Here is a 55,138-nt window from a genome sequence, read left to right as displayed (position 1 = left end):
GGGGTACGCAGATCGTGGGAGAGGGCCCCCAGGAGGGAGTTGCGCAGGCGTTCCGACTCCATCTGCAACTGGGCTTCCTGGGCCACCTGGATGTAATGCACCCGTTCCAGGGCGATGGCCACCAGGGAGGCTCCGGTTTCCAGCAGCTGCTGCTGTTCTGGGGTTTCCTGCCAGGGGCCGGGTCCCACCGCCAGGGCCAGGATGCCCCGGAGGCGCATCGGTGATTTCAGGGGCTGCAGATGCCAGCCGTCCCCAGTTAGAGGCTGGCCGGTGCGGGCGCTGTCCCTGGCCAGGGCGAGGGGAGGGGCGGCGGCGGGGTTCCCCGGCGGGAAGAGCTGCAGCGCTTCCGCCGTGTCGGGCAGCAGCAGGCGGGCCTCGGACTGGAAGCCCCGGCGTACGAAATGGCTGACGATCTCCTGTATCTGTTCCAGGCTCAGGGCGGCGGACAGGTCCCGAGCCATTTCGTACAGGGCCGTCATGCGCAGTTCCCGGCCCCGGGCCACTTCCGCCTGTCGGCTCAGGTCGGTGGTCAGGTGGGTGGTGATCAGGGCCACGGCCAGCATCACGGCAAAGGTGAGCAGGTATTGCATGTCGCTCACGGCGAAGGTGAGGCGGGGATGCACGAAGAAGAAATTGAAGGCCGCCACGGACAGGAAGGCCGCCAGGATGCCGGGCCCCCGGCCCAGGCGCACGGCAGCCAGCAGCACGGCCAGGAGGAACAGCATGATGATGTTGGCCAGATCCAGGCGGTCCCGCAGGGGCAGGGCCAGCAGGGCCACCCCGGTCACGGCGGCGGCGGCCCACAGATAGGCGGGGGCGGGCCCGGGGCCCGCAGGGCGGTGGAGATGCATGGGGCCTAGTCTAGCAAGCGGCCGGGGGTTTTCCGGCCCTTGCGCTGCAGCAGCCAGGCGACCAAGAGCAGCGGGGCAAAAATGACCAGCAGGGCGGAGAGAAAGTGGAGCAGGTCTTCCATGGTCGGGGCAGGTGGGGCTTTCAGGCGCAAGGTAAGCCATGGGGCGTTAAGAATTCGTAAAAATTGGGGGGCTGGTCTTATCATCGCCGTTTTGCCCGTTCCCGCTCTCCATGCTGCCTGCCCGCTGGCGTACCCCCGCCCTCATCATCACCTGCGCCTGCCTGATCCTCACCCTGTCCATGGGGGTCCGGCACACGGCCGGGCTGTTCCTGCAGCCCATCACCCAGGGCCAGGGCTGGAGCCGCGAGGTCTTTTCCTTCGCCATCGCCCTGCAGAACCTGGTGTGGGGGCTGGCGTCCCCCTTTGCCGGTGCCTTTGCCGACCGGCTGGGAGCGGGGCGCACCCTGGTGGTTTCCGCCCTGCTGTATCTGCTCGGCCTGCTGGGCATGGCCCTGGGGGGCAGCGAGGCCCTGTTCGATGTCTCCGCCGGGTTGCTGGTGGGGCTGGGGCTCTCCGGTACCACCTTTGCCGTGGTGATGGGCGTGGTGGGGCGGCATGTGGCGCCGGCGCGGCGCAGCCTGGCCCTGGGAGTGGTGGGGGCGGGCGGCTCCTTCGGGCAGTTTGCCGTGCTGCCCGTGGGCCAGGCCCTGATCAGCGCCCACGGCTGGCAACTGGCCCTGGTGTTCCTGGCCCTGGGCATAGCCCTGATCGTTCCCCTGGCGGCGGCCCTGGCCGACGGTCCCGCCCAGATTCCTGCCGGCGCTTCCCAGTCCCCGGGCCAGGCCTTGCGCCAGGCCGGGGGGGAGCGGAGCTTTCATCTGCTGTTCTGGAGCTACTTCGTGTGCGGCTTCCAGACCGCCTTCATCATGCTGCATCTGCCCGCCTACCTGGTGGATGCCGGATACAGCGCCAACGTGGGCATGACGGCGGTGGCCCTGATCGGGCTCTGCAACGTGGCCGGCTCCTTCCTGTTCGGCTGGTGGGGCGGGCTGTACAGCAAGAAGAACCTGCTGGTGGCGATCTATGCCCTGCGTGCCGTGGCGGTGCTGGCGTTCCTGGGCATTCCGGCGGGGCTGCCCGGGGTCTGGCTGTTTGCCGCCGCCATGGGCCTCTTGTGGCTGGGCACGGTGCCCCTCACCAACGGCCTGGTGGCCCAGATCTTCGGGCTGCGCTACATGTCCATGTTGAGCGGCGTGGTGTTCCTGGGACACCAGCTGGGTAGTTTCCTGGGGGCCTGGCTGGGCGGCCGAATCTTCGACCAGACCGGCTCCTATGGCCTGGCCTGGGGCCTGGTGCTCGGGCTCTCCCTGGTGGCGGCGCTCCTGGCCTGGCCGATCCGGGAGCAGCCCCTGGCCGGGCAGGAGGCCCGGGCGTGAAGCGGCGGCTGGCCTGGCTGCTCCTGGGGCTGCTGTTTGCCTGGCTCCTGTACCGGCTGTTCCTGGCTTACCAGATGCCGGAGCTGCTCTTTGACTGGCAGAACCTGCGCTATTGCGGCTGAGGCGGCTCGATGGGGCCGCTCTCCGGGGGCGCCAGGCCCAGGCGCTGGCCCAGGGCTTCTTCGGACAGGTTGAGCAGCTGGGCGATGGCCTTCAGGTCGTCCGGGAGGGCCGTGTCGTGCCAGCCGTGGGCCAGGTGCCGGGCCAGGTTGACGGCCAGCACCACGTTCCTGACCCGGGGTTGTTCCGCGTGTTCGTCGTCGATCAGCTTCAGGAGCAGGTCGGGCAGGTGCCAGGCCTTGCACAGGGCGGTCTGGATGTCCTGCAGGCGGATGCCCAGGACCTGTTCCTGGGCGCTCTGGCTGCGTAACTGCGGGTTGAGCGTCTGCATCTCGCGGATGCGCAGGGCCAGTTGGGGCGCGAAGCAGTACAGCAGGATTTCGGCCAGATCATGCAGCAGGGCGGCCAGGGTCACCTCCTCCACATTCACGTCCACGCGCCAGATGGCCCATTCCTGGGCGTAGTGGGAGGCCTGCTGGGCCCGGCGGATGACCTGCAGGGCCCCCAGCAGGGCCTGGGGCGGGCAGCCCTTGAGCGTGTCTTCCAGGGTGGAAAGCTGTTCGAAGCGTTTGAAGAAGGGTTCTATGCCCAGCATCATGATGGCCCCGGCGATGGTGGTCACGTCATGGTGCAGGCGCTTGCCGGTCAGGGGCTGGATGTAGGCCAGCACCCGCACGGCCATGAGGGGGTCCTGGAGCACGATGCGGGCGATGGCCTTGCCCGACACCTGATCCATGTTTTCCCGGGCGGTTTCCAGCTGGCGGCGGGTGTGGCGCAGGACAGGCAGTTCCCGCTCGCTGAAATACACCACCCAGTCGTCCAGTTCCTGCAAGGGATGGTCGAGCATACCTGTCTCTCCACTCGAAAAAAGCGATACAACTTTTTGATTTAAGCGCGTTTATAGCAGTTTTCCCCGGCGCCGGATAGCCACCGGGCAGGGGCCCCGGGCCGGGCTGAAACGGCCGTGCCATAATGGCGCCCCCGTCACTCATCTGCTTCTCGCCATGCGTTACACCATCGTTCCCGTGACCCCCTTCGAACAGAACTGCACCCTGCTCTGGTGCGAGGCCAGCCGCCAGGCGGCGGTGGTGGACCCGGGCGGGGACGTGGAGCAGATCCTCGCCGCCCTGGCCCGGGAACAGCTGACCCCGGTCCTGATCCTGGTGACCCATGGCCACATCGACCATGCCGGCGGGGTGGCGGAGCTGGCCGAACGGCTGGGCCTGCCCGTGGAGGGGCCGGGCGAGGCCGACCGCTTCTGGGTTGACGGCATGGCCGAGCAGAGCCGCATGTTCGGTTTTCCTCCCTGCCGCAGTTTCGTGCCCAGCCGCTGGTTGCAGGACGGAGACCGGGTCCGCTTCGGCGAAGTGGAGCTGGAAGTCCTGCACTGCCCCGGGCATACCCCGGGCCATGTGGTGTTTCACGACCGGCCGGGGCGCCTGGTGGTGGTGGGCGACGTGCTCTTCAAGGGTTCCGTGGGACGCACCGATTTTCCCCAGGGCAGCCATGCCGATCTGATGCGCTCCATCAAGGAAAAGCTGTTTGCCCTGGGCGACGAGGTGGACTTCATCCCCGGGCACGGCCCCATGTCCACCCTGGGAGAAGAGCGCCGCTACAATCCTTTCGTGGGCGGGCGCTACGGCTGAGGCTGGCCGGGCCTCCGGAAGCAAACCGGGAAAATCGGAAAATTTGGGGGTAAAATCCCCGCCTCCCAAAATTTTTGGCCCCCGGATGAAAACCACTTTCCTCGATTTTGAGCAGCCGATTGCCGAGCTGGAGAACAAGATTGAAGCCCTGCGCTTCGGCCAGGAAGACTCGGCCGTCGATATATCCGAGGAGATCGACCGGCTGGCGGAAAAGAGCCAGTCCCTGACCAAGGAAATCTACGCCAAGCTGACCCCCTGGCAGATCGCCCAGGTGGCCCGTCATCCCCAGCGCCCCTACACCCTGGACTACGTGGCCCACATCTTCACGGATTTCGAGGAGCTGCACGGGGACCGGGCTTTTGCCGACGACAAGGCCATCGTCGGCGGGCTGGCCCGCTTCAACGGTCAGCCCTGCATGGTGATCGGCCACCAGAAGGGGCGCGACACCAAGGAAAAGATCTACCGCAACTTCGGCATGCCCCGGCCCGAGGGCTATCGCAAGGCCCTGCGCCTGATGAAACTGGCGGAGAAATTCCGCATTCCCGTGTTCACCTTCGTCGATACCCCCGGGGCCTATCCCGGCATTGACGCGGAGGAGCGGGGCCAGTCCGAGGCCATCGGCCGCAATCTCTACGAGATGGCCGGGCTCAAGACCCCTGTCATCGTCACCATCATCGGCGAAGGGGGCTCCGGCGGCGCCCTGGCCATCGCCGTGGGGGACGTGGTGCAGATGCTGCAGAACTCTACCTATTCGGTGATCTCCCCCGAAGGCTGTGCCTCCATCCTCTGGAAGAGCGCCGAAAAGGCCTCCGAGGCTGCCGAGATCATGGGCATCACCGCCCCCCGCCTGAAGTCCCTGGGGCTGATCGACAAGATCGTGCACGAGCCCTGCGGCGGCGCCCACCGGGACCATGGGGCCATGGCCCACGCCCTGAAGAAGGCGCTCCAGGATGGGCTGAAGCATCTCCAGGCCCTGTCTACCGAGGCGTTGCTGGAGGCCCGCTTCGAGCGTCTCATGGCCTATGGCCGCTTCAAGGAACAGCACCCCCGCTGATCCCCTTCTGGGGCTCGCGGCCTGGCTGCAGCCCCGCCTGCCCGCCGGGGCCGAGCTCTGGGTCGGGCTCTCCGGCGGCCGGGATTCCGTCGTCCTCCTGCACCTGCTCCGGCAACTCCTGCCCTCCGGGCAGCTGCGGGCCGTGCACGTGCATCACGGCCTTTCTCCCCATGCCGACGCCTGGGCCGGTTTCTGCGCCGAGCTGTGCCGGGACTGGAGCATTCCCCTGACCCTGCAGCGGGTCCAGGTGTCCCGGGCTCCGGGACCCGGCCTGGAGGCGGCAGCCCGCCAGGCCCGCTACCAGGCCTACCGGGATTGCGGCATCCGCTATCTGGCCCTGGCCCACCACCGGCGCGATCAGGCCGAAACCTTGCTGTTCAATCTCTGCCGTGGCACCGGCGTGGCCGGCGCCGCCGCCATGCCCGGGCAGCGGGCATGGCAGGACATGGTGTTGCTGCGGCCCCTGCTGGCCTGGAGCGGGGCTGCGGTGGCGGCCTACGGGGCCCGGCACGGTCTGGCCTGGGTGGAAGACGAGAGCAACCAGGATCAGGCCTACAGCCGCAACTTCCTGCGGCACCGGGTGCTGCCCCTGCTGGAATCCCGCTTTCCGGCGGCGGAGGCGACCCTGGCCCGGGCGGCCGGGCATTTCGCCGACGCCCGGGAGTTGCTGGCGGAACTGGCGGCTCAGGATCAGCTCCTGGTCCAGGGGCGGGTGGCGCCCCTGCTGAATCTGTCGCCGGCCCGGCAGGCCAACTGGCTGCGGCACTGGCTGGCGGCAGCCGGGTGGCATCCGCCGGAAGCGGCAGCCCTGGCGGAAGCCCTGCGGCAACTGGCGGTGACTCCAGCGGATGGCCATTTCGAACTCTGCCTGGCCGAGGGCGCTGTGCGTCTCTGGCGGGGCCAGCTGTACCGGGTGCCTTTCCCGGGGCCGCTGCCGGCTCCCTGCGCCTGGGACGGCAGCGGCGTGCTGGACTGGGGCGGCGGCCGGCTGCAGCTTCGGCCGGGGGCGGCGGGCATCCGGCCGGACGCCCTCCTGGGGCGGCGGCTGGAACTGCGTTCCCGTCAGGGGGGGGAATGCCTGCGCCTGGGGCCCGGGCGCCCCAGTCGGCCCTTGAAGAAACTGCTGCAGGAAAGCGGGGTTCCCCCCTGGGAGCGGCCTTTGCTGCCGCTCTTGTTCCTGGACGGGGAGCTGCTGGCCTGCCCCGGGGTGGGGGTGGCGGCGGCCTGGCAGAGCGGGGCCGGGGAGCCGGGACTGTTGCCCTGCTGGGAGGGCCCCGGGCTCAGCTGCGGCGATTGAGGAGCTGGGCCAGCTCCACGGCGGTCTTGACGCCCATCTTGTCCAGCAGCCGGGCCCGGTGGACTTCCACGGTGCGCATGCTGATCTTCAGTTCGTCGGCGATCACCTTGTTGAACTTGCCCGCCAGGATCAGCTCCATCACCTGTTTTTCCCGGCTGGTGAGGGTGTCGAGGCGGGCCGCGATGGTCTGGGCCGAGGCCTGGGCGCTGCGCTGGCGGGCGTCATGGTCCAGGGCTTCCAGGACCCGATTGGCCAGTTCGTTGTCGTTGAAGGGTTTTTCGAAGAAGTCATAGGCCCCCTTTTTCAGGGCGGCCACGGCCATGGGCACGTCGCCGTGGCCGGTGAGGAAGATGGTGGGCAGGGTGATGCCCTGCTCTTGCAGGGTTTCGAACAGCTCCAGGCCGCTCATGCCGGTCATGCGGATGTCCAGCACCACGCAGCCGGACAGCCCTTCGGGCCCGGCGGCGAGGAAGTCCTCGGCGCTCAGGTAGCTGCGACAGGGAATCTGCCGGGACTGGAGCAGCCAGGCCAGGGCGTCGCGGATGGCTTCGTCGTCATCGACCAGATGGGCTTGGGGTGTGGGCATGGATTTCCTCGGGCAGGGTGAAGGCGAAGACGGTGCCTTGGCCGGAGAGGCTTTGCGTGTTGGGCTCGTACCACAGCCGGCCCCGGTGGAATTCGATGATGGAGCGGCAGATGGACAGGCCGATGCCCATGCCGTCAGGCTTGGTGGTGTAGAAGGCCTCGAACAGGCGCTGGGCGGTTTCCGGGGGCAGGCCGCAACCCTGGTCGGCCACGGCGACCACCGCCTCGCTGCCTTGCTGCCAGGTGCGCACCGTGATGCGGCGCAGGGGGGCTTCGGTGGCGGCCATGGCGTCCATGGCGTTGCGGAACAGGTTGAGCAGCACCTGCTCGATCATCACCCGGTCGGCCAGCACCGGGGGCAGGGGTTCGCTCCGCTGATATTCGATGTTGATGCCGTGCTGGCGGGCGTCGGCTTCCACCAGGGCCAGGCTGTCGCCGATCACGTCTTCCAGGCAGCAGGGTTGCAGCTTGGGTTCGCTCTTGCGCACGAAGTCCTGGACCCGACGGATGATCTCCCCGGCCCGCTGGGCCTGTTTGCTCAGCTTGTCCAGGGCGGCGCGGATTTCCTCCGCCTGCCAGTGGTCGCTTTCCAGCCGGTTGGCGCAACCGGTGGCATAGCTGGCGATGGCGGCCAGGGGCTGGTTCAGTTCGTGCGCCAGGGTGGAGGCCATCTCCCCCATGGTGACGAGGCGGGAAGTGAATTGCAGCTTTTCCTGCTGCTGCCGGGCCAATTCCTCGGCCCGGCGCTTTTCCGTCACGTCCAGCACCGAGCCCATCCAGCCCGTGTGTTCGCCGTTGCCGTCGATCAGGGGCGATTCGTAGATCAGGGCCCGGAAGGGGGAGCCGTCCTTGCGCCGGAAATTGATCTCGAAGCCATCCCTGGGGGCGTTGCCGGACAGTACCGCCCGGTTCAGGGCCATGGTTTCCTCGATTTCCTCCGGGTCCCAGTAGGGCATGGGCGGCAGGTGGCCGATCAGTTCCTCGGCAGAGAAGCCGGTCATGCGGCAGAAGGCTGGATTCACATAGATGATCTTGCCCTGCAGGTCCCGGGCCCGCATGCCGGCGGTGAGGGAATCCTCCATGGACTGGCGGAAGGCGTGTTCCTGGCGCAGGGCGGCTTCCACGGTCAGGCGGCTGCGGATCAGCTTGCGGATGGCCCAGAGGCTCCAGAACACCCCCAGGGCCAGGCCGACGATGGCCACCGCCAGGATGCGCTGGGCGGTGATGTCCGCCGAGCGGTAGGCGGTCACTTCCAGTCCCATGCCGTAACCGGGTGGGTCCAGGGGGAGCAGGTAATTGAGGCTGGGGGTGCCGGCTACCTTGGACTTGGTGGCATATTCGTTGCCGCCATCATCGATCATGCGCACCCGGTATTTTTCCGCGAACCACCAGGGCACCTGGTTACGCAGCAGGATGTCCAGGTCCAGTTCGGCGAGCAGGAAACCGGTGAAACGGTTGTGTCTGAAGATGGGGACCAGCAGGGTCTGGCGCGGGCCTTCCGGCCCCAGGCTGGGGCGGCCGTAGCTGGGGCGGCCCAGGGCCTTGGCCTGCTCGAACATCTCCAGGTATTCGGGTTTGGAGGGGGTGGCCGAAAGCACCGGCAGGGTGTCGATGGCTTGCCCCTGTTCATCCATCAGGTTGAGGCGGGCCAGCTCCGGCAGGGTCTTCAGGAGGTGCAGGCCGCGCAGCCGGAAAATGTTGCCCCGGCCCTCCTGGCTGCCGATGTCCAGGGCCAGCTGCTGCAGCTGGCCCTCGTTGCCGGAGAGGTGGAAGCGCAGGTTCTGTTCCAGCCACAGGACGTCACCGATCAGGCTGGCCTTCTGTTCTTCCAGGTCGTTGCGGTGCAGCAGCCAGAGCAGGGAAATCACCGCCAGCACGAGCAGCACCACCCCCAGCTTGGGCAGGGCCAGCATCCAGCTGATCCGGGCTGGCGCATGGGGAGGAGGGGGGTTGAGACGGGGGTCCATGGGGCTGATCTTACCGCATGTATACCTGTGGCTTTCCACAATACGAGGTGTGTAACGGTTTGTACATAATGCAATCGGCACCCCGGGTATGGCCCCGCGGGAGACCTAAACATTTGTTAAAAAATTTGGAGGAGATGACATGAAGATTTCTTCGCTGCTGTTCGGCCTGCTGGCCTGTGCCGTGACCGCCACGGCTTCTGCCCAGCAACCCGTCGTGATCAAGTTCAGCCATGTGGTGGCCCAGGACACCCCCAAGGGCAAGGCGGCCGAGTTCTTCGCCAAGCGCGCCGCTGAGCTCACCAAGGGCAAGGTGAAGGTAGAGGTCTACGCCAACAGCACCCTGTACAAGGACAAGGAAGAGATGGAGGCCCTGCAGCTGGGCGCCGTGCAGATGCTGGCACCTTCCCTGGCCAAGTTCGGCCCCCTGGGTGTGCGCGAGTTCGAAGTGTTCGACCTGCCCTACATCTTTGACGGCTATGCCGACCTGCACAAGGTGACCCAGGGTCCCGTGGGTAAGCAGCTGCTCTCCAAGCTGGAGCCCAAGGGCGTCACCGGCCTGGCCTTCTGGGACAACGGTTTCAAGTCCTTCTCCGCCAACAACCCGATCAAGGTGCCCACCGACCTGAAGGGCAAGAAGATGCGCATCCAGTCCTCCAAGGTGCTGGAAGAGCAGATGCGTGCCCTGGGTTCCATGCCCCAGGTGATGGCCTTCTCCGAGGTCTATCAGGCCCTGCAGACCGGCGTGGTGGACGGCACCGAGAACCCCATCTCCAACCTCTACACCCAGAAGATGCATGAAGTGCAGAAGCACCTGTCCCTGACCGAGCACGGTTACCTGGGTTACGCGGTGATCACCAACAAGAAGTTCTGGGACGGTCTGCCCGCCGATGTGCGCGGCCAGCTGGAACAGGCCATGAAGGAAGCCACCGACTACGCCAACAAGATCGCCAAGGAAGAGAACGATGCTTCCCTGGAGGCGGTGAAGAAGTCCGGCAAGACCGCGGTCTATGCGCCCACGGCCGAGGAAAAGCTGGCCTTCAAGCGCGCCCTGGTGCCCGTGCATAAGAAGATGGAATCCCGTATCGGCGCTCCGCTGATCCAGTCCATCTACAAGGAAACCGGCTTCGATCCCAACAAGCTCTGATATCACACCATGGAAAAGCGCCCGCTCTCCGGGAGGAGGCGGGCGTTTTTTTGAAGGAGATTCCCCATGAACAAGATTCTCGACCGCCTGGAAGAGATCATTATCGGCAGCCTGATCGGGCTGGCGACGCTGATCATCTTCGTCTCGGTAGTCCATCGCTACTTTTCCGGGATCAACATCCCGGGGGTGCAGGATTGGCTGCTGTCCCTCAACCTGGGCTGGGCCCAGGAACTGACCATCATCATGTTCGTCTGGATGGCCAAGTTCGGTGCCGCCTACGGCGTCCGCACCGGCATCCACGTGGGGGTCGATGTGCTCATCAACCGCCTCAACGAGCAGAACCGGGGCCGCTTCATCATCTTTGGCCTGGCGGCTGGGGCCCTGTTCACCGGCATCGTCGGCACCCTGGGGGCCACCTTCGTCTGGGAAAACGGCGCCCATTACCAGTTCTTCCAGTGGTTTGGCATCGAGGCTCCCGATCTGTACGAAGGGCCTACCACCCCTGACCTGGAATGGCCCACCTGGATCGTCTATTCGGCCATCCCCCTGGGCTCCTACCTGATGTGTTTCCGCTTCCTGCAGGTGCTGGTGACCTTCTGGAAGACCGGCGAGCTGCCCCACCACGACCACGGTCACGTGGATGGTATCGACGAGGAGCATCTGCCTGTGGATGCCAACCCCTACGACATGGGCGACAACCTGCATCCCCAGGATCTGAAGCACCACAACCTGGGTGACGGCCAAGGAGGCAAACAATGAGCGCACTCATCATCTTCGGTCTGCTGCTCGTCCTGATGCTGACGGGCATGCCGATCTCCATTTCCCTGGGTCTGACCGTACTGACCTTCCTGTTCACCATGACCCAGGTGCCCATCGAATCCGTGGCCCTGAAGCTGTTCACCGGTATCGAGAAGTTCGAGATCATGGCGATCCCGTTCTTCATCCTGGCCGGCAACTTCCTCACCCACGGCGGCGTGGCGCGGCGCATGATCAACTTCGCCACGGCCATGGTCGGCCACTGGCACGGGGGGCTGGGGCTCGGCGGTGTGCTCGCCTGCGCCCTGTTCGCAGCCGTGTCCGGTTCCTCTCCTGCCACCGTGGTGGCCATCGGCGCCATCCTGCTGCCGGCCATGGTCAAGCAGGGTTTCCCCAACAAGTTCGGGGCCGGGGTGATCACCACCTCCGGCGCCCTGGGCATCCTGATCCCGCCCTCCATCGTCATGGTGATGTACTCGGTGTCCACCAATACCTCGGTGGGCGCCCTGTTCATGGCCGGGGTGATTCCGGGCCTGCTGCTGGCGGCTTTCCTGGGCTTTACCACCTGGTACCGGGCCAAGAAGTTCAACTACCCGCGCATGCCCAAGGCTACCTGGGGCCAGCGCCTCAAGTCCTTCAAGGACGCCATCTGGGGCTTGATGCTGATCGTGGTGGTGATGGGCGGTATCTACTCGGGCATGTTCACTCCCACCGAGGCGGCGGCCATGAGCGCGGTCTACGCCTTCATCGTGGCCGTGTTCGTGTACAAAGACCTGAGCCTCAAGGACGTGCCCAAGGTGCTGCTCAACTCGGCCAATATGAGCGCCATGCTGCTGTACATCATCACCAACGCGGTGTTGTTCAGCTTCCTGCTTACCCACGAGAACATTCCCCAGACCATGGCGGATTTCATGATGGGCACCGGCGTGGGGGTGATCGGCTTCCTGATCATGGCCAACATCCTGATGCTGATCGCCGGCAACTTCATGGAGCCGTCCTCCATCGTGCTGATCCTGGCTCCCATCCTGTTCCCCATCGCCGTGCAGCTGGGCATCGACCCGGTGCACTTCGGCATCATCATGGTGGTGAACATGGAAGTGGGCATGTGCCACCCGCCCGTGGGGCTCAATCTCTATGTGGCTTCCGGCATCACCAAGATGGGCATCACCGAACTGACCGTGGCCGTCTGGCCCTGGCTGCTCACCATGCTGGTGTTCCTGATCCTGGTGACCTACTGGCCCAGCCTGTCCCTGTGGCTGCCGCGCACCCTGGGGATGATGTAGTCCCGGAACAAACGAGTTCAGTTGTCAATTGGCCCCGGCTTTGTCCGGGGCGTTTTTTTGCCAGTCTGGTAAAATCTGCAGTTTTTTAAACCCTTAGCTTTTTCCGGAGCATTACATGGCTATCGAACGCACCCTCTCCATCATCAAGCCCGACGCTGTTGCCAAGAACGTGATCGGCAAGATCTACTCCCGTTTCGAAACCAATGGCCTGAAGATCGTGGCCTCCAAAATGGCCTGGCTGTCCGCCCAGGAAGCCGGTCAGTTCTACGCCGTGCACAAGGAACGCCCCTTCTTCAAGGATCTGGTGGACTTCATGATCTCTGGTCCCGTGATGATCCAGGTGCTGGAAGGCGAGAACGCCATCGCCAAGAACCGCGAGCTGATGGGCGCCACCGACCCCAAGAAGGCCGATCCCGGCACCATCCGCGCCGACTTCGCTGAATCCATCGACGCCAACGCCGTGCACGGTTCCGACGGCGCCGACACCGCTGCCGTGGAAATCGGTTTCTTCTTCCCCGGCATGAACGTCTTCAGCGGCCGTTGATCTTGTAGCCGTGCGTGGAGAGTCGGGGGTTGAGCGTGGTTCCCGGCTCACGACTCTTCTCTCCCGACTCTCGACCCTCCCATGCAAAACCTCCTCGATCTCGATCCTGCCCAACTGACCGCCTGGTTCGCCGCCCGGGGCGAGAAGCCCTTTCGCGCCACCCAGGTGCTGCGCTGGATCCATCGTTTCGGGGAAGCAGATTTCGATGCCATGACCGACATCGCCAAGAGCCTCAGGGAAAAGCTCAAGGCGGAAGCGGTGGTGGTACCCCCGGCCATCGTCTCGGACAAGCTGTCCGATGATGGCACGCGCAAATTCCTGTTTGACGTGGGCAATGGCAATGCCGTGGAGACCGTGTTCATCCCCGAGGATGACCGGGGCACCCTGTGCGTCTCCACCCAGGCGGGCTGTGCCCTCGACTGTTCCTTCTGTTCCACCGGCAAGCAGGGCTTCAACCGCAACCTGACGGTAGCCGAGATCATCGGCCAGCTCTGGCAGGTGAACAAGGCCCTGGGGCGCGATCCCAAGGGTGAGCGCATCATCTCCAACGTGGTGCTGATGGGCATGGGGGAACCCCTGGCCAATTTCGAGAATGCCGTGGCCGCCCTGAAGCTGATGCTGGACGACAATTGCTACGGCCTGTCCCGGCGCCGGGTGACCGTGTCCACCTCCGGCCTAGTGCCGGTCATGGATCGGCTGCGGGACGAGTGCCCCGTGGCCCTGGCGGTGTCCCTGCATGCCCCCAACGACATCCTGCGGGATGAGCTGGTGCCCATCAACCAGAAATATCCCCTCTCCGAACTGATGGCCGCCTGCCGCCGTTATCTGGAGAAGGCACCCCGGGATTTCGTCACTTTCGAGTACGTGATGCTGGACGGGGTCAATGATCACGACTATGACGCCCGGGAGCTGTTGTCCTTGACGCGTCATGTACCCTGCAAGTTTAATCTCATCCCTTTCAACCCCTTTCCGGGGTCGCCCTACCGCCGTTCTCGCCCCGAGCGCATCCGTCGTTTTGCCGACATCCTCATGGGGGCCGGCATCGTCACCACCACCCGCAAGACCCGGGGAGACGACATCGACGCCGCCTGCGGTCAGCTGGCCGGTCAGGTCCTGGACAAGACGCGGCGGACCGGGCGGCGCACCATCATGCTGGAGGAAGATAAGTCGTGATCAGAAGCGTAGTCCTGTTGTCAGCCTGTCTGTTGTCCCTGGGGAGCCTGCCCGTCGCGGCCCAGGTCGTGGTTCCCGAATCCACTCACACCAATCAGGTGGCCACCGATGCCCGTACCCGGGCGCGGCTGCACACGGAGCTGGGTGCCATGTATCTCCAGGATGGCAACATGGCCGTGGCCCTGGAAGAAACCGGGGTCGCCATCGAGGCGGATCCCGGCTACGCCTCCGCCTACAGTGTCCGGGCCCTGGTCTATACGGCCCTGCGGGAATTTACCTCGGCCGAGGCCGATTTCAAGAAAGCCCTGGGCCTGGCGCCGGGGGACCCGGACGTGAACAACAACTATGGCTGGTACCTCTGCCAGCGGGACCGGGCCAAGGAATCGGTGACCTACTTCCTTGCCGCGGTGAAGAATCCCCTGTATTCCACTCCCGAGCGGGCCTACGTCAATGCCGGGACCTGCGCCCTCAAGGCCGGAGACCTGGAGGGTGCCCGGGAATACCTGACCCATGCCCTGCGTCTGGCCAAGGACGGTGGTCCCCAGGCCCAGCTGCAGCTGGCCAAGCTGGCCTATACCCAGGGCAACATGACCGAGGCCCGCAACCGCCTGCTGGAAATGATGCGCCTGGGCGGCCAGCCTCCTGCCGAGGCCCTGTGGCTGGGGGTGCGTATCGAGCGCAAGCTGGGCAACAAGGCAGAGGAGAGCAGCATGACGGCCCAGTTGCGCCGGCTCTATGTGGCCTCTCCCGAGTACCAGGAACTCCTCAAGGGTAATTACGAATGACTGAGATGGTGACGGGATTCGATGCACCGGCCGCTGCCGTGGAAAACGCGGCGGACGTGGCGCCGGAAGCCCGGGTAGGGGCCCAGCTGCGCGCCGCGCGGGAAGCCCGGGGGCTGCAGCTCACCGAGCTGGCCCGCCTGCTGCGCCTGGGTGAGCGGCAGGTGGAAGCCCTGGAGCGGGGCGATCTTTCCGGTCTGCCGGGCAAGACCTTCGTGCGCGGCTTTGTCCGCAACTACGCCCGGGCCGTGCAGCTCGATGCAGCTCCCCTCCTGGATCTCCTGGACGGGGTGCGGGAACTGGCTGCCCCGGGTCTGGAACTGCCAGAATCCACCCACGTCACCATGCCCGGACAGGGACGGGGCGTGAGCCGGGACATGCTGACCGTGGCCGCCGGCCTGCTGCTGATCCTGGGGGCCGCCCTGGCCTATTTCTTCCTGCCGGACCAGTTCTGGGTGAAAAAGCCCGTGCCGGATCCCGTGGCCCTGGCCCCGGCCTCTCCGGGCGAGCCCCTGTTCCCTCCTGCCGAGCCCGCTCCCGCCCAGGGGGCGGAAGCCGGCACTGAGGGGGCTGCTGCCGCTGTTCAGGCAACGGACCCCGCCGCTGCAGCGGCTCCGGCCCCGGCCCCCACGGCTGCTGTCCAGCCTCCTGGGGCCCCGGCTCCTGCTGCACCCGTTGCCCCGGCGACCGGCGCCGCGCCGGCGGTTCCCGGCAATCCGCCTGCTGGCGCTCCGGTGGCCGCGCCCGTGGCCGCTCCGCACGTGGCCGCGCCGACAGCTCCCGTACCTGGGAGCCAGCCCCCGGCCGCAGTTGCTGCCCCGGCTGCCGCTCCGGTGCGGACGCTCCCGCCCGTCACCCCGGCAGCGGCACCTGTTCCAGCGCCAGCCGCTCAGGCTGCGGCACCGGTGGCCGGGCAGGTTGTGAGCTTCCGCTTCACCCGGGATTCCTGGGTGGAAGTGCGGGACAAGGATGGCAATCTGATCACCTCCCGGCTGCATCCTGCGGGCAGCACCCGGGAAATCACCGGGGTGCCTCCCCTCAGCGTGGTGGTGGGCAATGCCTCCTACGTGCAGTTGCAGTACAAGGGGCAGTCCGTGCCCCTGCAGCCCAACGCCGAGAGCGATGTGGCGCGTGTGACCCTCCAGTAAGCAGGTTTTCATGAACAAGATGCATGGCAAACTGCCGGCCCAGCCGGCCACCCGTTCCTGCCTGGTGGGCCATGTGCCCCTGGGGGGCAAGGCGCCGGTGGTGATCCAGTCCATGACCAACACGGACACGGCCGATTACGTGGCCACGGCGATCCAGTGCGCCGAGCTGAACCGGGCTGGTTCCGAACTGGTGCGCATCACCGTGAATACCCCGGAAGCCGCCGCCGCCGTGCCCAGGATTCGCGAGCACCTGGATCGCATGGGCTGCGACGTGCCCCTGATCGGCGACTTCCACTACAACGGCCACCGGCTCCTCACCGAACACCCGGCCTGCGCCGAGGCCCTGGCCAAGTACCGGATCAACCCGGGCAACGTGGGCTTCGGCAAGAAGAAGGACGAGCAGTTCGCGGCCATGATCGAGCTGGCCTGTCGTTACCAGAAGCCGGTGCGCATCGGCGTGAACTGGGGCAGCCTGGACCAGTCGGTGCTGGCCCGCATCATGGACGAGAACAGTCGCCGGGCCGAGCCCCTGGACACCACCGCCATCATGCGCGAGGCCATGGTCACCTCGGCCCTGGAATCCGCCGCCCAGGCCGAGGCCCTGGGGCTGGCCGGGGAGCGCATCATCCTCTCCTGCAAGGTGTCCAGCGTCCAGGACCTGATCGCCATCTACCAGGAGCTGGCGGCCCGCTCCAGCTATGCCCTGCACCTGGGCCTCACCGAGGCCGGCATGGGTTCCAAGGGCATCGTCGCCTCCACGGCGGCCCTGGCCGTGTTGCTGCAGCAGGGCATCGGCGACACCATCCGCATTTCCCTGACGCCGGAGCCGGGCGGTTCCCGCACCCAGGAAGTGATCGTCGCCCAGGAAATCCTGCAGACCATGGGCCTCAGGGCCTTCACCCCCCAGGTGGTGGCCTGCCCCGGCTGCGGCCGCACCACCTCCAGCTTCTTTCAGGAGCTGGCCCGGGACGTGCAGGAACACGTGCGCGCCCGCATGCCCGAGTGGCGCGAAGCTCACGACGGGGTGGAAAACATGACCCTGGCGGTGATGGGCTGCGTGGTCAATGGCCCGGGGGAGTCCAAGCATGCCAACATCGGCATTTCGCTCCCCGGCACCGGCGAGGCCCCGTCCGCCCCGGTCTATGAGGATGGGGAGAAGACCGTCACCCTGAAGGGCGAGAAGATCGGCGCCGAATTCATCCAGATCATCGAGGCCTACGTGGCCCGCAAGTACCCGAAGAAAGTCCAATGAGTCAAAACCTGCAGTCCGTCCGGGGGATGAACGACATCCTGCCGGCTGAAGCCGAATTCTGGGAACTCTTTGAAGAGGCTGTCTCCGACCGCCTCAAGAGCTATGGCTACAAGCCCATCCGCATGCCCATCGTCGAGCCCACCCCCCTGTTCAAGCGGGCCATCGGCGAGGTCACCGACATCGTCGAGAAGGAAATGTATTCCTTCGAGGACAGCTTGAACGGTGAGCAGCTCACCCTGCGCCCCGAAGGCACGGCCGGCTGCGTGCGCGCGGTGATCCAGCACGGGCTGGCCAATCAGGTGGCCCAGCGCCTCTATTACATGGGCCCCATGTTCCGCCACGAGCGGCCCCAGAAGGGCCGCTACCGCCAGTTCCACCAGATCGGCGTGGAAGCCTTCGGCTTCGCCGGTCCCGACGTGGATGCCGAGCAGATCCTGATGATCGCGCGGCTCTGGGGCGACCTGGGCCTGGACGACATCCGCCTGCAGTTGAACAGCCTGGGCCAGCCCGAGGAGCGGGCCCGGCACCGGGCCGATCTGATCGCCTATCTGGAAGGCTTCCAGGAGATACTGGACGAGGAAGCCAAGCGCCGCCTGTACACCAATCCCCTGCGCATCCTGGACACCAAGAATCCGGCCCTGCAGGACATGTGCGCCGGGGCGCCCAAGCTGATCGACTACCTGGGCGAGGCATCCCTGGCCCACTTCAACGGGGTGCAGCAGATCTTGAAGGATGCCGGCATTCCCTTCGAGATCAACCCGCGCCTGGTGCGGGGTCTCGATTACTACAATCTCACCGTGTTCGAGTGGGTGACCGACAAGCTGGGGGCCCAGGGCACCGTTTGCGCCGGTGGCCGCTACGACGGCCTGGTGCAGCAACTGGGGGGCAAGGCCACCCCGGCCTGTGGCTTTGCCATGGGGGTCGAGCGGCTGATCGCCCTGATCCGGGACTCCGGCGGCGAGCCGGCGCCCAAGGGCACCGACGTGTACGTGGTGCATCAGGGCGAAACCGCTGCCCGCTTGGCTTTCCGGGTGGCCGAAGGCCTGCGGGACAACGGCATCGACGTGATCCTCCATTGCGGCGGCGGCAGCTTCAAGTCCCAGATGAAGAAGGCCGACGCCTCCGGGGCCCTGTTTGCCGTGGTGATTGGCGACGACGAGGCGGCGGCGGGCGAGGTGCAGCTGAAAGCCCTGCGCGACGAGGGGGTGGCGCAACAACGCCTGAAGGCCGAGAATCTGGCCGAAGTCATCATCGATCAATTGCTGGATACCCAAGAAGAGGAAGCCTGACATGGCCGTCTACGATCTGGAAGAGCAGGAACAAATCGACAATCTCAAGGCCTGGTGGCAGCAGCATGGCAACCTGATCACCTGGACCGTCTCTGCCCTGGCCGTCGCCGTGGTGGCCTGGCAGGGCTGGAACTGGTACCAGGGCCAGCAGGCGGCCCAGGCCAGCGCCCTGTTCGGCGCCCTGCAGCAGGCCATGGTGAAGGAGGACACCCAGCGGGTGCGCACCATCGCCGGGGAACTGACGGAAAAATTCGGCTCCACCGCCTATGCCCCCATGGGCACCCTGATGGCGGCCAAGGTTTCCTTCGAATCCGGCGATGCCAAGACCGCCCGGGCCCAGCTGGCCTGGGTGGCGGCCCATGGCAAGGATGAGCTGCGCGACGTGGCCCACCTGCGTCTGGCTGGCGTGATGCTGGACGAGCAGGCCTACGATGAAGCCCTGAAGGAGCTGGCCCACAAGCCCGGCCCCGCCCTGGCCGCGGCCTACGCGGAACTCAAGGGTGACGTGCTGGTGGCCCAGGGCAAGCAGGACGAGGCCCGGGCTGCCTACAAGGAAGCCCTGGAGGCCCAGGAGAAGGACAGCAAGGACGGCACGGGTGAGGCCGGCCGGAGTCCCGTTTCCCAGCTCCTGCACCAGAAGCTCGACGCCCTGGGAGGGGCGGCCTGATGGCCCGCCGCCTGCTGCCGCTGGCTGTCCTGATGGGCGGTCTGCTGGCGGGGTGTTCGACCCTGGAGTCCATCACCCCCTCCTTCGACAGCCTCAACCCCTTCGCCAGCAAGGGCCCGAAAATGGCCGAGCTGACGCCCATCCAGGCCACGGCGGAACTGCGCCAGGACTGGAATTACCAGATCGGCAAGGCCGGTAATGCGGTGTTCTATCCCGCTGTGGCCGGCAACGCGGTATTCGTCGCCGCCGCCGACGGCAGCATCGCCAAGCTGGAGGGCGGTCAGGCCGTCTGGCGCATCAACGCTGGCAAGCCCCTGTCCGCCGGGGTCGGCAGCGACGGGGTCACGGTCGTGGTGGGCACGGGCACCGGCGAGGTGCTGGCCTTCTCGGCCCGGGACGGTTCGCCCCTGTGGCAGGCCCGGGTGAGCAGCGAAGTGCTGGCTCCGCCCCTGGTGGAAGGGGACATGATCGTGGTGCGCAGCGGTGACAACCGGGTGGTGGCTCTGGACGCCCAGGGCAAGCGCAAGTGGCTGTACCAGCGTCCCACGCCCACCCTGTCCCTGCGCAGCACCGCCCCGATGATGATCGCCGACCGCTTTGTCCTGACCGGTTTCCCCGGCGGCAAGCTGGTGGCCCTGGCACTGCACAACGGCGCGCCGGTCTGGGAAGGTACCGTGGCCCTGCCCAAGGGCGCCACGGAACTGGACCGGGTGGCCGACGTGGTGGCCCAGCCCGCTGCCGGCGGCCCCCTGGGCTGTGCCGTCGCCTACCAGGGCCGGGTGACCTGCTTTGACTTCTCCCAGGGGGGCAATACCGTCTGGTCCCGGGACATTTCCTCGGCCGCCGGGCTTACCCTGGATAGCCGCAGCGTCTATGTGACCGACGACAGCAGTGCCATCCAGGCCCTCTCCCTGGATTCCGGCGGCAGCCTGTGGAAGCAGGACAAACTCTTCATGCGCCGGGTCACCGCGCCCATGACCGCAGGGCGGAACTACCTGGCCGTGGGGGATGCCCAGGGGGTGGTGCACCTCCTGAACCGCGACGACGGCGCTTTTGCCGCCCGCTTCACCACCGATGGCAGCCCCATCAACAGCGCTCCCCAGCGCCTGGGGAACCAGATCCTGGTTCAGACCCGCTCGGGGAACGTATACGCTCTGGATGTTCAATGAAACCGACTATCGCCCTGGTGGGGCGCCCCAATGTGGGCAAATCCACGCTGTTCAACCGTCTCACCAGGAGCCGTGATGCCATCGTTGCCGATTTTCCGGGCCTGACCCGGGATCGTCACTACGGCCATGGCCGCCTGGGCTACAAGCCCTTCCTGGTGGTGGATACCGGCGGCTTCGAGCCCCTGATCAAGGAAGGCATCCTGCACGAGATGGCGCGCCAGACCGAGCAGGCCATCGCCGAGGCGGATGCCATCATCTTCGTGGTGGACGGTCGTGGCGGCCTGACGCCCCAGGACAAGGAAATCGCCAACAAGCTGCGGCGCCTGGAGCGGCCCGTGTTCGTGGCGGTCAACAAGACCGAAGGCATGAACCAGGGCATGGTGTCGGCGGAATTCCACGAACTGGGCCTGGGCGATCCCCATCCCATCTCCGCCTCCCACGGGGAGGGGGTGCGCAACCTGGTGGACATGGCCCTGGCCTCCTTCCCCGAGCCGGAGGAAGAGGAGGAGCGCCCCGACGTGCTCAAGGTGGCCATCGCCGGGCGCCCCAATGTGGGCAAGTCCACCCTGATCAATGCCCTGATCGGCGAGGAGCGGGTGATCGCCTTCGACATGCCCGGTACCACCCGGGACGCCATCTACGTGGATTTCGAGCGTAACGGCAAGAAATACAGCCTCATCGACACGGCAGGCCTGCGCAAGAAGGGCAAGGTGTTCGAGGCCATCGAGAAGTTCTCGGTGGTGAAGACCCTGCAATCCATCGAGGACGCCCACGTGGTGATCCTGATGCTCGATGCCCAGCAGGACATCTCCGACCAGGACGCCCATGTGGCGGATTTCGTGGTCCAGTCCGGCCGGGCCCTGGTGGTGGCGGTGAACAAGTGGGATGGCCTGGATCATTACACCAAGGAGCAGGTGCGCGGCACCATCGAGCGCAAGCTCAAGTTCCTGGAATTCGCCAAGGTGCATTTCATCTCGGCCAAGGAAAACATCGGCCTGGACAACCTGTTCAAGTCGGTAAACGGCGCCTACGCCGCGGCCATGGCCAAGCTGCCCACGCCCAAGCTCACCCGGGTGCTGATCGATGCCGTGGCGCGCCAGGCCCCGCCCCGCCATGGCGCCTTCCGGCCGAAGATGCGCTACGCCCACCAGGGGGGCTCCAATCCGCCCATCATCGTCATTCACGGCAATGCCCTGGAGCACATCCCCAACAGCTACCAGCGCTACCTGGAAAACATCTTCCGCCATGTATTCAAACTGGATGGCACCCCCTTGCGCATCCAGTTCAACACCAGTCATAACCCTTACGCCGACAAGGATTAGGGCGGAGCGGCGCCGGGCGGGGGAAACTCTTGCTGGCGCCCCCCGATGAAATTGGGTAAATTAAGCCCTTGATAACAACTATTCCTGGAGTCCATGCCATGAGCAACAAGGGGCAACTTTTACAAGACCCATTCCTCAACACCCTGCGTCGGGAGCACGTGCCCGTCTCCATCTATCTGGTCAACGGCATCAAGCTGCAGGGCCAGATCGAATCCTTCGACCAGTATGTGGTGCTCCTGAAGAATACCGTGACCCAGATGGTCTACAAGCACGCCATCTCCACCGTGGTGCCGGCCCGTCCGGTCAACATCCAGCAGGATCAGGCTGCCGAAGCCTGAACAGTTTGATCATCCATCTGCCCCCTTCTGCGGGGACCCCGGTCCGGGTGTCCCCGTTTCCTTTTCTGGACCGCCATGCTTGATCGTCCTTCCGCCGGCGAACGGGCCGTACTGGTGCAACTGGACTTCGGCCAGCGGGACATTCCCGAACGGCTCGAAGAAGTGCGCCTCCTGACCGAATCGGCCGGAGGGCTGGTCTGCGCCGAGATCAGCGGCCGGCGCCATAGCCCGGACCCCAAGACCTATGCCGGCCGCGGCAAGGTGGACGAGATCGGCGCCACCCTGGCAGCCGCCGGGGCCGACCTGGTGATCTTCAACCACGAGCTGTCCCCGGTACAGCAGCGCAACCTGGAGCGGGCCCTGCAATGCCGGGTGATCGATCGCACCGCCCTGATCCTCGACATCTTCGCCTTGCGGGCCCAGAGCGCCGAAGGCAAGCTGCAGGTGGAACTGGCCCAGCTCGAGCACCTGTCCACCCGGCTGGTGCGGGGCTGGACCCACCTGGAGCGGCAGCGGGGCGGCATCGGTCTGCGCGGTCCCGGGGAAACCCAGCTGGAAACCGACCGGCGCCTGCTGGGCAACCGGGTCAAGCTGCTCAAGGAGCGCATTTCCCGGCTCAGCCGGCAGCGGGGCGTGCAGCGCAAGGCCCGGTTGAAGGGCGACGTGCTCAACGTTTCCCTGGTGGGCTACACCAATGCAGGCAAGTCCACCCTCTTCAACGCCCTGACCCATGCCGGGGTGTATGCGGCCAACCAGCTCTTTGCCACCCTGGACACCACTTCCCGCAAGCTCTGGCTGGAGGATGCGGGGCACGTGATCATTTCCGACACCGTGGGTTTCATCCGCGATCTGCCCCACTCTCTGGTGGCTGCCTTCCAGGCCACCCTGGAGGCCACCGCCGATGCAGACATCCTGCTGCACGTGGTGGATAGCGCCAGCGCGGCCCGGGACGAACAGATCGAGGAGGTCAACAAGGTGCTGGCCGAAATCGGGGCCCGGCACGTGCCCCAGATCCTGATCTGGAACAAGGTGGACCTGACCGGGGTGGCCCCGGCGGTGGAGCGGGATGGCTATGGTAGAATCCAGCGCGTCAAGTTGAGTGCGCGGACAGGTGATGGTCTTGCCTTGCTGCGTGATGTCCTCGGGGAGTGCGCCCGGGAAAAACGAACCCTGAGAGCAGCGCGGGCCGAAGCCGCAGCGCTGGAATCTGTCGAAGGGGCGGAATCTGATTCCGACCCGATTTGAATATTCTTGAGCTTCTGACGGACACCCATGATCCCAACCCTAGGCATTCTCATGTCCATCAACGACCCCCGCTGGGGCGGTCGTGGTGGTGACGACGATTCGGGCGGCAAGCGCCGTCCCAACCAGGGGCCTCCTGATCTGGAGGACATCTGGCGCGACTTCAACAAGCGCCTGAACGGCATGCTCGGCAAGAAGGGCGGCGGCAGCGGCGATGGCGGCGGCGAGCGGCCCCAGATGGAGCTCAATCCCAAGGCCCTGGGCGGCGGCATCAGCATCATCGCCGGCCTGGCTGTGCTGGTGTGGCTGCTGTCCGGCCTCTACACCGTGGATGCCTCCCAGCGCGGGGTGGTGCTGCAGTTCGGCAAGTTCGTGGAAACCACCGAGCCCGGTCTGCGCTGGCGCCTGCCTTACCCCATCCAGTCCCATGAGGTGGTGAACCTGACCGGGGTGCGCACCCTGGAGATCGGCTACCGGGGCACCGAGCGCAACAAGGTCCTGAAAGAGGCCCTGATGCTCACGGATGATGAAAACATCATTAATATCCAGTTCGCCGTCCAGTACTTCCTCAAGGACCCCACCGAGTACCTGTTCCAGAACCGGTTCCCCGATGAGGCGGTGATGCAGGCGGCAGAGACCGCCGTGCGCGAGATCGTCGGCAAGAGCAAGATGGACTTCGTGCTCTATGAGGGGCGCGAGCAGGTGGCGGCCCAGGCCACCACCCTGATGCAGGAAATCCTCGACCGCTACAAGACCGGCATCATCATCTCCAAGGTCACCATGCAGAACGCCCAGCCGCCCGAGCAGGTGCAGTCCGCCTTCGATGACGCGGTCAAGGCCGGCCAGGACCGGGAGCGCCAGAAGAACGAAGGCCAGGCTTACGCCAATGACGTGATTCCCAAGGCCCGGGGTACGGCGGCGCGGCTGATGGAGGAAGCCAACGGCTACCGGCAGCGCATCATCGCCACCGCCGAGGGTGACGCCAGCCGCTTCAAGCAGATCTATGCCGAATACGCCAAGGCCCCCGAAGTGACCCGCCAGCGCCTGTACCTGGAAACCATGCAGCAGGTCTATGCCAACACCAGCAAGGTGATGGTGGATGCCAAGGGCCAGGGCAACCTGCTCTACCTGCCCCTGGACAAGCTGATGCAGGCCGCTGCGGCCACCCAGGCCCAGAACGGCCAGGCCGCTGCGCCCGCCGATGCGGTCAGGACACCCCGCCCGGCCGCCGCCATTCCCGGGGATGTGCCCCCGCAACTGGACCGGGGGCCTGATACCACCAGTTCCCGGGACCTTCGTTCCCGCGACAGGGAGAGCCGCTAATGAACGCCAGGCTGCAAATCGTCGGGGCCCTCCTGGGCCTCCTGCTGATCATCGCTTCCATGTGCCTCTTCACCGTGGATCAGCGTCAGTTCGCGGTGATCTTCCAGCTCGGTGAAGTGAAGAAGGTGATCACCGAACCGGGCCTGCACTTCAAGCTGCCCATGGTGCAGAACGTGCGCTTCTTCGACAACCGGGTGCAGACCCTGGACAGCCAGGAGCCCGAGCGTTTCATCACCTCGGAGAAGAAGAACGTGCTGGTGGATTCCTACGTCAAGTGGCGCATCATCGATCCCCAGCTCTATTACGTTTCCGTCGGCGGCGATGAATCCCGCGCCCGCACCCGGCTGGCCCAGACCGTCAATGACGGCCTGCGCGGCGAGTTCGGCAAGCGCACCGTCCATGACGTGGTGTCCGGCGCCCGGGACAGGATCATGGAGGAGATGCGCGGCAAGGCCGACGCGGATGCCCGCAAGATCGGCGTGCAGATTCTCGACGTGCGCCTGAAGCGGGTGGAGCTGCCCCAGGAAGTCTCCGAGGCCGTGTATCGGCGTATGGAAGCCGAGCGCAAGCGGGTGGCCAACGAACTGCGTTCCGAAGGCTCCGCCGAGGCGGAAAAGATTCGCGCCGACGCCGACCGCCAGCGTGAGGTGATCATCGCTGACGCCTATCGGGATGCCCAGAAGATCAAGGGCGAAGGGGATGCCAAAGCGGCCGCCATCTATGGCCAGGCCTTTGGCCAGAACCCCGAGTTCTATGCCTTCTACCGGAGTCTGGAAGCCTACCGCAACACCTTCAACAGCAAGCATGACGTGCTGGTGGTGGAGCCCAACTCCGACTTCTTCAAGTACCTGAAAAACCCCAAATGACCGAGAGCCTGCTCCTGGCATTTGCGTTGATGTTGATTCTGGAGGGGCTGATGCCCTTCCTCATGCCGGCCGCCTGGCGGGAAACCTTCAAGCGTCTGACCCAGTTTTCCGACGGTCAGATCCGCTTCGTGGGGCTGACCTCCATGATCGTCGGCCTGATTTTGCTGATGGTATTCAAATAAATGAACTGGCTGTTGCCTGAAAACCTGGCCGATGCCCTGCCCCAGGAAGCCGCCCAGGTCGAGCGCCTGCGCCGGACGGTCCTGGACCTGTTCCGGGGCCGCGGTTTCGAACTGGTCCAACCCCCGATGCTGGAGTACCTGGAATCCCTGCTCACCGGAGCGGGCCAGGACCTGGACCTGCGCACCTTCAAGCTGGCCGACCAGCTTTCCGGCCGTACTCTGGGGGTGCGGGCCGACATGACGCCCCAGGTGGCCCGCATCGATGCCCACCTGCTCAACCACCAGGGGGTGACCCGGCTCTGCTACTGCGGCAGCGTCCTGCATACCCTGCCTTCCAGCCTGGCCTCCAGCCGGGAGCCGATCCAGATCGGCGCCGAGCTGTACGGTTACGCCGGGGTGGAGGCGGATCTGGAAATCCTGCGCCTGCTGGCGGCTGCCCTGGAGCGGATCGAGCTCAAGGCCTACCGGGTGGATCTGGGCCATGTGGGCCTGTTCCGGGCCCTGGCCCAGGCGGCCCGGGTGACGCCGGAAACCGAGGAAACCCTGTTCAACCTGCTGCAGGGCAAGGACGTGCCCGGGCTGGAAGCCCTGTGTGCCGACCTGCCGGCGCCCTACGGGGCAGCCCTGCTGAGCCTTTCCGGCCTCTACGGCGGTGCCGAGGTGATCGACCGGGCCCGGACCCTGCTGCCCGCCCTGCCGGAAGTCACCCAGGCCCTGGATACCCTGGCCAGCCTGATCGCCGCCGTGCCCGAACTGCCCCTGTCCATCGACCTCTCCGACCTGCGCGGCTACCACTACCACAATGGCGTGGTGTTTGCCGCCTACTGCCCCGGCTACCCGGCGGCGGTGGCCCTGGGGGGGCGTTACGACGGCGCCGGCCGCAGTTTCGGCCGGGCCCGTCCGGCCACCGGTTTCTCCATGGATCTGCGGGAGCTGGCGCGCCTGGTGCCCCAGGTCCGGTCCCAGGGGGCCGTGCTGGCTCCCCACGCCGGCACCGACCGCCGCCTGGCGGCCCATATTGCCGCCCTGCGGGAGCAGGGCGAGGTGGTGGTGGAGCTCCTGCCCGGAGAAACCGCCTGCGAAGGCCCCCGATGCGACCGCAAGCTGGTCTGCCTGGGGGAGCAATGGATTATTGAAGCAATCAACGAGGATTAAGGCATCATGGCCAAGAACGTAGTGGTCGTCGGCACCCAGTGGGGCGACGAAGGCAAGGGCAAGATCGTAGACTGGCTCACCGACAACGCCCAGGGCGTGGTGCGCTTTCAGGGCGGTCACAATGCCGGTCACACCCTGGTGGTGGGCGACAAGGAATACAAGCTCAACCTGGTGCCCTCGGGCATCGTCCGCGCAGGGGTCAATTGCTACATCGGCAACGGCGTGGTGCTCGACGCCGGGCACCTGCTTTCCGAGATCGACGGCCTGGAGGCCGGCGGCATCGAAGTCCAGAGCCGCCTCAAGGTGAGCCCTGGCTGCCCCCTGATCCTGCCCTACCATTCCGAGCTGGACAAGGCCCGGGAAGCCAAGAAGAACGCCGATGCCAAGATCGGCACCACCGGCAAGGGCATCGGCCCCGCCTACGAGGACAAGGTGGCCCGGCGCGGCCTGCGGGTCTATGACCTGTTCCATCCCCAGCGCTTCGCCGACAAGCTGGCCGAGGTGATGGAATACCACAACTTCGTCCTGACCCAGTACTTCGGTTCCGCCCCCGTGGATTACCAGCTGGTCCTGGACCAGGCCCTGGCCCGGGCCGAGCGCCTGAAGCCCATGGTCACCGACGTCTCCGCCGCCATCTATGCCGCCAACCAGGCCGGCCAGAACCTGCTCTTCGAAGGCGCCCAGGGCACCCTGCTCGACATCGACCACGGCACCTATCCCTTCGTCACCTCCAGCAACTGCGTCGCCGGTCAGGCGGCCGCCGGTTCCGGTGTCGGCCCCAGCTCCCTGCACTACGTGCTGGGCATCACCAAGGCCTACTGCACCCGGGTGGGCGGCGGTCCCTTCCCCAGCGAGCTGGATATCGATACCGAAGGCACCCCGGGCTACCAGATGTTCGACAAGGGCCGGGAGATTGGCACCGTCACCCGCAGAAAGCGCCGCTGCGGCTGGTTCGACGCCGCCGCCCTGCGCCGTTCCGCCCGCATCAACGGCGTCACCGGCCTGTGCATCACCAAGCTGGACGTGCTCGACGGCTTGAAGACCCTGGACATCTGTACCGGCTACAAGCTGGACGGCCAGGTGGTGGACATGCTCCCCATCGGCGCCGACGAGGTGGCCCGTTGCGAGCCCATCTACGAAACCCTGCCGGGCTGGAGCGAGAACACCTTCCGGGTCAAGCGCTGGGAAGACCTGCCCGTCAACGCCCGGGCCTACCTGGACCGGCTGGAGCAGCTCTGCCAGGTGCCCATCGACATCGTCTCCACGGGTCCCGAGCGGGACGAGACCATCCTGAAGCGGCATCCCTTCATGGTCTGAGGACATGCAGATACAAAAAAGCCGGGGTAACCCGGCTTTTTTTTGGCTGCGCCAGATCAGGCCTGGGCGCGCATCCGTTCGGCCCGTTCCTTGGGGCTGGGGTGGGTGGACAGCCAGGAGGCGCCGGAGCCGCCGCTCAGGGCGTCCAGCTTTTCCAGGGCGGTGACGCAGGCCTGGGGGCTGTACTTCTTGGCCTTCATGAATTTCATGGCGTAGTCGTCGGCCTCCCGCTCGTTGCCCTGGGAATGCTGGGCCAGGATCACCTGCTCGAACAGGGCGCCCAGCTCCGATTCCGCCAGGGCGGCAGCCTTGCCGCCGGTGGCGGACACGGCATTCTTCAGGGCGCTGGTGCGCATGGCGGTCTGGATGCGGGCCTTGGTGTGGCCGGCCTGGACGTGGCCGATTTCATGGCCGATCACGTAGCGGATCTCGTCGTCGCTGAACTCGTCCATGAGGCCGCTATAGACCCGGATGGTGCCGTTGGCCATGGCGAAGGCGTTGATTTCCTTGGTCTGGTACACCTTGAAGTTGAGGTTCAGGCCGTCGTACTTGTTGAGACCCTGGGTCAGCTTGACCAGGCGCTTGCCGTAGGCCGTGGCGGGGCCGGCCACCTGGTTCTGGGCGTCCATCTGGGCCGACATCTGGTCGAAATAGCTCTTCAGATCCGCGTCGGAGAGGTTTTCGGACTGGGCCAGATCCTTGCCGGCATCAAGCATCTTGCCGATGTTGAAGGCCCAGGCGGGGGAGACGGCGCTGATGCCCGAAGCCAGGGTGGACAAGAGCAGAAAGTCACGACGTTTCATGGGGTGAGGCTCCTCTGTGAAAATGCGGGCAGCATTATAACAGAGGCATGGCGGGCGCCGGGCGGGGTATTGCGGCCCCTTGCTGCCCTTCAGGGGGGAGGCGGCCGCTGCAGCAGGGCGCGGATGTTCATGTCCAGGGGCAGGGCGTAATCCACGGCGGCCAGGGCGATGTTGGTCTCGATCTGGGTCAGCTTCAGGTTGATGAATACCCGGTCCGCCCCCTCGGTATAGGTGCCGATCACCAGGGCCTGGGCGTCCTGCTGCCGGGCGATGTCGCGGATTTCCCGGGTCAGCATCAGCTCTCCCTCGTGGCGCTTCATGTACAGCTTCTGGCGGATCTTCAGCTCCACCACCCGGTAGCCCTGCTGGGCCATGCGGGCGCCCACCTGTTCGGAAATCAGCCGCCCCAGGGGGGTGGATTCCTCCAGGGCGTTGATGTTCACCAGGGTGGCGACGATGAGCGGATGTTCCCGGGCGATCTGGCCGGCGGCCTGGGCCAGCAGGGCGTCGGCGGCCTTGTAGCTGGTGGCGATCAGTTCGCTCTGGGCGACGCTGGCGTAGGAGGCGGCGGAATAGCTGCGCCGGGAGCCACTGGTGCAGGCGGCTAGCAGCAGGGAGGCGCCAGCGGCGCTGAACAGTTGGCGGCGGTTCATGGGCTGGTGGGGCAGACCTGGTTGGGGGGGCAGCAGGGCTTGTCCAGGGGGCAGTCCCCGGTGATGGCCAGGGAGGTCCGGCGTACCTGGGGTTGGGGCTTGCCGCTGGCGTCCCGCTGGGTGTTCGGGCAGGGGTGGATCAGGGAGCAGATCTGCTGGTCGTAGAGGTGGATGTCCGCCTCGCTGACGTAATAAACATTGGTGCTGCGGGCGGCGTAGCGGATGCCGTCCATGGCCGAGAGGGTGACGATGATCTCGGTGCTGGGGGTGGCGCCGGCGGAAAACTCGCTGCGAAACCAGTGCAGGGCGTCGGGGGGGCTGGGCTGGCGGCTGCCTTCCCGGGGTGTGGTCTCGGCCACGTCCTGCAGGGCCCAGATGCCGGGGCCCAGCTCCCGGGGCACGCCGGCGTGGCGGTACTGGGGCCGGTTGGCGGAGAAGCGCACCGGCTGCACGTCCAGGTGCAGCACCAGGGCCGCGTCCGGGGCCTGGGACACATTGATGCCCTGCTGCACCAGGGCCGTGATCAGGGCGTTGCCGAAGGCCCGGGAAAACTCGGTTTCCTGCTCGGGGGCGGCCATGTACACCGGTCGGCAGGGATGGATGTTGAGCCCGCAGCGCTGGCTGCGGGAAAGGCTGGTGGCCAGGCTGCGGGCGGCGTCCTGGGCGATGGCCTGCCAGTGCTGGCCGGCCTGGAGTTTGGGCTGGATGACGCTGGGGAAGTTGCCGGCCAGGGGTGCCTCGCTGTGCCGGGCGTGATTACTGTTACCGTCGGTCTGGATCTGGGGCAGAGCGCAGGCGCCCAGGAGCAGGCTGGTGAGTGCAGCCAGCAGGGAGGTCCGGAAACGGGAGCAGGGCAGGGCAGGGCGCATGGTGGCGGGCAGCTGGCGTATCGATCTGGCTGGCATTGTAGCATCGCCCCCGGCGCGGCTATTCGAGCCGGAAGCGCACCGGCAGCACCGCTTCCTCCAGACCGTCGGCGGGCAGGCTGCGCAGGGCCCGGGCGGCGCGCAGGGCGGCCTGATCCAGCAGGGCGTGGCCGCTGCTGCGCTCAATGCGGGCCGCGATCACGTGGCCCTGTTCGTCCAGGAAAATCTGCACCAGGGCCTCCCCCTCCAGGCCCTGGGCGATGGCTTCCAGGGGGTAGAAGCCTTCCTGGCTGGCGAGCCGGGCCAGCTGCTGCCGGGCGGCCCGGGCCAGGGGTGTAGGGGCGCTCTCCGGGGCCGTGGCCCGGGGCTTCCGGGCCTGGGGTTCGGGGCGGGGCGACGGCGGTACGGCAGGTTTGCTGCTGACCGGAGGGGGCGGCGGCGCGGCGGGCTGAGGCTGTTCCAGCTCCAGTTCGGGCAGGGGCTGGGCCGGGACCGGGGGCGGCGCCAGGCTGGCTTGCAGGGCAGGGCGGACCTGGGGTTCCGGCTTTTGCTCCCAGTTCGGCAGCCCCCGGAGCAGGAGGCCGTGCAGGACCAGGGACAGCCCCAGGGCCAGGAACAGGGGCAGGGAAGCGGCCGGGCGTTCCGGGTTCATGCGAAAATCCGGGGCGGATGCCCGAGGCCTCCGGCCACGCGGGGCGGCTTTCCCGGGTGGGAAGGTCTTGGGCAAGGAACAGGCAGTTTGCAAGGAGTCAGCATGCAGCGTAAGCATTCATTGGGTCGGTGGCGGCCCCGGTCCGGCACCCTGGTGCTGCTGGGCGCCCTGGCCTTTCTGGCCGGGACCGGTCCGGTCCTGGGGGAAGAGGCGGGATTCTGGCAGCGGATGCTGAAAGCCGCCCGGGAGACCGGCGCTCCGGTGGGCGACCAGGCCATCGAACAGCTGGGTGAGCCGGCCGCCGGCGAGGCGAAGGCCGATTTTACCCCACCGGAACCGGCCCGCTTCGGCGTCACCCTGGAATTGGGGGATATCCGCCAGGCCAAGGAGTGGCTGGACCAGGGCCTGGACCCGGATTACATGGCTGACCGGATCGGCAGCGGCCTGATGATCTCCGCCTGGGAAGGCAACCTGCCCATGCTGGAACTGTTCCACAGCCGGGGCGCCGACGTGAACCGGGTGAACAAGGCCGGGGAGCAGGCCCTGCTCCTGGCTGCCTGGAAGGGCAACCGCCAGGTGGTGGACTGGCTACTGGAGCGGGGCGCCCAGCTCAACCGGGAGCCGGGCCAGTGGTCGGCCATCCATTACGCGGCCTTTTCCGGGCACAAGGAGCTGGTGGAATACCTGCTCGAACGGGGGGCCGACATCGATGCCCGCAGCCCCAACGGCTCCACCCCGCTGATGATGGCCATCTACGACGGCAAGCCCGAGGTGGCCAAGCTGCTCATCACCCGGGGGGCCGACAGGACGCCCCGCAACGACTGGGGCGACGGGGCCATGGAATGGGCCATGCGCTTCAACCAGACCGGGGTGGCGCGGCTGATCGGCAGCCCCGAGGCGTTCGCTGCCGCTGCCAATCAGCCCAAGGAGGCCTGGGGCAAGGACAGCCGTTCGGACAAGGCTCCGGCGGATCTGGACCAGCTGCTCAAGGCCCGCCGCCACCTGGTGGCCAAGGGGCTGGCGGTGGAGGAGGTGGATCGCAACATCGCCGCCCTGCGGGCCCGCTACGCCAAGGCCAGCATCCGCCAGGAAGCTCTGCCGCCCCGCTCCACCGCCGTGGAGATCAGCGCCCAGCGGGGCAACCCCAGCCAGCAGAAGGCCGGGGTGGTGGTCAGCCCGGGTAGCTACAAGCTGCCGCCCCGGGCGCCCAACAAGATTCCGGCCCGGGCCAACTGATGTCCCGTTCCCAGGGGCCGGGCGGGGGGCAGCCGCCCCAGCGGGTGATCAAGGTCCGGCGGGATTACAACAGCTGGGTGGTGAGTGAAACCCTGGAGGATTTCGCCCTCCGCTTCACGCCCCACAGTTTCCGCAAATGGTCCGAATCCCGGGTGGCCAACACCGCCTTCGGAGCCGCCGCCTTCCTGGTGCTGGAGGCGGTGGGCGCCACCATGATGGTGCAGGCCGGCTTCATCAATGCCTTCTGGGCCATCCTGGCCACGGGGCTGATCATCTTCCTGGCGGGCCTGCCCATCAGCCTCTATGCCGCCCGCTACGGGGTGGACATGGACCTGCTTACCCGGGGCGCCGGGTTCGGCTACATCGGCTCCACCCTTACCTCCCTGATCTACGCCTCCTTCACCTTCATCTTCTTCGCCCTGGAGGCGGCGATCATGGCCTATGCCCTGGAGCTCTGCTTCGGCATTCCCCCGGCCTGGGGCTACCTGATCTGCGCCCTGGTGGTGCTGCCCCTGGTGACCCACGGGGTCACCGCCATCAGCCGCCTGCAGACCTGGACCCAGCCCCTGTGGCTGCTGCTCCTGGTGCTGCCCTACGCCTTCCTGCTGTTCCAGGAGCCCGGGGTGCTGGCCGGGCTCTGGGCCTACCCGGGGGAGGACGGCCGCGGCGGCAGCTTCAACCTGCAGCTGTTCGGCGCCGCCCTCACCGTGGGAGTGGCCCTGATCACCCAGATGGGGGAGCAGGTGGATTACCTGCGCTTCATGCCCGCCCGGACCCCGGCCAACCGCTGGCGCTGGTTGGCCGGGGTGGTGGTGGGCGGTCCCGGCTGGGTCCTGCCCGGGGTGCTGAAGATGCTCGGGGGCGCCCTGCTGGCCTACCTGGTGCTGCGCAACGGCATCCCCGCCAGCAAGGCCGTGGACCCCAACCAGATGTACCTGATCGGCTTTTCCCGGGTGTTCGATGACACCACCCTGGCCATCATCGCCACCACCCTGTTCGTGGTGGTGTCCCAGCTGAAGATCAACGTCACCAATGCCTACGCGGGCTCCCTGGCCTGGTCCAATTTCTTCGCCCGGCTGACCCACAGCCACCCGGGGCGGGTGGTGTGGGTGGTGTTCAACACCCTGATCGCCCTGATGCTCATGGAAATGGGGGTGTTCGAGGCCCTGGGCCAGGTGCTGGGCCTGTATTCCAACATCGCCATCTCCTGGATCATGGCGGTGGTGGCGGACCTGGTGATCAACAAGCCCCTGGGCCTCTCGCCCCCGGGCATCGAGTTCAAGCGGGGCCACCTCTACGACATCAATCCGGTCGGGGTGGGGGCCATGGCGGTGGCCTCCCTGCTTTCCATCTGCGCCTTTGCCGGCCTGTTCGGCCCGGGCCTGCAGCCCTTCGCCCCCATCGTCGCCCTGGTGACGGCCCTGCTGGTGTCCCCCTTGATCGCCTGGGCCACCCGGGGGCGCTACTACCTGGCCCGGGCCCCGGAAGCCCGGACTGGGCTGCAGCGCTGCGTCATCTGCGAACGGGAGTACGAAGGGGCGGACATGGCCCACTGCCCCGCCTACCAGGGGCCAATCTGCTCCCTCTGCTGCGCCCTGGATGCCCGCTGCGAGGATCTGTGCAAGCCCCAGGCCCGGCTCTCGGCCCAGTGGGCCGGCTGGCTCGGGCGCATCCTGCCGGCCCGCCTCCTGCCTCTGCTGGAGGCCGGACTGGGCCACTACCTGCTCCTGATGGCGCTGCTCGTGCCCCTGCTGGCCCTGGTGGTGGGCCTGCTCTATTACCAGGAGGTCCAGGGCCTGGCCCCGGGGCAGGAGGTCCTGGTGGCCCATCTGCAGGAAAGCTTCCTGCGCATCTTCGCCATCCTGCTGCTAGTGTCGGGCACGGCGGCCTGGTGGATGGCCCTGACCCACAAGAGCCGCCAGGTGGCCCAGGAGGAATCCAACCGCCAGACCCACCTGCTGATGCAGGAGATCGAATCCCACCAGCGCACCGACCGGGCCCTGCAAGCCGCCAAGCAGCGGGCCGACCAGGCCAACCAGGCCAAGAGCCGCTACATCTCCGCCATCAGCCACGAGCTGCGCACTCCCCTGAACAGCATCCTCGGCTACGCCCAGATCCTGGACGGAGACCCGGCCATTCCCGCCAGCCGGCGCCAGGCGGTGAACGTGATCCGCCGTTCCGGCGACCACCTGCTCTCGGTGATCGAGGGCACCATGGACATCGCCCGCATCGAAAGCGGCAAGCTGAGCCTGGAAACCCGGCCCCTGGATTTTCATGATTTCCTCGCCCAGATCGTCGGCATGTTCGAACTGCAGGCCGCCAGCAAGGGCCTGGGCTTCCACTATGAGCCGGCCGGCGAGCTGCCCGCCTGGGTGCGGGCCGACGAGAAGCGCCTGCGCCAGATCCTCATCAACCTGCTGGGCAACGGGGTGAAATACACCCAGCGGGGCCAGGTCAGCTTCCGCCTGCGCTACCAGCGGGAGATGGCCACCTTCGAGGTGGAGGACACCGGCCCGGGCATTGCCGCCGAAGCCCTGGAGCGCATCTTCGAACCCTTCGAGCGGGGCAGCGCCACCCAGGGCGGCGGTACCGGCCTGGGACTCACCATCGCCCGCATGCTCACCGACCTGATGGGGGGCGAGCTCAAGGCCAGCAGCGAGCTGGGCCGGGGCAGCTGCTTCCAGGTGCGCCTGTTCCTGCCCCAGATCCATGCCGGCACGGCGCCCCGGCCCCGGGTGCGGCAGAAACCCGTGGGCTACCTGGGCCCCCGGCAGCGCATCCTGGTGGTGGACAACGAGCGCACCGACCGGGAACTGCTGGTGAATGTGCTCGCCCCCCTGGGCTTCCAGGTGGCCCAGGCCGCCTCGGGCCTGGATGCCCTGGAACTGATCCCGGTGTTCCAGCCCCATCTGGTGTTCATGGACCTGGCCATGCCCGGCATCGACGGCTGGGAAACCATACGCCGCATCCGCCGCCAGGGCCTGACCCGGGCGCCCCTGGCCATCATTTCCGCCAACGCCTTCGAGAAGGGTCAGGGGCTGGAGCAGGATGCCGAGGCTCGGGTGGCCCCCGAGGATTTCCTGCTCAAACCCCTGCGGGTGGAAGAGCTGCTGGACTGGCTGGGGCGCAAGCTGGCGCTGACCTGGCAGCTGGCCGAGCCGGTCGAAGCGGTGCCGGCTGCGGCTCCGGAAGCATCGCCCCGGGTCCTGCCCCTGGATGCCGAGCTGGCGGCCCTGGAGGAACTGGTGGGCCTGGGCTACCCCAAGGGCATCTTCCGGAAGCTCGACGAGATCACCGCCCGGGACCCGGCCTGCGCGGCCTACGCGGAGCAGCTGCGGGAACTGGCGCGCCAGTTCCAGTTCGATACCATGAAGGAACTCCTGCGCCAGGGCAGGGAAGGAAACCACGATGCCAACACTTGAATCCCCGCAGCAGGCCATCGTCCTGATCGTAGACGACGTCCCGGAAAACCTCTCCCTGCTGCACGACGCCCTGGATGAGGCCGGCTATACGGTGCTGGTGGCCACCAACGGGGAATCGGCCCTGCAGCGGGCCCGCCAGAGCCTTCCCGACGTGATTCTGCTGGATGCCATGATGCCGGGCATGGACGGCTTCGAAGTGGCGCGGCAGTTGAAGGCCGACTTCAGCACCCGGGCCATTCCCGTCATCTTCATGACCGGGCTGACGGAAACCGAGCATGTGCTGGCCGCCTTCGCCGCCGGCAGCGCCGACTACATCACCAAGCCCATCCGTCCCGCCGAGGTCCTGGCCCGGATCGCCGCCCATCTGGCCAGCGCCCGGCAGATGCAGCAGGCCCGCACCGCCCTGGATGCCTTCGGCCAGGCCACCCTGGCCCTGCGGGCGGCAGACGGCCGCCTCACCTGGCAGACGCCCCTGGCCCGGCAGCTTCTCAAGGCCTGGTTTGCCCTGGAGACGGAACAGGCGCCGCCCCGGCTGCTGGCCTGGGTGCTGGAAGCCGAGCAGGCCCGCCGGGACGGGCGGGAGCCCCCGGCCCTGCTGCTGGCGGAAGGGCCCCGGCGGCTGCTGGCCAGCTTTCACGATCCCCGGGGCGGCGGCCACGAGGGGGAGTGGCTGGTGGTGCTGCGGGAGGAGGATGACGGTGCCGCCGTGGAGCAGCTGATGGGGGCTTTCCGCCTCACCCAGCGGGAGGCCGAGGTGCTGCACTGGGTCACCCGGGGCAAGACCAACAAGGACATCGGCGACATCCTGGGCACCAGCCCGCGCACGGTGAACAAGCACCTGGAGCATGTGTTCGAGAAACTCGGGGTGGAAACCCGCACGGCGGCGGCCAACCTGGCCATCAGCCGGCTGCGGGGCGGCTGAGGCGCGGGGGGCGGGTTTTCTGTCGTCCAACTGGAATGGCGATGCTGGTATCATCGCGGCCTCTTCAACTCCAGGGGCTGCCGTTTTCCCGGCGCCGTCCCGCTCCTTCCCATGTCTGATCCCACCCTGGCCTCCGGCCCGGCGGCCGCCGTCATCGGTCCCTACCGCCACGAAAAAACCCTGTTCACCCTCATCGCCAGCCTGTCCGTGCTGTTCTGGGTGCTGCTCACCCTGGGCACCCTGGGCATCATCTGGATTTACATGATCTTCATCTACCTGTTCGTGCTCATGGCCCATTCGGCCCTGATCTCGCACCTGAAGGGCAATGCCGTGCGGATCACCCCGCGCCAGTTCCCGGAACTGCACGCCCGCATCGAAGCCTGCTGCCAGAAGGTGGGGCTGGAGCGCCTGCCCGAGTCCTACCTGATGACCGGCGACGGCATGCTCAACGCCTTCGCCACCCGTTTCCTGCGGCGCTACTACGTGGTGCTCCTGTCCGACATCGTCGACGCCCTGGAAGATGACCAGGAGGGCATCAACTTCTACATCGGCCACGAACTGGGCCACATCGCCCGCCGGCACGTGGCCAACCAGTGGTGGATGGGGCCCGCCATGTTCCTGCCCCTGCTGGGCTCCGCCTACCGCCGCGCCCAGGAATACACCTGCGACCAGTACGGCGCCGCCTGCTGCGCCAGCCTGGCATCCGCCAGCCGCGCCATGGCCGTCCTGGCCGCCGGCACCCGGCGCTGGAAGCACATGGATTCCCAGGCCTTCATTGAGCAGAGCGCCGGCACCGGCGGCTTCTGGATGTCCCTGAACGAGCTGACCAGCGAATATCCCTGGCTGTGCAAGCGCATGGCCCGCCTCCACGATCCCAAGGCGAGCACCCCCCGGCGCCATCCCCTGGCCTGGTTCTTCGCCATGTTCCTGCCCAATGCGGGTCCCGGCGGGCTGGTCTTCAGCATGCTGATCTGGATCTTCCTGATCGGCATGCTGGCGGCCATCGCCCTTCCCACCTACTTCGAATACACCCAGAGAATCGCCAGCGCGCCTGCCTTCGCCTACGCGGAAACCCTGCGTTCGGCCTCCCAGCGCCACTATGAAAGCACCGAGGAACTGGCCTCCAGCCCCGCGGAACTGGGCCTGGGCCCGGCGCCCGAGGCAGTGAAGGAAGTGCTCATGGACGCGGACAACGGCCAGATCATCCTGAGCCTGGAGGGGAATGAGAAGATCATCCAGATGCCCTACGTGGACGAAGACGACCAGATCGGCTGGAACTGCTCCACCACCCTGGCCGCCGCCATCATTCCCAAGGGCTCCAGCTGCGAAAGCGTGGCCGATGAAAAGGATGCAGAAGCCCGCAAGGGTGAAGCCCTGGGCAAGCTGTTCGGCCTCTGAGCACTGCTTCCTTCGGCAGCATGGACGGGACGCCCTGGGCGTCCCGTCTTGCTTTTGGGGCTGCCTTCAGTCCGGGAGGGCGCTGGAGCGGGCCAGGGCGATGGCCGCAGCGATGGCCGCCCGGGCCTGGGGGCTGTTCTTCCAGCAGCTGGAGCCGGTGAGGCGGGCGGCCCGCTGGAGGATTTCCTCCGTATCCGCCTGGCGCAGCTGGGCCAGGGAGGCATAGCCCAGCTGTTCGAGCCGGGCCAGCACCGTGGGGCCGACCCCCTTCAGGGCCAGCAGGGCTTGACGCTCGGATTCGGAGAAGGTCATGGCAATGCTCCAGGGGCGTTATCGGGGGGTGCGGGAACGAAGTCGATGCCGCTCTGCTGCAGCAGGGCCTCGAAGCCGGCCCGGGTGTAGCCCCGGCCAGCCAGCACGGCGCTGCCGCTTTCATGCTGGAAGTAGAGGACGAAGGCCTGCTGGGGCACCCCCATGAACAGGGAGGTTTCCACCACTTCCAGCTCCCGCCCGCCGACGCGCACGGGCCAGCGCCCGGCTTCCACCATGGGGCCGCCGTCCCGCAGGGCCATGGGCATCCAGGCCGACAGGGTCAGGGTCTGGCCGCCGGGCGCGCTCCAGGCGCGGAACTCATGCCGGGCGGAGAAGATGTCCCGGCTTACCGGTTCCGAGTGCTGGTGCTCCAGGCGGTAGTCGGCAGGCAGGCTGAAGGCGAGGAAGGCAACGATCCAGAGCGTCATGGTCATGGTGAGCGGCAAAGGCCGGCGCGTGGAGAGGGGGCAGGGGGGCGGCGGAGTGGTGCCGCCATTGTCCCGGCCCGGCCCCGGCCCTGGCAAGCCCGGGTTGCGGCCCGGAATTTCCGGGACCTACGCAATCTGACGTATTTTCCCCATTCCGGCCCCTCCGTAATCTGGCGTTGCACTGCAGCAACAGGCAGTCCCCATCGTCCAACCTCGAGGAGCAACCCATGAAATCCCGTCGCAGTTTCATCAAGGCCACCGCCCTGACCGTCGCCATGGCCGCCGCCGGCCTCACCTCCTTCGCCGCCCATGCCGCCGACACCATCAAGGTGGGCATCCTGCATTCCCTGTCCGGCACCATGGCCATCTCCGAGACGGCGCTCAAGGAAACGGCCCTGATGACCATCGAAGAGATCAACAAGGCCGGCGGCGTGATGGGCAAGAAGCTGGAGCCGGTGGTGGTGGACCCCGCTTCCAACTGGCCCCTGTTCGCGGAAAAGTCCCGCCAGCTGCTGGCCCAGGACAAGGTGGCCGTGGTCTTCGGCTGCTGGACTTCCGTCTCCCGCAAGTCCGTGCTGCCCGTGTTCAAGGAACTGAACGGCCTGCTCTTCTACCCGGTCCAGTACGAGGGTGAAGAACTGGAAAAGAACGTCTTCTACACCGGTGCCGCCCCCAACCAGCAGGCCATTCCCGCCGTCGAGTACCTGATGAGCAAGGATGGCGGTTCCGCCAAGCGCTTCGTGCTGCTCGGCACCGACTACGTCTATCCGCGCACCACCAACAAGATCCTGCGCGCCTTCCTGAAGTCCAAGGGCGTCGCCGACGCCGACATCATGGAGGAATACACCCCCTTCGGCCACAGCGACTACCAGACCATCATCGCCAAGATCAAGAAGTTCGCCTCCGAAGGCAAGAAGACCGCCGTGGTCTCCACCATCAACGGCGACTCCAACGTGCCCTTCTACAAGGAACTGGGCAACGCCGGCCTCAAGGCCACCGACGTACCGGTGGTGGCCTTCTCGGTCGGCGAGGAGGAACTGCGCGGCGTCGATACCAAGCCCCTGGTGGGCCACCTGGCCGCCTGGAACTACTTCCAGTCCCTGAAGAACCCGGAAAACACCAAGTTCATCAAGATGTACAAGGACTGGGCCGTGAAGAACAAGCTGCCCAACGCCTCCACCGTGGTCACCAACGACCCGATGGAAGCCACCTACATCGGCATCCACATGTGGAAGCAGGCCGTGGAAAAGGCCAAGAGCACCGATGTGGATAAGGTCATCGCCGCCATGGGCGGCCAGACCTTCAAGGCCCCCTCCGGCTTCACCGTGAAGATGGACGAGAAGAACCACCACCTGCACAAGCCCGTGTTCATCGGCGAGATCAAGGCTGACGGCCAGTTCAACGTGGTCTGGAAAACCCCCGGTCCCGTCAAGGCCCAACCCTGGAGCCCCTTCATCGCCGGCAACGACAAGAAGAAGGACGAACCGGAAGGCAAGTGATCCGGGCGCTAGTCAATCAACAACAACGGGACCTGCGGGTCCCGTTGTTGTTGGTTTGGCCCGGCCGCATTTCCTGGCAGGCGCAGCTGATTTTGCGCGCCCTTCAGGCCGGGTCCGCCAGCAGGCCACGATAGAGGTGGGCCTTGACCTCTGCCAGGTCCATCTCTGCCGAGCCCAGCTGGGGCAGGACGTCGTGGAAGGCCAGGACCATTGCTATGGCGCCGAAGATGCCGACGTGGAACAGCACCGGGTCGGAAGGGCGCAGCACCCCTGCCTCCATGGCTTTCAGCCAGAAGGGCACCAGGCCGTCGCAGGAAGGACGTAGCAGGCGGGTGACCAGAAAGTCGCGCCGCTCCCCTGGTACCGGCATTTCACGCATGATCAGCATGGTTATGGCAGGCCGCTCGATGAGCTTTTCCACCAACACGTCCAGCACCCGGGTAACTCGTTCTGCAATGGGGTGGTTCCCCTCCATCAGGGGTACCAGTTCATGGTTCAGGGACTGCTGGAAATCGGCCTCTATGGATTCCCCCACCGCCAGCCATAGTCTCTCCTTGGAGCCGAAGTGGTGGAAGATCATCGCCACGTCGAATCCCGCCGACAGCGCGATGGCCCGCAGGCTGGCGCCGGCAAAACCAAGTTCGGAGAAAGCCAGCAAGGCGGCGGCCAGCAGCTTTTCGCGGCTGTCCACATCGGTGCTGCGGGGGCGCCCGGGGCGGCGCGGGGATGATGGCAGTGGGCTCATATTCGGAGCGCAAAGATATCACGTCCGCCCAGGCACAGACGGTTACAAAGCGCCCCTTGTCGTTATTAAACGATCGTTGAATAATGGGGCGCCGCGGGCGCTGGTCGTCAAGCGCCGGGACAGTTTTTCCATCCAATGCAAAGACAGGAGCCACCCATGTCAGAAAAGTTGAACTTCGCCCCCTTGGCCTCACTTTCCCAAGCCAACAACGCCTGGGTCACCTCCTTCCTGAGGGCGACCCAGGTCTATTTCGACACCGTCCAGAATCTGGCTGAACTCAATTTCGGCGCTGTGCGGCAAATGCTGGAAGACGAGGCGGCGGGCTACAAGCAACTGCTCGGCAGCACCAGCGTCCAGCAGGCGGTGGATATCCAGACCGGTCTGGCAGCCACCCGGCTGAAGAATGGCACTGCCTGCACCCAGGCCGCCTATGAACTGAGCACTGTCGCTGCCGGAGAGCTGGTCCCCGTGGTGCAAAGCCAATATGTGGAATTGCAGGCGGCCGTGGAGGACGGTGCGCGCCAGACGGCCGCAGCCCTGCCTTTCGGCAAGGACCTGGCCCTGGCCACCATCAAGCAGGGGAGCGTCTTGACCCAGTCGCTGCAGCAGATCGCTGCAGCCGTGCCTAAGCCGCTGGCAAAGAGCAGGAAATGATGTTTTCTCCGGGGGGCGCCAGGGGCCCTGCCCGATAGAACCGAGACCCCATGCCTCCCGAAACATCTCCAGCTCAGCCCATCTCCCCGGCTGTCCTGACCGAAGTTACCGAACCGGGGGGCTGGGGCACTTCATCGGCGATAGCCAGCTCAGCCTGCTGGAGGCCATGATGGCGGAATAGGGCTACCTCTTCATGGGCAGCGGGCGAATGCCTTCCCCCTTCCGCGTTCCTGCGACCTACTGTGATCGCGCACAGTGAGCCAGTCCCTGCTGTTCCTCCACGACGCCCTCCATGAAGGCCGTTCCCACCACGTTACAGGTAACATGCCACCAGTCTCTCTGGAGTTCCGATGAAAAAGATCATGTTCTCCGGCCTCCCCGCCGACGTCAGCGAAAGCGAAGTGCGCCAGGTCCTGGCGCGCTTCGGCCCCGTCGGCGAGATTGCCATCGTCCGCGACGGCGACCCGCAACAGCCCATCGCCATCGTCGAGATGCGCATCACCGACCAGGCCGCCTTCGACCTCACCACCCGCATCACCGACATCTGGCACGACGGCCGGCGCATCAACGCCTGGGTGCTGCTGCACTGAGACGCGTCCCATGCCTGCACCGCCGAGCGAGGCCGCCATGCCCACCGCCCCCCTCACCGCCTGCCACGAGTGCGATCTGCTGCTGCAGCCGGTGGCCCTGACGCTGCCGGGCAGCCGGGCCCACTGCCCCCGCTGCGGCGCCCGCCTCTACAGCTTCCACCGGGACCGGCTGGAGAAAATCCTGGCCCTGACCCTGGCGGCCCTGGTGCTGCTGCTCACCGCCAACCTGTACCCCATCGTCGGCCTCAACATCCAGGGCAACTACACCGAAACCACCGTCATCGGCGCCGTCCGGCACCTCTGGCAGGATGGCCGGGAGGCCCTGGGCGGCCTGGTGCTGCTGACCACGGTGCTGATGCCGGCCATCGAGCTGGGCGCGGTGCTGTGGCTGGTGCTGCCCCTGTGGCAGGGCCGCCGCTCGCCGGCCTTCGCCCCGGTCTTTCGCGCCTTCCGCCTGGCCCATCCCTGGGCCATGGTGGAAGTGTTCATCCTCGGCGTCCTGGTCTCCCTGGTGAAGCTGGCCCACCTGGCCGACGTGCTGCCGGGGCCTGCCATCTGGTGCTTCGGCGGCCTCATGCTGCTGCTGGCCGCCCTGGCCGGCCTGCTCGACGGCCATACCCTGTGGCAGGCCTGGGACGAGGCGCATCCGGACGACGGGGCCAAGCCGGCATGAGCCGCCGCCATACCGCCGCCAGCCAAGGGCTCGCCGTCTGCGAGGTATGCGGCCAGCTGGCTTCCCTGGAACAGCACGAACACTGTCCCCGCTGCCAGGCGCCCCTGCACCTGCGCAAGCCGGACAGCCTGGCGCGCACCTGGGCCCTGATGCTGGCCGCCTACGTGCTCTACCTGCCGGCCAACCTGCTGCCCATCATGGAGACCCGCTCCCCCTTCGGCACCCAGCACGACACCATCATGAGCGGGGTGGTGGTGCTGTGGGACACGGGCTCCTGGGAACTGGCCCTGGTGGTCTTCTGCGCCAGCATCGTGCTGCCCATGCTCAAGCTCTTTTCCCTCACCTACCTGCTGCTCAGCGTGCACCGCGGCTCCCACCGCAACACCCGGCAGCGGGCCCGGCTCTACCGGCTGCTGGAACTGATCGGCCGCTGGTCCATGCTGGACGTCTACGTGGTCACCCTGCTGGTGGCCCTGGTCCAGGTCCAGTCCCTCGCCATCATTTCCCCCGGCCCCGGGGTGGTGGCCTTCGGCGCCGTGGTAGTGCTGAGCATGCTCGCCACCATGGCCTTCGACCCGCGCCTCATCTGGGACCGGGCCGTTCCCCAGACCGTCCCCTCTGACACTTCTGCCGCCTCCGCCGAGGAACACCGCCATGCCTGACGACACGCCCCTGCCCGCCGCCGAGACGGTCCGCGTCACCCCGCCCCGCCGCCGCCCCACCCTGGTGTGGATCATTCCCCTGCTGGCGGTGGCCCTCAGCCTGGGCCTGGGCATCAAGGCCCTGCTCGAGCGGGGGCCCCAGATCACCCTGCAGTTCGCCCGGGCCGAAGGCCTGGAGGCCAACAAGACCCGCCTCAAGTACAAGGACGTGGACATCGGCACGGTGACGGACATCACCCTGAGCCCGGACCGCAGCTCGGTCCAGGTCAAGGTCCAGGTGAACAACAGCGCCAAGGGCCTGCTGGTGGAGGACAGCCGCTTCTGGGTGGTGCGCCCCCGGGTCACCATGGGCGGCGTTTCCGGCCTCGCCACCCTGCTCTCCGGGGTGCATATCGCCGTCGACCCGGGCCACTCCGCCAGCGACGCCCGGGAATTCGTCGGCCTGGAGGAACCGCCGGCCATCACCAGCGACACCCGGGGCAGCCAGTTCAATCTCAGCAGCGACACCCTGGGCTCCCTCGACATCGGCGCCCCGGTCTATTACCGGCGCATCCCGGTGGGCCGGGTCATCGGCTACGCCATGCAGCCCGACGGCCGCGGCGTCGATGTGCAGATTTTCGTGGATGCCCCCTACGACCGTTTCGTCAGCCCCAATTCCCGCTTCTGGCACGCCAGCGGCGTCGATGTGGCCATGGATGCGGACGGGGTCAAGCTCAACATGCAGTCCGTACTCAGCCTGATGCTGGGCGGCGTCGCCTTCTCCAGCCCCGAAGGGGAGCCCGGCGAGACGCCGGCAGCGGCACCCGCCGCCAGCACCTTCGTCCTCCATCCGGACCAGGCCACCGCCCAGCGCATTCCCGACAGCAGCTACCAGAAGTACGTGCTCATCTTCCGCGAATCGGTGCGGGGCCTGACGGTGGGCGCCCCGGTGGATTTCCGCGGCATCACCGCTGGCGAGGTGTCCCGCATCGACCTGGATTTCGACCAGACCACCAAGAGCTTTTCCATGGCGGTGGAGATCAAGCTCTACCCGGAACGCCTCAGTCGCCGCAGCCGCGGCATGGGCAACGCGGAACCCAGCCGCAAGGAGGTCCGCGAACTGCTCAACGCCATGGTGGCCCGAGGCTTCCGCGCCCAGCTGCGCACCGGCAACATCGTCAGCGGCCAGCGCTACGTGGCCCTGGACTACTTCCCCAACGCCAAGCCCGCCGCCATGCGCTGGGGCAAGGGCATTGCCGAACTGCCGACCCAGCCCGGCAGCCTGGACTCCCTGCAGGACCAGCTGGAAACCATCGCCACGACCCTGCAGCACACCCTGCAGCACACGGACAAGCTGATCACCCGCCTGGACCGGGAAGTGGTGCCGGAACTGGCCGACACCCTGCGCGATGCCCGCAAGGCCCTGGACCAGGCCAACAAGGTCCTGGCCAGCGACGCCCCGATGCAGCAGGAAGTGCGCGACACCCTGCGGGAAGTGGGCCGGGCCGCCAGCGCCGTGCGCAACCTGGCGGACCTGCTGGAACGCCAGCCCGAAGCCCTGCTCAAGGGCAAGAAGGACGATTGAGAGGATTGAGAGAAATGCCGACCATGCCCACGCGCCGCCCCATCGCCGCCCCTTCGACCCTTTCCGCCTTCGCCGCCGCCCGGCGCGGCGCCCTCGCCATCCTGGGCACCGCCCTGCTCCTGGCGGCCTGCGGCACCACGCCCAAGGCCAGCCTTTACACCCTGGACGACGGCCGCCCCGGCGGCCAGGGCAACGGCCCCAGCGTGCTGCTGCTCAGCGCCAGCCTGCCCGAATTGCTGGACCGGCCCCAGCTGGTGCTGCGGGGCCCGGACCAGCGCATCTTGCTCAGCGAACAGCAGCGCTGGGCCGAGCCCCTGCGCAGCGGCATCGCCCGCAGCATCGCCGCCGACCTGGGACGCCTGCTGGCCTCCTCCCGGGTGGCGGCCCTGCCCAACGGCGCCCCCCATTTCGACGCCGACTTCCGCCTCACCCTGCACGTGCAGCGCCTGGAGGCCCAGGTGGGCTGGGGCGTCGATCTGGATCTGCTGTGGACCCTGCAGCCGCGGCAGGGCAAGGAGCTGCTCGGCCGCAGCCAGGTGCACGAGCCGCTGGCGGCGGGAAGCGAAACCATGACGGGCGACGGTGGCGCCGCCGCCCTGGTGGCGGCCCAGCGCCGGGCTCTCAGTCAGGCCGCCGCCGAGATAGCCACGGCCATCCAGCGCCAACCCCTGCCGGCTGCAGCCCAATAGGGACGGCCACCTTCAGGTACGGCAGGCCGGGAGCAAGGCGCCATGCGCCTTCCCGGCCAGCTCATTTCAGGCCGCGCATCTTTTGCGGCCAGGGCTGATATCCGCTCCGAGGAAGTGGACAAGGTGGCCGGCCTGGAGGCGGGGGCCGATGACTATGTCACCAAGCCCTTTTCGCCCCGGTGCTCAGCTGCAGCCCCTGCCCCGCAAGGGCTCCCCCTACGCAATTTGCCGTATTCCTCCCCGCCTGGCCCGTCCTTAAGCTGTGTCCATACTGCTGAAGGATGAATTCCATGTGCCGCTCATTGCTTACCCTGCTGTTTTGTCTCTGGGCCTGGTGTGCCCAGGCTGCGCCACCTTCCGTCCTGGAGCCGGCCCTGCTGCGCCAGCTGGCGGCGGGGGATTCCGAGGCCCGCATCGGGGCCATCCAGCAACTGGCGGGGAGTCGGGATCCGGCCCGGGTGGGCGAGGCGGCGCAGCTGCTGCAGGCGCTGGAGGAGGGCAGCCTGTTTGCCGCCGGGGAGCGCCTGTTCCTGATGGGGGAAAGCGATTACCGGGAGCTGGCCACCGGGGCCACCCTGGCGGAGCTGCCCGAGGGGGCTGACGGGGTGATGGTGAATAACCGCATCCGGGGCGTGCTGGCCAATGCCCGGGCGGCCCTGGCCCTGGCCGATCCCGATGCGGCCGTGCGCCGGGCGGCGGCCCGGGAGCTGCAGACCAATGCGGCCTACGAGCTGGAGCCGGTGCTGGCGGCGGCCCTGGCCGGGGAGCAGGTGGAAGACATCCGCGCCCTGCTGGTGCTGGCCCATGCCCAGGCCAATCTGGGCAATCCGGATGCCGCCGCTCGTCTGGCGGCCGTGCGGGCCCTGGAGGCCAGCGCTTCCCCCAACACCCGCAGCCTGCTGCTGCCCCTCACCGATCCGGCCCTGGAGGCTGATGCCCGGGTGCGGGAGCAGGCGGCCCGGTCCCTGAAGGCCATCGAATCCTCCCTGGCCCTGGGGGAGACCCTGGGCAGCGTGTTCACCGGCCTTTCCCTGGGGTCCATCCTGCTCCTGGCGGCCCTGGGCCTGGCCATCACCTATGGGGTGATGGGGGTGATCAACATGGCCCACGGGGAGCTGCTGATGGTGGGGGCCTACAGCGCCTACCTGATGCAGAGCCTGTTCCGCAGCCAGTTCCCGGCCCTGGAAGACTGGTACCTGCTGGCTGCCGTGCCGGTGGCCTTCTTCACCGCTGCCGCCGTGGGCATGCTGATGGAGCGCACGGTGATCCGCTGGCTGTACGGCCGCACCCTGGAAACCCTGCTGGCCACCTGGGGCCTGTCCCTGATCCTGATCCAGGCGGCCCGGGTGGTGTTCGGGGCCCAGAACGTGGAGGTGGCCAACCCGGCCTGGATGTCCGGTGGCATCACCCTGCTGCCCAACCTGATCCTGCCCTGGAACCGGGTGATCATCATCGGCTTCGCCCTGTTCGTGCTGTTCCTGGTCTGGGTGCTGATGAACCGGACCCGCCTGGGCATGTTCGTCCGGGCCGTGACCCAGAACCGGGCCATGGCGGGCTGCGTCGGGGTGCCCACGACCCGCATCGACACCCTGGCCTTCGGCCTGGGGGCCGGCATTGCCGGTCTGGGGGGCGTGGCCCTGTCCCAGATCGCCAACGTGGGGCCGGACATGGGCCAGGGCTACATCGTGGATTCCTTCATGGTGGTGGTCCTGGGCGGCGTCGGCCAGCTGGCCGGCGCGGTCTGGGCCGCCCTGGGCCTGGGGGTGGTCACCAAGTTCCTGGAGGGCTGGGCCGGCGCTGTGATCGCCAAGATCGCCGTGCTCGTCTTCATCATCATCTTCATCCAGAAGCGTCCCCAGGGCATTTTCGCCCTCAAGGGCCGCTTCGCCGACCAGTAAGGAAAACGCCATGAGTTCCGCGACCCTCTCCGCCCCGGCACCGGCCGGCCGGGTGCCCGTCACCCTGCGCCTGGCCTCCTGCCTGGAGCGCAAGGCCTGGATCAGCCTCGGGGTATTCCTCGCCCTCAGCCTGGTGGCCGTGCCGGTGCTGCACCTGCTGGTGCCGCCGGAAAGCGCCTTCCATGTCTCCGCCTACGCCATCACCCTGATCGGCAAGATCATGTGCTACGCCCTGGTGGCGGTGGCCATGGACCTGATCTGGGGCTACGGGGGCATCCTCTCCCTGGGGCACGGGCTGTTCTTCGCCCTGGGCGGCTACGCCTTCGGCATGTACCTGATGCGGGGCATAGGCCGGGACGGCAGCTACGGCAGCGACCTGCCCGACTTCATGGTGTTCCTGGACTGGAAGGAGCTGCCCTGGTTCTGGCTCGGCACCGACAGCTTTGGCTGGGTCGCCCTGCTGGTGCTGGCGGTGCCCGCCCTGGTGGCCTTCGTGTTCGGCTATTTCGCCTTCCGTTCGCGCATCAAGGGGGTGTATTTCTCCATCATCACCCAGGCCCTGACCTACGCTGCCATGCTGCTCTTCTTCCGCAACGAGACGGGCTTTGGCGGCAACAACGGCTTCACCGACTTCAAGCGCATCCTGGGCTACGACATCACCGCCCCGGCCACCCGGGTGGTGCTGTTCGGCCTCACCGCCCTGGTCCTGGCGGCCACCCTGGTGGGCTCCGCCTGGCTGGTGAAATCCAAGTTCGGACGGGTCCTGGCGGCCATCCGGGATGCGGAGTCCCGGGTCATGTTCATCGGCTACAACCCCCTGGGTTACAAGCTCGCCATCTGGGTCCTGTCGGCGGTCCTGTGCGGTATCGCCGGCGCCCTCTACGTGCCCCAGGTGGGCATCATCAACCCGGGCGAGATGTCCCCGGCCAATTCCATCGAAATCGCCATCTGGGTGGCGGTGGGCGGCCGCGCCAGCCTGATCGGTCCGGTGATCGGCGCCTTCACGGTGAACCTGGCCAAGAGCTGGTTCACCGTCTCCTTCCCCGAATACTGGCTGTTCTTCCTGGGCCTGCTGTTCATCGTCGTCACCCTGTACCTGCCCCAGGGGCTGGTGGGGCTCTGGAAACAACTGCTGGCCCGCAAAGGAGGCACCGCATGAATACCCTGGTGGAAGAACGCAAGCAGGAGTGGGAGGGGGAAACCCAGGGCCTGGCCCACATGCTCAAGCCCGGGGAGCTGGACCTCTCCCATGGAGTGATCCTCTACCTGGAGGACATCTCCGTCAGCTTCGACGGCTTCAAGGCCTTGAACAAGCTGAACCTGGCCATCAACACCGGCGAGCTGCGCTGCATCATCGGCCCCAACGGGGCGGGCAAGACCACCATGATGGACGTGATCACCGGCAAGACCCGGCCCGATTCCGGCACTGCCTTCTTCGGCCAGACCCTGGACCTGACCCGCATGAGCGAGCCCCAGATCGCCCACGCCGGCATCGGCCGCAAGTTCCAGAAGCCCACGGTATTCGAACAGCTTTCCGCCTTCGAGAACCTGGAACTGGCCATGAAGACCGACAAAGGCGTCTGGGCCAGCCTGCTGGCCCGTCTGAGCCGCGAGCAGGGGGACAAGATCGCCGCCACCCTGGAGCGTATCCGCCTGGACAAGGAAGCGGACCGGCCGGCGGGCCTGCTCTCCCACGGCCAGAAGCAGTGGCTGGAAATCGGCATGCTGCTGATGCAGGAGCCCCGGCTGCTGCTCCTGGACGAACCCGTGGCCGGCATGACCGACGACGAAACCATGCGCACGGCGGAACTGTTCGTCTCCCTGGCGGGGCAGCATTCCCTGGTGGTGGTGGAGCACGACATGGCCTTCGTCGAAGCCCTGGGCGGCAAGGTCACGGTGCTCTGCGAGGGCTCGGTCCTGGCCGAAGGGGATCTGGCCACGGTGCAGGCCGATCCCCGGGTGATCGAGGTGTACCTGGGCCGCTGATGCAATAAGGGAGGCCCAGGCCTCCGGACACAAGGAAAAGGTCATTCACCATGCTGAAAGTCGACGCGCTCAACCAGTATTACGGCGGCAGCCACATCCTCCGGGGGCTCTCCTTCGAGGTTCCCATGGGCCAGGTCACCACCCTCCTGGGCCGCAACGGGGTGGGCAAGACCACCCTCCTGAAAACCCTCATGGGCCTGGTGCCCGGCAGGAGCGGCAGCATCAGTTTCGACGGCCGGGACATCACCCGGGCCGCCCCCCACGAACGGGCCCGGGCCGGCATCGGCTACGTGCCCCAGGGGCGGGAAATCTTCCCCCGCCTGACGGTGGAGGAAAACCTGCGCATGGGCCTGGCCACCCGGCCGGGCTCCAGCGCCATTCCCGAGCGCATCTTCGAGATGTTCCCGGTCCTGGCCCAGATGCTGCACCGGCGCGGCGGCGACCTCTCCGGCGGCCAGCAGCAGCAACTCGCCATCGGCCGGGCCCTGGCCATGGGCCCCCGGCTGCTGATCCTGGACGAACCCACGGAAGGCATCCAGCCCTCCATCATCAAGGACATCGAACGGGTGATCCGCAGCCTGGCCCAGACCGGGGAAATGGCCATCCTGCTGGTGGAGCAGTACTACGACTTCGCCGAATCCCTGGCCGACCACTACCTGGTCATGGAGCGGGGCGAATTCATCCTGCGCGGCCGGGGCGAAGACATGGCCCGGGACGGGGCCCGGGAGGCGCTGGCGGTGTAGGGCAGGTCCGGGCGCCTGCCGTCCAGCCCTTTGACATGGGGTTGCGGGCGCCGCGATACTGCTCCACCTCATCTCCCCAGGACCCGGCACCATGAAAATTCCAGGACTCGGCAAGTGCGAATGCGACGAAGAGGATGACATCTGCTACAGCGACACCAAGACCCTGAAAGGTTTGGGGGTCGATTGCGAGTTCATCGTCGAGGGCTATGATGCCGACGCCGGGAAAGAAGACTTTCATCGGACAATCAAGCAGTTCCTGGCCATGGACCGGCAGCAGCTCGCGGCTGCGACTCCCCACGTCTACGCCTATTACCAGGACACCTGGGCCGGGCATCCCGAGCCAGAGACGCTGCCCGCAGTGGGCCAGCCGGACGATGTCTGGAAGCACGTGCACTTCGGTTTCGAGGTAACGATCTGCCGCCGCGGTGCGGGAGATCGGGCGGTGTACGCCTCCTTCGAATGCAACTGTGACTGGGAGCCGGAGCATGGCCTGCAACTGGTATTCCGAAATGGTAACGAGATCAGCAAGCTAGGGCCCTTCGACGGCCATCTGAGCACCGCCGATGCCTATGCCGACCCGACCCTTGAGGGCGTCATCTATCGGTCCCGGCACTGAAAGGCGAAGGCTTGTCGCCCAGCCTGGAGGGGACACGCCCGTCGGGAGATGCGGGCAGCCGGTTGAGCGTCATTTTTCCGTGAGCGCGAGATGGGCGCCCAGGCCAGCGAAAGTGGCAGCGAAGCCTCGCCGCAGCCAGGCTTGAACAGGGGGCGATTCAATGACTGCTTTGCGAAACAGGTGTGCAAGGAACCCGTAAGCCACGAATACGGCAAACGTCATGGCCATGAACACGGCGCTCAGGAACAGAAGCTGCAAGAGCGGTTCCGTCGCTCCCGGCTGCACAAATTGCGGGAGAAATGCCAGGAAGAAAATGGTCAGCTTGGGATTGAGAATGTTGAGCAGGAACGCCTTCAGCACGAGCCCCGGGGCTGTGCTCTTGGCAGTCGTGCTGTCGATGGCGAAAGCCGATGAATCGCGCCAAGTGGCAATGGCGATATAGAACAGGTAGGCGACACCCGCGTACTTGAGGGCCTGGAACGCCAGGGCGCTTGTATGCATGATGGCCGCAAGACCAAGGACGGTCGCCAAAAGATGGGGAACGATGCCCGCCGTGCAACCCAGCGCGGCAAACGCACTTGCTTTCCGACCCTGGGCAATGCCCGTGGATACGGTAAAGACGACCCCCGTGCCGGGAATGAGCACAACAATGAACGAGGTGATCAGGAATTCGAGGCTGAACATCAGCGGCGTCTCCAGCAGGGCTTGGGCACGATGATGGTGGCACCCCAGTCACGTTTCAGGAAAAAACAATCTCCAAGCCGAATCGGCTTTTTCAAGCGGGGACGTTTCACTTGGACCCGCCGACGCGCCGCCCGGAAAGACGGAAGACCAGCGCTGCCGGAAGCAGAAGCAAAAACCCGAGAGAAACAGCAAGCATAGGGGAAACAAGTTCCCAAATCGAGACAAGGGAACCGTCGGGCTGCGCACAAGCAAACCCCGAACCGGATACCGCCCCCCCAAGGTCGAGGCAGGCATCTTGGGCCAGCAGGGCAAGCAAGGCGCCCCAAAGTCCCAGGCCTGCAATAAGGATGAAAAACCTGGAGCGGGATGTGCGCAGATGGAGGGGCATTACCGAGTTCCCCCGTCGTGCAGCCGAGCGGCCGCCGAAAGCCGGAGGGAAACTGCCTGCGCAGCGTGCTGGTCCCCTTGAGGCTTTGCAGTTCGCGCGCAGTGGATGGGCCCGCGCGTTTCGGGAACCAGTACCCACATAGTTGCCCTCTCTGGAAGGGTGTGTATGACGCTTGCTATGATGCAGGATAAATCGTTTAATTCAATCGGTATAAGCCTCTTCGGCGCGTAAGCTGTAGTGCCGATAGGCTTCCGTTCATACAGCGCCTAAAATCGACTAAGCAACTGAAACAAAACGAAATTGTTGTTTTGTGCGGCCTGGATTACGTATAGCTTTCCGTTAGTTAGGTGTTAGATTCCACACATAATGTTAGGAGTAGCAGTGCCGCTCAATCACTCGCCCGAATTCGCTGAACTTACCGACCAACAGTACATGGTGCTCGGGAAGGCTGTTGTGGAGTGGGCGAATATCGAACAACTATTGAGCGTCCTGCTTGGGCGCCTCCTCGCAACACCAGATTTTCTTGCACGTACTTTTACTGATCCGCTTGCTGCTGTACGGCTACAAGAAGCCATTCAAGAGGCTGTCGAAATTCATCGAGTGCGCTACGGAAAAAGGGCCATCGACGGTGCGTTACTTGATGAGATCGACCAAATAAATCTGTCGGTTACTACCCTACGCGCAATCAGAAACAAAATTGCTCATTTCTGCTGGTGCCGTCGCTCTGATGAGTCGTTGTTTGGCACTAGTTTTGCCGGCGGCATTCCAACTCCGAAATCCGAGCGAAAGAACGTTGCCGTAATCACGCTAACTGAGCTAACCGACTTTCATCAAAGGGCATTTGCCCTCGTCGAGCAACTGATCGCTTTAACTAAGAAGCTACCCGAAGTTGATGAGAAGCTACTCCTAACCCTGCGCTCAATCGGACCTGCGCGAGAAACCGCGCAGGCCGGTTAGCTCCATGTTGCGCACCAAGCGGCACCAAGCCAATCGCCGCGCTGTTGAATATTTCACTTAGGGAAATTCGAATGAACCTGTGCCGTCTCTCCACCGTAGTAGCAATTCTGTTCTGCTGTATCGGCTATGCCGCTGCCACCGATAATGTCGACACACGAAAGTTGACCCTTGTCGAAGAGAATCACGCTGTTCTGACGATTGACAATGTTGGGTACACCCTAGACAGCTACATCATCATGTTTCAGCAGCCGTACTATGTGAAGGTCAGGCGCGATGACGGCAAACCGATGCAGGTTGAAGAGGCCGTCAAAATAGCGAAGGAATATATTCAGCCGAGAGGCTGCACTGAACCCATTTCGCGTCGAACGGACTTGGACAGATTCAACAGTGACAAGTCTCAGTGGCTTATCGGCATTCTGTGTTAGCCACCATATCTCTGATGGATATTCTTCCATTGACATCGTTGGTGCCCAACGCATCCGTATGCGGCTTCACCGCTCCGGCGGCTCCTCACGTCGAACCTTGGGACTCATGATGGCTCTGATCGAGCAGAAAACATTTTCGAACGACAGGGCCGCTTTTGACGAGTCTGACAACGGCGTATATCGCTATTTTTCGTGAGGCTTCTTCCTGTCCCGATTAGAGCGCACTATCAAGATGACAGGAACGTACGACTGGAATCCCATGCCACACAGGGTGGACGTTAAATGTCCGCAGTGTGGGTCGCGCGCTGAATTTGAGTTTGCAGAGGTTTGTCGTATCAAATTGAAAACTGAAGTGGAGTTCTTTCAAAAATGTGATCAGTTTGAATACCGGCAATTCCAAGATTCTTGCGGGCATTATTGGCACGGCGCACTGTATTACGCGGGGCTTCACGGAGATCCTCGTGTCGCCCTAGAAAATCTGCCTTTGGGTTACGCGCCGAGCGACTGGAGTCACTCAAAGTATCTTTATCGCAGCCACGGCATGGACATCGGCTCAGTTCATTGTGAGAGCTGTCGTCTTAGAAGGAAACACAGCTTAAACTGGCCCAGCGATGCGTACTACTCGGTCTCGTACAAGGATAGTTTGCTTTGGGCGTTCAACAGGGATTCTGCCTGCGATCTCCACGATTTCATTCTCTCCAAAACGCGAGATGTTTCAAAGTATCGTTGGTCATCATTTCTATTGCACGTTCCAACAGTTTTCAAAACGCAGAAGGCTCGCGAGTTTGTGGCGAGGAAGCTGTTTCGGCTCTTGGCCGGCAATACTCGCCAGTACTATAGCAATTCGTTCCAAGGGGTTACGAAAAAGCTGCGATTTTTCTCCGCTCCTGAACTCAAACGCTAGAGTTAATCATGTCCCGTGCACTGCTTGCGCTGCTACTTTGTACTCCTTTACTTTTGCTCGCTCAGGAAAAGTCATCTCCAGAAGAGTCGGCTCGAATGGCAAAAGAAATAGAGCGGCTCGAAGGTGAAATTCAAGATTCAATTAATGAGTACAACAAACGCCCACGGCGGGTGTTTGTGAAACCTAGTGTGCAAGATGAAGTTATCAAGGATTATGTCCGAGAAATTCTTAAAAAGATTGAACGCTTGGGAAACGAGAGCTATCCCTCTGAAGCTCGCGGCAAGCTTTACGGCGCTGCCATAGTTCAGTTTGAGATATTTCCCGATGGCGCTATTCAAAACGTCATGATCGTGAAATCATCCGGCCATGAGGTGCTGGACAACGCGGCAAAGCAAGCCGTGAAATCTGCTTCGCCTGCCCAGCCATTTTCTCAATTAATTAAGGCGCAAACCGATATTTTGGTGGTTACTCGTACATTTAAATTTACCAAGGGTATCGGCGAGCAATGAACTCTAGCAGGATGGTGAGAAAGTCCGCGCCCTTGGCGTGATGCGGGAAAGCGGGCAGACTTGGGTCTGAAAGATAGAACCTAATTTTCGGGAGGAACGATGCGCGGTGCCGATGTCATGCAGGGAGCAATGTTCAGCTACGTGAGCCTGGAGGATCGGATTCCCGCGGAGCACCCGCTGCGCCGGCTGCGGGTTCTGGTAGACGCCATCCTGGCCAGCATGTCGGCGCTTTTCGATGCCCGTTATTCCCATACCGGTCGGCCCTCGGTGGCCCCGGAAAGGCTGTTGCGAGCGCTCCTGTTGCAGGTCCTCTACACGGTGCGCAGCGAGCGCCAGCTCATGGAGCAACT

General features: G+C 65.8%; 56 protein-coding genes and 1 pseudogene (1 of these 57 cut by a window edge). 45 read left to right on the top strand and 12 right to left on the bottom strand.

The window, feature by feature from the left end; translation table 11 throughout:
- Window positions 1-851, bottom strand: the 5' portion of a protein-coding gene (locus G474_RS21160) for a DUF4118 domain-containing protein (RefSeq protein WP_051282355.1). 655 nt of this gene lie to the left of the window's left edge; only the first 851 of its 1,506 coding nucleotides appear in the window; its start codon is at window positions 849-851; its stop codon lies off the left edge, out of view.
- Window positions 852-1,083: 232 nt separating this feature from the next.
- Here G474_RS21160 and G474_RS0115520 point away from each other — a divergent pair, with 232 nt between their 5' ends.
- Together G474_RS0115520 and G474_RS24480 are read left to right on the top strand one after the other, a co-directional pair.
- Complete coding sequence (locus tag G474_RS0115520) at window positions 1,084-2,289, top strand: MFS transporter (protein WP_043464770.1); 1,206 nt, start codon at window positions 1,084-1,086, stop codon at window positions 2,287-2,289.
- Complete coding sequence (locus G474_RS24480) at window positions 2,286-2,411, top strand: hypothetical protein (RefSeq protein WP_281171739.1); 126 nt, start codon at window positions 2,286-2,288, stop codon at window positions 2,409-2,411. The genes G474_RS0115520 and G474_RS24480 overlap by 4 nt, the downstream gene beginning before the upstream one ends.
- On the opposite strand, the gene G474_RS0115510 is transcribed toward G474_RS24480, so the two are convergent.
- Window positions 2,399-3,256, bottom strand: coding sequence for an HDOD domain-containing protein (locus tag G474_RS0115510; protein ID WP_026687768.1), 858 nt, complete (start codon window positions 3,254-3,256; stop codon window positions 2,399-2,401). The genes G474_RS24480 and G474_RS0115510 overlap by 13 nt on opposite strands.
- Before the next feature lie 157 nt (window positions 3,257-3,413).
- On the opposite strand from G474_RS0115510, the gene G474_RS0115505 reads away from it, so the two are divergent.
- The 3 genes from G474_RS0115505 to tilS all read left to right on the top strand — a co-directional run bounded on the left by G474_RS0115505 (window position 3,414) and on the right by tilS (window position 6,406).
- Entirely contained in the window at window positions 3,414-4,055 is a 642-nt protein-coding gene (locus tag G474_RS0115505; protein ID WP_026687767.1) for an MBL fold metallo-hydrolase, read from the top strand.
- Window positions 4,056-4,140: 85 nt separating this feature from the next.
- Entirely contained in the window at window positions 4,141-5,109 is a 969-nt protein-coding gene (locus tag G474_RS0115500; protein ID WP_026687766.1) for an acetyl-CoA carboxylase carboxyltransferase subunit alpha, read from the top strand.
- Window positions 5,078-6,406: a tRNA lysidine(34) synthetase TilS gene (gene tilS, locus G474_RS21155; RefSeq protein WP_043464766.1), complete on the top strand. Its 1,329-nt coding sequence runs from the start codon at window positions 5,078-5,080 to the stop codon at window positions 6,404-6,406. Before G474_RS0115500 ends, tilS begins: the two co-directional genes overlap by 32 nt.
- On the opposite strand, the gene G474_RS0115490 is transcribed toward tilS, so the two are convergent.
- A complete protein-coding gene (locus tag G474_RS0115490) occupies window positions 6,390-6,992 on the bottom strand; it encodes a response regulator transcription factor (RefSeq protein WP_026687765.1) in 603 nt (200 codons plus the stop codon). The genes tilS and G474_RS0115490 overlap by 17 nt on opposite strands.
- Window positions 6,961-8,958: a sensor histidine kinase gene (locus G474_RS21150; RefSeq protein WP_084513803.1), complete on the bottom strand. Its 1,998-nt coding sequence runs from the start codon at window positions 8,956-8,958 to the stop codon at window positions 6,961-6,963. The genes G474_RS0115490 and G474_RS21150 overlap by 32 nt, the downstream gene beginning before the upstream one ends.
- Before the next feature lie 139 nt (window positions 8,959-9,097).
- Here G474_RS21150 and G474_RS0115480 point away from each other — a divergent pair, with 139 nt between their 5' ends.
- From G474_RS0115480 to G474_RS0115390, 19 genes are all read left to right on the top strand, one after another.
- Window positions 9,098-10,102: a TRAP transporter substrate-binding protein gene (locus G474_RS0115480; RefSeq protein ID WP_026687764.1), complete on the top strand. Its 1,005-nt coding sequence runs from the start codon at window positions 9,098-9,100 to the stop codon at window positions 10,100-10,102.
- 66 nt (window positions 10,103-10,168) lie between these two features.
- A complete protein-coding gene (locus G474_RS0115475) occupies window positions 10,169-10,861 on the top strand; it encodes a TRAP transporter small permease (RefSeq protein WP_026687763.1) in 693 nt (230 codons plus the stop codon).
- Window positions 10,858-12,141, top strand: coding sequence for a TRAP transporter large permease (locus tag G474_RS0115470; protein WP_026687762.1), 1,284 nt, complete (start codon window positions 10,858-10,860; stop codon window positions 12,139-12,141). The genes G474_RS0115475 and G474_RS0115470 overlap by 4 nt, the downstream gene beginning before the upstream one ends.
- Window positions 12,142-12,256: 115 nt before the next feature.
- Window positions 12,257-12,685 (top strand): nucleoside-diphosphate kinase, encoded by a 429-nt coding sequence (gene ndk, locus G474_RS0115465; RefSeq protein ID WP_026687761.1) that lies wholly within the window; start codon window positions 12,257-12,259, stop codon window positions 12,683-12,685.
- An 81-nt stretch (window positions 12,686-12,766) separates the two neighbouring features.
- Complete coding sequence (gene rlmN, locus G474_RS0115460) at window positions 12,767-13,858, top strand: dual-specificity RNA methyltransferase RlmN (RefSeq protein ID WP_026687760.1); 1,092 nt, start codon at window positions 12,767-12,769, stop codon at window positions 13,856-13,858.
- Window positions 13,855-14,643: a type IV pilus biogenesis/stability protein PilW gene (pilW, locus tag G474_RS0115455; protein WP_026687759.1), complete on the top strand. Its 789-nt coding sequence runs from the start codon at window positions 13,855-13,857 to the stop codon at window positions 14,641-14,643. Before rlmN ends, pilW begins: the two co-directional genes overlap by 4 nt.
- Window positions 14,640-15,788, top strand: a complete 1,149-nt coding sequence (locus G474_RS22235; RefSeq protein ID WP_084513802.1) for a helix-turn-helix domain-containing protein — start codon at window positions 14,640-14,642, stop codon at window positions 15,786-15,788. Before pilW ends, G474_RS22235 begins: the two co-directional genes overlap by 4 nt.
- A gap of 10 nt (window positions 15,789-15,798) precedes the next feature.
- Window positions 15,799-17,040, top strand: coding sequence for a flavodoxin-dependent (E)-4-hydroxy-3-methylbut-2-enyl-diphosphate synthase (gene ispG / locus G474_RS0115445; RefSeq protein WP_026687758.1), 1,242 nt, complete (start codon window positions 15,799-15,801; stop codon window positions 17,038-17,040).
- Complete coding sequence (hisS, locus tag G474_RS0115440; protein ID WP_026687757.1) at window positions 17,037-18,329, top strand: histidine--tRNA ligase; 1,293 nt, start codon at window positions 17,037-17,039, stop codon at window positions 18,327-18,329. The genes ispG and hisS overlap by 4 nt, the downstream gene beginning before the upstream one ends.
- Before the next feature lies 1 nt (window position 18,330).
- Entirely contained in the window at window positions 18,331-18,996 is a 666-nt protein-coding gene (locus G474_RS0115435; protein ID WP_026687756.1) for a YfgM family protein, read from the top strand.
- Entirely contained in the window at window positions 18,996-20,165 is a 1,170-nt protein-coding gene (bamB, locus tag G474_RS0115430) for an outer membrane protein assembly factor BamB (protein WP_026687755.1), read from the top strand. Before G474_RS0115435 ends, bamB begins: the two co-directional genes overlap by 1 nt.
- Entirely contained in the window at window positions 20,162-21,487 is a 1,326-nt protein-coding gene (gene der / locus G474_RS0115425) for a ribosome biogenesis GTPase Der (protein WP_026687754.1), read from the top strand. The genes bamB and der overlap by 4 nt, the downstream gene beginning before the upstream one ends.
- A 98-nt stretch (window positions 21,488-21,585) precedes the next feature.
- Complete coding sequence (hfq, locus tag G474_RS0115420; protein WP_026687753.1) at window positions 21,586-21,825, top strand: RNA chaperone Hfq; 240 nt, start codon at window positions 21,586-21,588, stop codon at window positions 21,823-21,825.
- Window positions 21,826-21,900: 75 nt separating this feature from the next.
- Window positions 21,901-23,070, top strand: a complete 1,170-nt coding sequence (hflX, locus tag G474_RS0115415; protein ID WP_026687752.1) for a GTPase HflX — start codon at window positions 21,901-21,903, stop codon at window positions 23,068-23,070.
- Window positions 23,071-23,121: 51 nt separating this feature from the next.
- Window positions 23,122-24,390, top strand: a complete 1,269-nt coding sequence (hflK, locus tag G474_RS0115410) for an FtsH protease activity modulator HflK (protein WP_026687751.1) — start codon at window positions 23,122-23,124, stop codon at window positions 24,388-24,390.
- Window positions 24,390-25,256, top strand: coding sequence for a protease modulator HflC (gene hflC / locus G474_RS0115405; RefSeq protein ID WP_026687750.1), 867 nt, complete (start codon window positions 24,390-24,392; stop codon window positions 25,254-25,256). The genes hflK and hflC overlap by 1 nt, the downstream gene beginning before the upstream one ends.
- Entirely contained in the window at window positions 25,253-25,438 is a 186-nt protein-coding gene (locus G474_RS0115400; RefSeq protein WP_026687749.1) for a DUF2065 domain-containing protein, read from the top strand. Before hflC ends, G474_RS0115400 begins: the two co-directional genes overlap by 4 nt.
- Entirely contained in the window at window positions 25,439-26,593 is a 1,155-nt protein-coding gene (locus tag G474_RS0115395; RefSeq protein WP_026687748.1) for an ATP phosphoribosyltransferase regulatory subunit, read from the top strand.
- 6 nt (window positions 26,594-26,599) lie between these two features.
- A complete protein-coding gene (locus tag G474_RS0115390; RefSeq protein ID WP_026687747.1) occupies window positions 26,600-27,910 on the top strand; it encodes an adenylosuccinate synthase in 1,311 nt (436 codons plus the stop codon).
- A gap of 56 nt (window positions 27,911-27,966) precedes the next feature.
- Here the strand turns inward: G474_RS0115390 and G474_RS0115385 are convergent, their stop codons facing one another.
- From G474_RS0115385 to G474_RS0115370, 4 genes are all read right to left on the bottom strand, one after another.
- Window positions 27,967-28,713 (bottom strand): M48 family metallopeptidase, encoded by a 747-nt coding sequence (locus G474_RS0115385; protein WP_026687746.1) that lies wholly within the window; start codon window positions 28,711-28,713, stop codon window positions 27,967-27,969.
- A gap of 89 nt (window positions 28,714-28,802) precedes the next feature.
- Window positions 28,803-29,366 carry a FlgO family outer membrane protein gene (locus G474_RS0115380; RefSeq protein ID WP_026687745.1) on the bottom strand — a complete coding sequence of 188 codons (564 nt, stop codon included), beginning with the start codon at window positions 29,364-29,366 and terminating at the stop codon, window positions 28,803-28,805.
- Window positions 29,363-30,271: a hypothetical protein gene (locus G474_RS21140; RefSeq protein WP_156919302.1), complete on the bottom strand. Its 909-nt coding sequence runs from the start codon at window positions 30,269-30,271 to the stop codon at window positions 29,363-29,365. The genes G474_RS0115380 and G474_RS21140 overlap by 4 nt, the downstream gene beginning before the upstream one ends.
- Window positions 30,272-30,293: 22 nt before the next feature.
- On the bottom strand, window positions 30,294-30,884 hold the full coding sequence (locus G474_RS0115370) for an energy transducer TonB (protein WP_026687744.1): 591 nt from the start codon (window positions 30,882-30,884) through the stop codon (window positions 30,294-30,296).
- Between the two features lie 102 nt (window positions 30,885-30,986).
- On the opposite strand from G474_RS0115370, the gene G474_RS21135 reads away from it, so the two are divergent.
- From G474_RS21135 to G474_RS21125, 4 genes are all read left to right on the top strand, one after another.
- Window positions 30,987-32,120: an ankyrin repeat domain-containing protein gene (locus G474_RS21135; protein WP_051282351.1), complete on the top strand. Its 1,134-nt coding sequence runs from the start codon at window positions 30,987-30,989 to the stop codon at window positions 32,118-32,120.
- Window positions 32,120-35,542, top strand: a complete 3,423-nt coding sequence (locus G474_RS21130; RefSeq protein WP_043464762.1) for an ATP-binding protein — start codon at window positions 32,120-32,122, stop codon at window positions 35,540-35,542. The genes G474_RS21135 and G474_RS21130 overlap by 1 nt, the downstream gene beginning before the upstream one ends.
- Window positions 35,529-36,464, top strand: coding sequence for a response regulator transcription factor (locus tag G474_RS0115355; RefSeq protein WP_026687743.1), 936 nt, complete (start codon window positions 35,529-35,531; stop codon window positions 36,462-36,464). The genes G474_RS21130 and G474_RS0115355 overlap by 14 nt, the downstream gene beginning before the upstream one ends.
- Before the next feature lie 111 nt (window positions 36,465-36,575).
- Window positions 36,576-37,862 (top strand): M48 family metallopeptidase, encoded by a 1,287-nt coding sequence (locus G474_RS21125; protein WP_051282350.1) that lies wholly within the window; start codon window positions 36,576-36,578, stop codon window positions 37,860-37,862.
- 66 nt (window positions 37,863-37,928) lie between these two features.
- Here G474_RS21125 and G474_RS0115345 read toward each other — a convergent pair whose 3' ends face one another.
- Window positions 37,929-38,174 (bottom strand): Pathogenicity locus, encoded by a 246-nt coding sequence (locus tag G474_RS0115345; protein WP_026687742.1) that lies wholly within the window; start codon window positions 38,172-38,174, stop codon window positions 37,929-37,931.
- Window positions 38,171-38,608, bottom strand: coding sequence for a hypothetical protein (locus G474_RS0115340; RefSeq protein ID WP_026687741.1), 438 nt, complete (start codon window positions 38,606-38,608; stop codon window positions 38,171-38,173). The genes G474_RS0115345 and G474_RS0115340 overlap by 4 nt, the downstream gene beginning before the upstream one ends.
- A gap of 221 nt (window positions 38,609-38,829) precedes the next feature.
- Between G474_RS0115340 and urtA the strand changes: the two genes are divergently transcribed.
- A complete protein-coding gene (urtA, locus tag G474_RS0115335) occupies window positions 38,830-40,101 on the top strand; it encodes an urea ABC transporter substrate-binding protein (protein WP_026687740.1) in 1,272 nt (423 codons plus the stop codon).
- Between the two features lie 103 nt (window positions 40,102-40,204).
- Here urtA and G474_RS0115330 read toward each other — a convergent pair whose 3' ends face one another.
- Window positions 40,205-40,846: a TetR/AcrR family transcriptional regulator gene (locus G474_RS0115330; protein ID WP_084513801.1), complete on the bottom strand. Its 642-nt coding sequence runs from the start codon at window positions 40,844-40,846 to the stop codon at window positions 40,205-40,207.
- Between the two features lie 156 nt (window positions 40,847-41,002).
- On the opposite strand from G474_RS0115330, the gene G474_RS0115325 reads away from it, so the two are divergent.
- The 12 genes and pseudogenes from G474_RS0115325 to G474_RS0115275 all read left to right on the top strand — a co-directional run bounded on the left by G474_RS0115325 (window position 41,003) and on the right by G474_RS0115275 (window position 50,921).
- Window positions 41,003-41,500, top strand: a complete 498-nt coding sequence (locus G474_RS0115325; protein ID WP_026687738.1) for a phasin family protein — start codon at window positions 41,003-41,005, stop codon at window positions 41,498-41,500.
- 350 nt (window positions 41,501-41,850) lie between these two features.
- A complete protein-coding gene (locus G474_RS22230) occupies window positions 41,851-42,090 on the top strand; it encodes an RNA recognition motif domain-containing protein (protein ID WP_026687737.1) in 240 nt (79 codons plus the stop codon).
- A gap of 10 nt (window positions 42,091-42,100) precedes the next feature.
- Complete coding sequence (locus G474_RS0115315) at window positions 42,101-42,763, top strand: paraquat-inducible protein A (RefSeq protein WP_211228129.1); 663 nt, start codon at window positions 42,101-42,103, stop codon at window positions 42,761-42,763.
- Window positions 42,760-43,425: a paraquat-inducible protein A gene (locus tag G474_RS0115310; RefSeq protein WP_026687735.1), complete on the top strand. Its 666-nt coding sequence runs from the start codon at window positions 42,760-42,762 to the stop codon at window positions 43,423-43,425. Before G474_RS0115315 ends, G474_RS0115310 begins: the two co-directional genes overlap by 4 nt.
- Complete coding sequence (locus G474_RS0115305; RefSeq protein ID WP_026687734.1) at window positions 43,418-44,989, top strand: PqiB family protein; 1,572 nt, start codon at window positions 43,418-43,420, stop codon at window positions 44,987-44,989. The genes G474_RS0115310 and G474_RS0115305 overlap by 8 nt, the downstream gene beginning before the upstream one ends.
- A 14-nt stretch (window positions 44,990-45,003) precedes the next feature.
- Window positions 45,004-45,678, top strand: a complete 675-nt coding sequence (locus tag G474_RS21115) for a PqiC family protein (RefSeq protein ID WP_051282349.1) — start codon at window positions 45,004-45,006, stop codon at window positions 45,676-45,678.
- 102 nt (window positions 45,679-45,780) lie between these two features.
- Window positions 45,781-45,858, top strand: a pseudogene (locus G474_RS24540) (DNA-binding response regulator); the annotation flags it as partial.
- 110 nt (window positions 45,859-45,968) lie between these two features.
- Window positions 45,969-47,576: an urea ABC transporter permease subunit UrtB gene (urtB, locus tag G474_RS0115295; protein ID WP_026687733.1), complete on the top strand. Its 1,608-nt coding sequence runs from the start codon at window positions 45,969-45,971 to the stop codon at window positions 47,574-47,576.
- A gap of 10 nt (window positions 47,577-47,586) precedes the next feature.
- The gene (gene urtC, locus G474_RS0115290) at window positions 47,587-48,735 is read left to right on the top strand and encodes an urea ABC transporter permease subunit UrtC (protein ID WP_026687732.1); all 1,149 of its coding nucleotides are present in this window, start codon (window positions 47,587-47,589) and stop codon (window positions 48,733-48,735) included.
- A gap of 59 nt (window positions 48,736-48,794) precedes the next feature.
- Window positions 48,795-49,562, top strand: coding sequence for an urea ABC transporter ATP-binding protein UrtD (gene urtD / locus G474_RS0115285; RefSeq protein WP_342663589.1), 768 nt, complete (start codon window positions 48,795-48,797; stop codon window positions 49,560-49,562).
- 50 nt (window positions 49,563-49,612) lie between these two features.
- Window positions 49,613-50,305, top strand: a complete 693-nt coding sequence (gene urtE / locus G474_RS0115280; RefSeq protein WP_026687730.1) for an urea ABC transporter ATP-binding subunit UrtE — start codon at window positions 49,613-49,615, stop codon at window positions 50,303-50,305.
- Window positions 50,306-50,396: 91 nt separating this feature from the next.
- A complete protein-coding gene (locus G474_RS0115275) occupies window positions 50,397-50,921 on the top strand; it encodes a DUF6985 domain-containing protein (protein ID WP_026687729.1) in 525 nt (174 codons plus the stop codon).
- Window positions 50,922-50,990: 69 nt separating this feature from the next.
- On the opposite strand, the gene G474_RS0115270 is transcribed toward G474_RS0115275, so the two are convergent.
- A complete protein-coding gene (locus tag G474_RS0115270) occupies window positions 50,991-51,605 on the bottom strand; it encodes a LysE family translocator (protein WP_026687728.1) in 615 nt (204 codons plus the stop codon).
- Window positions 51,606-52,374: 769 nt separating this feature from the next.
- Between G474_RS0115270 and G474_RS22895 the strand changes: the two genes are divergently transcribed.
- The 4 genes from G474_RS22895 to G474_RS0115245 form a co-directional block, all read left to right on the top strand.
- Window positions 52,375-52,950 carry a hypothetical protein gene (locus G474_RS22895; protein ID WP_211228128.1) on the top strand — a complete coding sequence of 192 codons (576 nt, stop codon included), beginning with the start codon at window positions 52,375-52,377 and terminating at the stop codon, window positions 52,948-52,950.
- 71 nt (window positions 52,951-53,021) lie between these two features.
- Window positions 53,022-53,375, top strand: a complete 354-nt coding sequence (locus tag G474_RS0115255) for a hypothetical protein (RefSeq protein ID WP_026687726.1) — start codon at window positions 53,022-53,024, stop codon at window positions 53,373-53,375.
- Between the two features lie 912 nt (window positions 53,376-54,287).
- Entirely contained in the window at window positions 54,288-54,788 is a 501-nt protein-coding gene (locus G474_RS21105) for an energy transducer TonB (protein ID WP_084513798.1), read from the top strand.
- Window positions 54,789-54,887: 99 nt separating this feature from the next.
- The coding region (locus G474_RS0115245; RefSeq protein ID WP_026687798.1) for a transposase at window positions 54,888-55,138 on the top strand (251 nt) is incomplete at its 3' end.

It is taken from the genome of Azovibrio restrictus DSM 23866, assembly GCF_000429665.1.
GTDB classification, from domain to species: Bacteria; Pseudomonadota; Gammaproteobacteria; order Burkholderiales; family Rhodocyclaceae; genus Azovibrio; species Azovibrio restrictus.
Note: the sequence above shows the minus strand (reverse complement) of the source record. Positions and strands in the feature narration are given on the sequence as shown.

Excerpts from the sequence above, each read along its gene's own strand:
- G474_RS0115305 (WP_026687734.1), top strand. The coding sequence starts at position 43,418 with ATGCCTGACGACACGCCCCTGCCCGCCGCCGAGACGGTCCGCGTCACC.
- urtD (WP_342663589.1), top strand. The coding sequence starts at position 48,795 with ATGCTCAAGCCCGGGGAGCTGGACCTCTCCCATGGAGTGATCCTCTAC.
- G474_RS21125 (WP_051282350.1), top strand. The coding sequence starts at position 36,576 with ATGTCTGATCCCACCCTGGCCTCCGGCCCGGCGGCCGCCGTCATCGGT.
- urtE (WP_026687730.1), top strand. The coding sequence starts at position 49,613 with ATGCTGAAAGTCGACGCGCTCAACCAGTATTACGGCGGCAGCCACATC.
- G474_RS0115345 (WP_026687742.1), bottom strand. The coding sequence starts at position 38,174 with ATGACCTTCTCCGAATCCGAGCGTCAAGCCCTGCTGGCCCTGAAGGGG.
- G474_RS0115370 (WP_026687744.1), bottom strand. The coding sequence starts at position 30,884 with ATGAACCCGGAACGCCCGGCCGCTTCCCTGCCCCTGTTCCTGGCCCTG.
- G474_RS0115395 (WP_026687748.1), top strand. The coding sequence starts at position 25,439 with ATGAACTGGCTGTTGCCTGAAAACCTGGCCGATGCCCTGCCCCAGGAA.
- G474_RS0115315 (WP_211228129.1), top strand. The coding sequence starts at position 42,101 with ATGCCTGCACCGCCGAGCGAGGCCGCCATGCCCACCGCCCCCCTCACC.
- ispG (WP_026687758.1), top strand. The coding sequence starts at position 15,799 with ATGAACAAGATGCATGGCAAACTGCCGGCCCAGCCGGCCACCCGTTCC.
- G474_RS0115470 (WP_026687762.1), top strand. The coding sequence starts at position 10,858 with ATGAGCGCACTCATCATCTTCGGTCTGCTGCTCGTCCTGATGCTGACG.
- G474_RS0115380 (WP_026687745.1), bottom strand. The coding sequence starts at position 29,366 with ATGAACCGCCGCCAACTGTTCAGCGCCGCTGGCGCCTCCCTGCTGCTA.
- G474_RS0115490 (WP_026687765.1), bottom strand. The coding sequence starts at position 6,992 with ATGCCCACACCCCAAGCCCATCTGGTCGATGACGACGAAGCCATCCGC.
- G474_RS0115270 (WP_026687728.1), bottom strand. The coding sequence starts at position 51,605 with ATGTTCAGCCTCGAATTCCTGATCACCTCGTTCATTGTTGTGCTCATT.
- hflC (WP_026687750.1), top strand. The coding sequence starts at position 24,390 with ATGAACGCCAGGCTGCAAATCGTCGGGGCCCTCCTGGGCCTCCTGCTG.
- G474_RS0115330 (WP_084513801.1), bottom strand. The coding sequence starts at position 40,846 with ATGAGCCCACTGCCATCATCCCCGCGCCGCCCCGGGCGCCCCCGCAGC.
- G474_RS0115325 (WP_026687738.1), top strand. The coding sequence starts at position 41,003 with ATGTCAGAAAAGTTGAACTTCGCCCCCTTGGCCTCACTTTCCCAAGCC.
- tilS (WP_043464766.1), top strand. The coding sequence starts at position 5,078 with ATGGCCGCTTCAAGGAACAGCACCCCCGCTGATCCCCTTCTGGGGCTC.
- hflK (WP_026687751.1), top strand. The coding sequence starts at position 23,122 with ATGTCCATCAACGACCCCCGCTGGGGCGGTCGTGGTGGTGACGACGAT.
- G474_RS22230 (WP_026687737.1), top strand. The coding sequence starts at position 41,851 with ATGAAAAAGATCATGTTCTCCGGCCTCCCCGCCGACGTCAGCGAAAGC.
- urtB (WP_026687733.1), top strand. The coding sequence starts at position 45,969 with ATGTGCCGCTCATTGCTTACCCTGCTGTTTTGTCTCTGGGCCTGGTGT.
- G474_RS0115400 (WP_026687749.1), top strand. The coding sequence starts at position 25,253 with ATGACCGAGAGCCTGCTCCTGGCATTTGCGTTGATGTTGATTCTGGAG.
- ndk (WP_026687761.1), top strand. The coding sequence starts at position 12,257 with ATGGCTATCGAACGCACCCTCTCCATCATCAAGCCCGACGCTGTTGCC.
- G474_RS0115475 (WP_026687763.1), top strand. The coding sequence starts at position 10,169 with ATGAACAAGATTCTCGACCGCCTGGAAGAGATCATTATCGGCAGCCTG.
- bamB (WP_026687755.1), top strand. The coding sequence starts at position 18,996 with ATGGCCCGCCGCCTGCTGCCGCTGGCTGTCCTGATGGGCGGTCTGCTG.
- G474_RS21105 (WP_084513798.1), top strand. The coding sequence starts at position 54,288 with ATGTCCCGTGCACTGCTTGCGCTGCTACTTTGTACTCCTTTACTTTTG.
- rlmN (WP_026687760.1), top strand. The coding sequence starts at position 12,767 with ATGCAAAACCTCCTCGATCTCGATCCTGCCCAACTGACCGCCTGGTTC.
- hflX (WP_026687752.1), top strand. The coding sequence starts at position 21,901 with ATGCTTGATCGTCCTTCCGCCGGCGAACGGGCCGTACTGGTGCAACTG.
- der (WP_026687754.1), top strand. The coding sequence starts at position 20,162 with ATGAAACCGACTATCGCCCTGGTGGGGCGCCCCAATGTGGGCAAATCC.
- G474_RS0115480 (WP_026687764.1), top strand. The coding sequence starts at position 9,098 with ATGAAGATTTCTTCGCTGCTGTTCGGCCTGCTGGCCTGTGCCGTGACC.
- G474_RS0115355 (WP_026687743.1), top strand. The coding sequence starts at position 35,529 with ATGCCAACACTTGAATCCCCGCAGCAGGCCATCGTCCTGATCGTAGAC.
- G474_RS0115310 (WP_026687735.1), top strand. The coding sequence starts at position 42,760 with ATGAGCCGCCGCCATACCGCCGCCAGCCAAGGGCTCGCCGTCTGCGAG.
- urtC (WP_026687732.1), top strand. The coding sequence starts at position 47,587 with ATGAGTTCCGCGACCCTCTCCGCCCCGGCACCGGCCGGCCGGGTGCCC.
- G474_RS0115385 (WP_026687746.1), bottom strand. The coding sequence starts at position 28,713 with ATGAAACGTCGTGACTTTCTGCTCTTGTCCACCCTGGCTTCGGGCATC.
- G474_RS21130 (WP_043464762.1), top strand. The coding sequence starts at position 32,120 with ATGTCCCGTTCCCAGGGGCCGGGCGGGGGGCAGCCGCCCCAGCGGGTG.
- G474_RS0115275 (WP_026687729.1), top strand. The coding sequence starts at position 50,397 with ATGAAAATTCCAGGACTCGGCAAGTGCGAATGCGACGAAGAGGATGAC.
- hfq (WP_026687753.1), top strand. The coding sequence starts at position 21,586 with ATGAGCAACAAGGGGCAACTTTTACAAGACCCATTCCTCAACACCCTG.
- G474_RS0115500 (WP_026687766.1), top strand. The coding sequence starts at position 4,141 with ATGAAAACCACTTTCCTCGATTTTGAGCAGCCGATTGCCGAGCTGGAG.
- G474_RS0115340 (WP_026687741.1), bottom strand. The coding sequence starts at position 38,608 with ATGACCATGACGCTCTGGATCGTTGCCTTCCTCGCCTTCAGCCTGCCT.
- G474_RS0115390 (WP_026687747.1), top strand. The coding sequence starts at position 26,600 with ATGGCCAAGAACGTAGTGGTCGTCGGCACCCAGTGGGGCGACGAAGGC.
- G474_RS0115510 (WP_026687768.1), bottom strand. The coding sequence starts at position 3,256 with ATGCTCGACCATCCCTTGCAGGAACTGGACGACTGGGTGGTGTATTTC.
- G474_RS0115505 (WP_026687767.1), top strand. The coding sequence starts at position 3,414 with ATGCGTTACACCATCGTTCCCGTGACCCCCTTCGAACAGAACTGCACC.
- urtA (WP_026687740.1), top strand. The coding sequence starts at position 38,830 with ATGAAATCCCGTCGCAGTTTCATCAAGGCCACCGCCCTGACCGTCGCC.
- G474_RS0115435 (WP_026687756.1), top strand. The coding sequence starts at position 18,331 with ATGGCCGTCTACGATCTGGAAGAGCAGGAACAAATCGACAATCTCAAG.
- G474_RS0115255 (WP_026687726.1), top strand. The coding sequence starts at position 53,022 with ATGAACCTGTGCCGTCTCTCCACCGTAGTAGCAATTCTGTTCTGCTGT.
- G474_RS21150 (WP_084513803.1), bottom strand. The coding sequence starts at position 8,958 with ATGGACCCCCGTCTCAACCCCCCTCCTCCCCATGCGCCAGCCCGGATC.
- G474_RS0115520 (WP_043464770.1), top strand. The coding sequence starts at position 1,084 with ATGCTGCCTGCCCGCTGGCGTACCCCCGCCCTCATCATCACCTGCGCC.
- G474_RS21140 (WP_156919302.1), bottom strand. The coding sequence starts at position 30,271 with ATGCCAGCCAGATCGATACGCCAGCTGCCCGCCACCATGCGCCCTGCC.
- G474_RS21135 (WP_051282351.1), top strand. The coding sequence starts at position 30,987 with ATGCAGCGTAAGCATTCATTGGGTCGGTGGCGGCCCCGGTCCGGCACC.
- hisS (WP_026687757.1), top strand. The coding sequence starts at position 17,037 with ATGAGTCAAAACCTGCAGTCCGTCCGGGGGATGAACGACATCCTGCCG.
- G474_RS21115 (WP_051282349.1), top strand. The coding sequence starts at position 45,004 with ATGCCGACCATGCCCACGCGCCGCCCCATCGCCGCCCCTTCGACCCTT.
- G474_RS22235 (WP_084513802.1), top strand. The coding sequence starts at position 14,640 with ATGACTGAGATGGTGACGGGATTCGATGCACCGGCCGCTGCCGTGGAA.